The 57,671-nt window shown below is 58.8% G+C and carries 49 protein-coding genes and 1 riboswitch (1 of these 50 running past the window's edge); of the genes, 24 read left to right on the top strand and 25 right to left on the bottom strand.

From position 1 onward, the window contains the following. The 3 genes from glnS to nagE all read right to left on the bottom strand — a co-directional run. Nucleotides 1-1,419: the 5' portion of a glutamine--tRNA ligase gene (glnS, locus tag ACB042_RS01045; protein WP_005334302.1), read on the bottom strand. The gene continues 243 nt to the left of window position 1, outside the view; 1,419 of the gene's 1,662 nt are visible here — the first part of the coding sequence; it begins with the start codon at nucleotides 1,417-1,419; the stop codon falls past the left edge of the window. A gap of 355 nt (nucleotides 1,420-1,774) precedes the next feature. Further along, nucleotides 1,775-4,438 (bottom strand): beta-N-acetylhexosaminidase, encoded by a 2,664-nt coding sequence (locus tag ACB042_RS01040; RefSeq protein WP_236282644.1) that lies wholly within the window; start codon nucleotides 4,436-4,438, stop codon nucleotides 1,775-1,777. Nucleotides 4,439-4,559: 121 nt separating this feature from the next. Beyond that, entirely contained in the window at nucleotides 4,560-6,038 is a 1,479-nt protein-coding gene (gene nagE / locus ACB042_RS01035) for an N-acetylglucosamine-specific PTS transporter subunit IIBC (protein WP_005334306.1), read from the bottom strand. A gap of 273 nt (nucleotides 6,039-6,311) precedes the next feature. Here nagE and nagB point away from each other — a divergent pair, with 273 nt between their 5' ends. The 3 genes from nagB to ACB042_RS01020 are packed head-to-tail and all read left to right on the top strand — an operon-like array spanning nucleotide 6,312 to nucleotide 9,486. Beyond that, entirely contained in the window at nucleotides 6,312-7,112 is an 801-nt protein-coding gene (gene nagB / locus ACB042_RS01030; protein ID WP_371177601.1) for a glucosamine-6-phosphate deaminase, read from the top strand. A gap of 9 nt (nucleotides 7,113-7,121) precedes the next feature. Then, nucleotides 7,122-8,267 (top strand): N-acetylglucosamine-6-phosphate deacetylase, encoded by a 1,146-nt coding sequence (gene nagA, locus ACB042_RS01025; protein WP_108539905.1) that lies wholly within the window; start codon nucleotides 7,122-7,124, stop codon nucleotides 8,265-8,267. Between the two features lie 4 nt (nucleotides 8,268-8,271). Next, nucleotides 8,272-9,486 carry an ROK family protein gene (locus tag ACB042_RS01020; RefSeq protein WP_101530951.1) on the top strand — a complete coding sequence of 405 codons (1,215 nt, stop codon included), beginning with the start codon at nucleotides 8,272-8,274 and terminating at the stop codon, nucleotides 9,484-9,486. Nucleotides 9,487-9,557: 71 nt separating this feature from the next. Here ACB042_RS01020 and ACB042_RS01015 read toward each other — a convergent pair whose 3' ends face one another. Beyond that, nucleotides 9,558-11,174: a phosphoethanolamine transferase gene (locus ACB042_RS01015; protein WP_371177600.1), complete on the bottom strand. Its 1,617-nt coding sequence runs from the start codon at nucleotides 11,172-11,174 to the stop codon at nucleotides 9,558-9,560. 230 nt (nucleotides 11,175-11,404) lie between these two features. Between ACB042_RS01015 and ACB042_RS01010 the strand changes: the two genes are divergently transcribed. The 9 genes from ACB042_RS01010 to ACB042_RS00970 all read left to right on the top strand — a co-directional run bounded on the left by ACB042_RS01010 (nucleotide 11,405) and on the right by ACB042_RS00970 (nucleotide 22,346). After that, nucleotides 11,405-12,640: an HD-GYP domain-containing protein gene (locus ACB042_RS01010; RefSeq protein ID WP_005359389.1), complete on the top strand. Its 1,236-nt coding sequence runs from the start codon at nucleotides 11,405-11,407 to the stop codon at nucleotides 12,638-12,640. Nucleotides 12,641-12,992: 352 nt separating this feature from the next. Further along, nucleotides 12,993-14,663 (top strand): sensor histidine kinase, encoded by a 1,671-nt coding sequence (locus ACB042_RS01005; protein ID WP_005350526.1) that lies wholly within the window; start codon nucleotides 12,993-12,995, stop codon nucleotides 14,661-14,663. Next, nucleotides 14,660-15,364, top strand: coding sequence for a two-component system response regulator BtsR (btsR, locus tag ACB042_RS01000; protein ID WP_019445442.1), 705 nt, complete (start codon nucleotides 14,660-14,662; stop codon nucleotides 15,362-15,364). The genes ACB042_RS01005 and btsR overlap by 4 nt, the downstream gene beginning before the upstream one ends. Nucleotides 15,365-15,504: 140 nt before the next feature. Then, nucleotides 15,505-16,926 carry a carbon starvation protein A gene (locus ACB042_RS00995; protein ID WP_371177599.1) on the top strand — a complete coding sequence of 474 codons (1,422 nt, stop codon included), beginning with the start codon at nucleotides 15,505-15,507 and terminating at the stop codon, nucleotides 16,924-16,926. Nucleotides 16,927-17,148: 222 nt separating this feature from the next. Further along, the gene (locus ACB042_RS00990) at nucleotides 17,149-17,487 is read left to right on the top strand and encodes a DUF3302 domain-containing protein (RefSeq protein WP_342400861.1); all 339 of its coding nucleotides are present in this window, start codon (nucleotides 17,149-17,151) and stop codon (nucleotides 17,485-17,487) included. A gap of 3 nt (nucleotides 17,488-17,490) precedes the next feature. After that, on the top strand, nucleotides 17,491-18,528 hold the full coding sequence (locus ACB042_RS00985; protein WP_158113220.1) for an HlyD family secretion protein: 1,038 nt from the start codon (nucleotides 17,491-17,493) through the stop codon (nucleotides 18,526-18,528). A gap of 114 nt (nucleotides 18,529-18,642) precedes the next feature. Continuing rightward, nucleotides 18,643-20,403: a DEAD/DEAH box helicase gene (locus ACB042_RS00980; RefSeq protein WP_371177598.1), complete on the top strand. Its 1,761-nt coding sequence runs from the start codon at nucleotides 18,643-18,645 to the stop codon at nucleotides 20,401-20,403. A gap of 112 nt (nucleotides 20,404-20,515) precedes the next feature. After that, nucleotides 20,516-21,955 carry a D-alanyl-D-alanine carboxypeptidase/D-alanyl-D-alanine-endopeptidase gene (dacB, locus tag ACB042_RS00975; RefSeq protein ID WP_265773326.1) on the top strand — a complete coding sequence of 480 codons (1,440 nt, stop codon included), beginning with the start codon at nucleotides 20,516-20,518 and terminating at the stop codon, nucleotides 21,953-21,955. Nucleotides 21,956-22,049: 94 nt separating this feature from the next. Beyond that, a complete protein-coding gene (locus tag ACB042_RS00970; protein ID WP_224970215.1) occupies nucleotides 22,050-22,346 on the top strand; it encodes a GrxA family glutaredoxin in 297 nt (98 codons plus the stop codon). 103 nt (nucleotides 22,347-22,449) lie between these two features. On the opposite strand, the gene ACB042_RS00965 is transcribed toward ACB042_RS00970, so the two are convergent. After that, on the bottom strand, nucleotides 22,450-23,295 hold the full coding sequence (locus ACB042_RS00965) for an endonuclease/exonuclease/phosphatase family protein (protein WP_371177597.1): 846 nt from the start codon (nucleotides 23,293-23,295) through the stop codon (nucleotides 22,450-22,452). Between the two features lie 107 nt (nucleotides 23,296-23,402). Here ACB042_RS00965 and ACB042_RS00960 point away from each other — a divergent pair, with 107 nt between their 5' ends. Beyond that, the gene (locus tag ACB042_RS00960; protein WP_005344394.1) at nucleotides 23,403-23,627 is read left to right on the top strand and encodes a hypothetical protein; all 225 of its coding nucleotides are present in this window, start codon (nucleotides 23,403-23,405) and stop codon (nucleotides 23,625-23,627) included. On the opposite strand, the gene yciA is transcribed toward ACB042_RS00960, so the two are convergent. The 6 genes from yciA to ACB042_RS00930 all read right to left on the bottom strand — a co-directional run bounded on the left by yciA (nucleotide 23,628) and on the right by ACB042_RS00930 (nucleotide 32,513). Continuing rightward, nucleotides 23,628-24,032, bottom strand: coding sequence for an acyl-CoA thioester hydrolase YciA (gene yciA / locus ACB042_RS00955; protein ID WP_005337875.1), 405 nt, complete (start codon nucleotides 24,030-24,032; stop codon nucleotides 23,628-23,630). A 59-nt stretch (nucleotides 24,033-24,091) separates the two neighbouring features. Next, entirely contained in the window at nucleotides 24,092-24,940 is an 849-nt protein-coding gene (locus ACB042_RS00950) for an NAD-dependent epimerase/dehydratase family protein (protein ID WP_371177596.1), read from the bottom strand. 260 nt (nucleotides 24,941-25,200) lie between these two features. Further along, nucleotides 25,201-26,115 (bottom strand): hypothetical protein, encoded by a 915-nt coding sequence (locus ACB042_RS00945; protein ID WP_371177595.1) that lies wholly within the window; start codon nucleotides 26,113-26,115, stop codon nucleotides 25,201-25,203. A 250-nt stretch (nucleotides 26,116-26,365) separates the two neighbouring features. After that, nucleotides 26,366-29,941: a pyruvate:ferredoxin (flavodoxin) oxidoreductase gene (nifJ, locus tag ACB042_RS00940; protein ID WP_371177594.1), complete on the bottom strand. Its 3,576-nt coding sequence runs from the start codon at nucleotides 29,939-29,941 to the stop codon at nucleotides 26,366-26,368. Then, nucleotides 29,938-31,584, bottom strand: coding sequence for an NAD(P)-binding protein (locus tag ACB042_RS00935; protein ID WP_371177593.1), 1,647 nt, complete (start codon nucleotides 31,582-31,584; stop codon nucleotides 29,938-29,940). Before ACB042_RS00935 ends, nifJ begins: the two co-directional genes overlap by 4 nt. A 176-nt stretch (nucleotides 31,585-31,760) precedes the next feature. After that, nucleotides 31,761-32,513: an ABC transporter substrate-binding protein gene (locus ACB042_RS00930; protein ID WP_021231119.1), complete on the bottom strand. Its 753-nt coding sequence runs from the start codon at nucleotides 32,511-32,513 to the stop codon at nucleotides 31,761-31,763. A 77-nt stretch (nucleotides 32,514-32,590) separates the two neighbouring features. Between ACB042_RS00930 and ACB042_RS00925 the strand changes: the two genes are divergently transcribed. Next, the gene (locus tag ACB042_RS00925) at nucleotides 32,591-34,441 is read left to right on the top strand and encodes an MOSC N-terminal beta barrel domain-containing protein (RefSeq protein WP_371177592.1); all 1,851 of its coding nucleotides are present in this window, start codon (nucleotides 32,591-32,593) and stop codon (nucleotides 34,439-34,441) included. Nucleotides 34,442-34,726: 285 nt separating this feature from the next. Here ACB042_RS00925 and ACB042_RS00920 read toward each other — a convergent pair whose 3' ends face one another. From ACB042_RS00920 to ACB042_RS00905, 4 genes are all read right to left on the bottom strand, one after another. Next, nucleotides 34,727-36,142: a DASS family sodium-coupled anion symporter gene (locus tag ACB042_RS00920; protein ID WP_371177591.1), complete on the bottom strand. Its 1,416-nt coding sequence runs from the start codon at nucleotides 36,140-36,142 to the stop codon at nucleotides 34,727-34,729. 245 nt (nucleotides 36,143-36,387) lie between these two features. Beyond that, on the bottom strand, nucleotides 36,388-37,113 hold the full coding sequence (locus tag ACB042_RS00915) for a MaoC family dehydratase (RefSeq protein WP_058059927.1): 726 nt from the start codon (nucleotides 37,111-37,113) through the stop codon (nucleotides 36,388-36,390). Nucleotides 37,114-37,358: 245 nt separating this feature from the next. Beyond that, a complete protein-coding gene (gene rlmF / locus ACB042_RS00910) occupies nucleotides 37,359-38,330 on the bottom strand; it encodes a 23S rRNA (adenine(1618)-N(6))-methyltransferase RlmF (protein ID WP_335830298.1) in 972 nt (323 codons plus the stop codon). 148 nt (nucleotides 38,331-38,478) lie between these two features. Further along, nucleotides 38,479-38,967 (bottom strand): C40 family peptidase, encoded by a 489-nt coding sequence (locus ACB042_RS00905; protein WP_005334331.1) that lies wholly within the window; start codon nucleotides 38,965-38,967, stop codon nucleotides 38,479-38,481. A gap of 275 nt (nucleotides 38,968-39,242) precedes the next feature. Between ACB042_RS00905 and ACB042_RS00900 the strand changes: the two genes are divergently transcribed. Beyond that, entirely contained in the window at nucleotides 39,243-39,965 is a 723-nt protein-coding gene (locus tag ACB042_RS00900) for a 4'-phosphopantetheinyl transferase superfamily protein (RefSeq protein WP_371177590.1), read from the top strand. Next, nucleotides 39,962-40,810, top strand: coding sequence for a tetratricopeptide repeat protein (locus tag ACB042_RS00895; RefSeq protein WP_371177589.1), 849 nt, complete (start codon nucleotides 39,962-39,964; stop codon nucleotides 40,808-40,810). The genes ACB042_RS00900 and ACB042_RS00895 overlap by 4 nt, the downstream gene beginning before the upstream one ends. A 172-nt stretch (nucleotides 40,811-40,982) precedes the next feature. Here the strand turns inward: ACB042_RS00895 and ACB042_RS00890 are convergent, their stop codons facing one another. Together ACB042_RS00890 and ribB are read right to left on the bottom strand one after the other, a co-directional pair. Beyond that, complete coding sequence (locus ACB042_RS00890; protein ID WP_005334342.1) at nucleotides 40,983-41,225, bottom strand: Lpp/OprI family alanine-zipper lipoprotein; 243 nt, start codon at nucleotides 41,223-41,225, stop codon at nucleotides 40,983-40,985. 225 nt (nucleotides 41,226-41,450) lie between these two features. Continuing rightward, the gene (gene ribB / locus ACB042_RS00885) at nucleotides 41,451-42,104 is read right to left on the bottom strand and encodes a 3,4-dihydroxy-2-butanone-4-phosphate synthase (protein ID WP_371177588.1); all 654 of its coding nucleotides are present in this window, start codon (nucleotides 42,102-42,104) and stop codon (nucleotides 41,451-41,453) included. 104 nt (nucleotides 42,105-42,208) lie between these two features. Further along, a riboswitch (FMN riboswitch) is annotated at nucleotides 42,209-42,365 on the bottom strand. Between the two features lie 259 nt (nucleotides 42,366-42,624). On the opposite strand from ribB, the gene purU reads away from it, so the two are divergent. Further along, nucleotides 42,625-43,461: a formyltetrahydrofolate deformylase gene (gene purU / locus ACB042_RS00880; protein ID WP_005344188.1), complete on the top strand. Its 837-nt coding sequence runs from the start codon at nucleotides 42,625-42,627 to the stop codon at nucleotides 43,459-43,461. 79 nt (nucleotides 43,462-43,540) lie between these two features. On the opposite strand, the gene ACB042_RS00875 is transcribed toward purU, so the two are convergent. Beyond that, nucleotides 43,541-44,803: a DUF945 family protein gene (locus ACB042_RS00875; protein ID WP_236280901.1), complete on the bottom strand. Its 1,263-nt coding sequence runs from the start codon at nucleotides 44,801-44,803 to the stop codon at nucleotides 43,541-43,543. Between the two features lie 107 nt (nucleotides 44,804-44,910). Beyond that, the gene (gene cls / locus ACB042_RS00870; protein WP_005361740.1) at nucleotides 44,911-46,392 is read right to left on the bottom strand and encodes a cardiolipin synthase; all 1,482 of its coding nucleotides are present in this window, start codon (nucleotides 46,390-46,392) and stop codon (nucleotides 44,911-44,913) included. A gap of 97 nt (nucleotides 46,393-46,489) precedes the next feature. Here cls and ACB042_RS00865 point away from each other — a divergent pair, with 97 nt between their 5' ends. Beyond that, complete coding sequence (locus ACB042_RS00865; RefSeq protein ID WP_201298747.1) at nucleotides 46,490-47,032, top strand: DUF1439 domain-containing protein; 543 nt, start codon at nucleotides 46,490-46,492, stop codon at nucleotides 47,030-47,032. 5 nt (nucleotides 47,033-47,037) lie between these two features. Here the strand turns inward: ACB042_RS00865 and ACB042_RS00860 are convergent, their stop codons facing one another. Then, nucleotides 47,038-47,478: a GNAT family N-acetyltransferase gene (locus ACB042_RS00860; RefSeq protein WP_041980377.1), complete on the bottom strand. Its 441-nt coding sequence runs from the start codon at nucleotides 47,476-47,478 to the stop codon at nucleotides 47,038-47,040. Nucleotides 47,479-47,806: 328 nt separating this feature from the next. Here ACB042_RS00860 and ACB042_RS00855 point away from each other — a divergent pair, with 328 nt between their 5' ends. Beyond that, complete coding sequence (locus tag ACB042_RS00855) at nucleotides 47,807-48,556, top strand: lytic transglycosylase domain-containing protein (protein ID WP_371177587.1); 750 nt, start codon at nucleotides 47,807-47,809, stop codon at nucleotides 48,554-48,556. Nucleotides 48,557-48,648: 92 nt separating this feature from the next. Here the strand turns inward: ACB042_RS00855 and aqpZ are convergent, their stop codons facing one another. Beyond that, a complete protein-coding gene (gene aqpZ / locus ACB042_RS00850) occupies nucleotides 48,649-49,338 on the bottom strand; it encodes an aquaporin Z (protein ID WP_019445956.1) in 690 nt (229 codons plus the stop codon). 270 nt (nucleotides 49,339-49,608) lie between these two features. Continuing rightward, a complete protein-coding gene (locus tag ACB042_RS00845) occupies nucleotides 49,609-49,821 on the bottom strand; it encodes a DUF1653 domain-containing protein (RefSeq protein WP_115544111.1) in 213 nt (70 codons plus the stop codon). A 381-nt stretch (nucleotides 49,822-50,202) separates the two neighbouring features. Here ACB042_RS00845 and ACB042_RS00840 point away from each other — a divergent pair, with 381 nt between their 5' ends. From ACB042_RS00840 to ACB042_RS00830, 3 genes are all read left to right on the top strand, one after another. Then, on the top strand, nucleotides 50,203-51,417 hold the full coding sequence (locus ACB042_RS00840) for a pyridoxal phosphate-dependent aminotransferase (protein WP_371177586.1): 1,215 nt from the start codon (nucleotides 50,203-50,205) through the stop codon (nucleotides 51,415-51,417). A 384-nt stretch (nucleotides 51,418-51,801) separates the two neighbouring features. Further along, nucleotides 51,802-52,332 carry a DUF1523 family protein gene (locus tag ACB042_RS00835; protein WP_005350438.1) on the top strand — a complete coding sequence of 177 codons (531 nt, stop codon included), beginning with the start codon at nucleotides 51,802-51,804 and terminating at the stop codon, nucleotides 52,330-52,332. After that, entirely contained in the window at nucleotides 52,329-52,625 is a 297-nt protein-coding gene (locus ACB042_RS00830; RefSeq protein ID WP_005337957.1) for a helix-turn-helix domain-containing protein, read from the top strand. Before ACB042_RS00835 ends, ACB042_RS00830 begins: the two co-directional genes overlap by 4 nt. A 189-nt stretch (nucleotides 52,626-52,814) precedes the next feature. Here the strand turns inward: ACB042_RS00830 and ACB042_RS00825 are convergent, their stop codons facing one another. Together ACB042_RS00825 and rihA are read right to left on the bottom strand one after the other, a co-directional pair. Next, nucleotides 52,815-53,279, bottom strand: coding sequence for a hypothetical protein (locus ACB042_RS00825; protein WP_371177585.1), 465 nt, complete (start codon nucleotides 53,277-53,279; stop codon nucleotides 52,815-52,817). Between the two features lie 33 nt (nucleotides 53,280-53,312). Continuing rightward, complete coding sequence (gene rihA, locus ACB042_RS00820; protein ID WP_371177584.1) at nucleotides 53,313-54,248, bottom strand: pyrimidine-specific ribonucleoside hydrolase RihA; 936 nt, start codon at nucleotides 54,246-54,248, stop codon at nucleotides 53,313-53,315. A 239-nt stretch (nucleotides 54,249-54,487) separates the two neighbouring features. On the opposite strand from rihA, the gene ACB042_RS00815 reads away from it, so the two are divergent. Further along, nucleotides 54,488-55,183, top strand: coding sequence for an RluA family pseudouridine synthase (locus tag ACB042_RS00815; RefSeq protein WP_371177820.1), 696 nt, complete (start codon nucleotides 54,488-54,490; stop codon nucleotides 55,181-55,183). Nucleotides 55,184-55,323: 140 nt separating this feature from the next. On the opposite strand, the gene udp is transcribed toward ACB042_RS00815, so the two are convergent. Beyond that, nucleotides 55,324-56,079 carry a uridine phosphorylase gene (gene udp, locus ACB042_RS00810; protein ID WP_005337975.1) on the bottom strand — a complete coding sequence of 252 codons (756 nt, stop codon included), beginning with the start codon at nucleotides 56,077-56,079 and terminating at the stop codon, nucleotides 55,324-55,326. Nucleotides 56,080-56,461: 382 nt separating this feature from the next. Here udp and yiaY point away from each other — a divergent pair, with 382 nt between their 5' ends. Beyond that, nucleotides 56,462-57,613 carry an L-threonine dehydrogenase gene (yiaY, locus tag ACB042_RS00805; protein WP_371177583.1) on the top strand — a complete coding sequence of 384 codons (1,152 nt, stop codon included), beginning with the start codon at nucleotides 56,462-56,464 and terminating at the stop codon, nucleotides 57,611-57,613. Nucleotides 57,614-57,671 lie beyond the last annotated feature (58 nt).

The raw sequence follows: 57,671 nt of genomic DNA, 5'->3' as shown, positions 1-57,671 counted from the left end.
ACGGTCGTAAAGACGCACTTCCGCTGGCAGGGAGTGAGTGGCGCTGACCCAGTGGATAACCCCTTTCACCTTGCGGCCATCGGCCGGATCCTTGCCCAGAGTCTCGGGATCGTAGGAGCAGTAGATGCAGGTGACTTTGCCATCGGCATCTTTCTCGATACGCTCGGCCTTGATCACATAGGCATTGCGCAGACGCACTTCCTTGCCCAGCACCAGACGCTTGAACTGCTTGTTCGCCTCTTCTTTGAAGTCCGCTTCGTCGATGAAGATTTCGCGGGTGAAGTTCAGCTCGCGGGTACCCATCTCGGCATTGCTCGGGTGGGCCGGGGCAGTCAGCACTTCGTCGGCAGCCAGATTCTCGATGACCACTTTCACCGGATGCAGCACGGCCATGGCGCGCGGTGCATGCTCGTTGAGGTCTTCACGGATGCAGGCTTCCAGCATGCTCATCTCGACGATGTTGTCCTGCTTGGTCACACCGATGCGCTTGCAGAACTCGCGGATGGAGGCCGGGGTGTAACCACGGCGACGCAGACCGGAGACGGTCAGCATGCGCGGGTCATCCCAACCATCGACGTGCTTCTCGGTCACCAGCAGGTTCAGCTTGCGCTTGGACATGACGGTGTATTCGAGGTTCAGACGAGAGAACTCGTACTGACGGGGGTGGCAATCGATGGTGATGTTGTCCAGCACCCAGTCGTACAGACGACGGTTGTCCTGGAACTCCAGGGTACAGATGGAGTGGGTGATCCCTTCCAGCGCGTCCGAGATGCAGTGGGTGAAGTCATACATCGGGTAGATGCACCACTTGTCACCGGTCTGGTGGTGGTGGGCAAACTTGATACGGTAAATAACCGGATCACGCATCACCATGAAGGGGGATGCCATGTCGATCTTGGCGCGCAGGCAGGCGGTGCCTTCGGCGAACTCGCCGTTCTTCATCTTGGCAAACAGCGCCAGGTTCTCTTCCACACTGCGATCGCGGAACGGGCTGTTCTTGCCAGCTTCAGTCAGGGTGCCACGGTACTCGCGCATCTGCTCGGGCGTCAGCTCGTCCACATAGGCCAGACCCTTTTCAATCAGCTCGATGGCGTAGCCGTGCAGCTTGTCGAAATAGTCGGAGGAGTAGCAGATCTCGCCATTCCACTGGAAGCCGAGCCACTGTACGTCCTGCTTGATGGACTCTACGTACTCGATATCTTCCTTCACCGGGTTGGTGTCATCGAAACGCAGGTTGCACTGGCCCTGATAGTCGCGGGCGATGCCGAAGTTCAGGCAGATGGATTTGGCGTGGCCGATATGGAGATAACCGTTCGGCTCGGGCGGAAAACGGGTATGCACGCTGCTGTGCTTACCGCTGGCCAGATCTTCATCAATGATCTGACGAATAAAGTTAGTTGGGCTGTTCGCCTGACTCATGGCTCACCTCAAAAAAGCGTCACTGGCGGAAGTTGTGCCGGCTGGCACCCTCATCCCCCCGCCGTCAAGCCGGGTATGATCCCTTATTACGGGCGCTGTCTCAACCTGAATTTGGCACTTCCGAGCCATTTCCCGGCCATTGCGCCGCTAAAAACGGCGTGGCTTGGCACATTGCACACCAAATGCATAAAAAAGCCCCGCACGAGGCGGGGCTGAAAGTGATGAAAAACACAAAACAGACAATTACACACAACAAAGGCTCACACGCACAGTCAACCTTTCCCAAACCCGATGCGCCATCGCCCTTGAGAAAGGCGGGTCTCGCGACCCACCTCATGTTAACGGTTGACTGCTATCAGTTCAGTTCGGTGACACGGCTGGTGCGCTTGCCATCGAAGCTGGTGGTACGCAGGTAGACCTTGCCATTCACGCTCGGCTTGGCCGCGGCGTCATAGGCACTCCAGTTGGTACCGTCCAGGCTGTACTGGATGGGCAGACCCGGCAGATCCACGTTCGCTTCCAGCACACCGTTCACTACCTTGGCACCCGGTACGGAGAGGCGGTATTCAACACCGGCCTGATCCAGTTTCGGCAGCACGCGCTGACCCAGTACGTTGGCAAACTGGTTCCACTCTTTGTTGAGGGTGGCCTTGTTGACGAACTTGGTCTCGCCGGAGAACTCGCGACCCTTCACATAGTTCAGCTCGAAGCCACCTTTGTGCCAGGCACGCTCGGCCACGGAGAAGATACGCGGGTAGACCATGTACTCGTACTGAGCATCGGTACGCACGGTTTCACTCCACTGCTGACCGGAGATCCCCTTGAACTTGACCGGATCCTGGTCACCCTTGGCCACGAAGGCGTTGCCGTCGCGGTCAACCGAGGTCTCGGCGTTCTGTGGCAGGTTTTCCGGGGCGAAGGCAAACACCTTGCGAGTGTCGTTGAAACGGGTAGCCCAGTAGTAGCCACGCTCGGCCGGGTGTACTTCGTTCGGGAAGTCGAAGTAGAGGTAATCCGGGTTGGACAGCACCACTTGGTAACCCTTGTGCGCCCACTTCATCGCTTCGTTGAAGCCACCCCAGTAGAGGGTTTCCCAGAAGTTGACACGGGTGTTGTCGGTGGCGAAGTCCTTGGCACCGCTGGCGTACTTCAGACCATCTTCCCACGCCTGCAGGGTAGAGAAGCCGCGGTCTTTGACCATCTGGCCCACTTCCTTGGCGAAGTAAACCGGCAGTTCGCCCACTTCCTTGATCTTGCCTTCGTCGATCATCTTCTGGCACATCGGGGACTTGCCAAACGGCTTGTCCTGCTTGCTGGAGTCGACGTTACCTTTCCAGGCGACCAGCTCTTCTTTCTTGGTGACGGCCGGATCCTGATAGCCACCGCCCTGCATGATGTTCTTAGCCTCATCACCACCGTAGTGCCATGCGGTCAGCGGCTGACCGGCGGCCTGGTGCATCTGGGCAACTTCATCCATTACCTTGGCCACGAAGGTGGCAGCACCCGGCTGGCAAGGGTTGATGAAGGACATCTTGTCGTAGAACTGGACCGAGGTGACGTTGGAGGTGTCTGCCGGATCAGTCAGACGGAACTGGTTGGCTTCCGCTTCTTTGCCTTCCGCCATCAGACGCTTGTAGCGCGCTTCCATGGAGACCACGGCAGCACGGGCGTGGGCCGGCATGTTGATCTCGGGGATCACGGTCACACCGCGGGCCTTGGCATAACGCACCAGATCCACGTAGTCAGACTTGCTGTAGAAACCGGAACCCTGGTTGTCGCTGGTCGGGCCGGAACCCAGTTGCGGCATCAGGCACTTGGTTTCGGACTCGTCGTGGCAACGCTGGCTACCGACCTGGGTCAGCTCCGGCAGACCCGGGATCTCCAGACGCCAGCCTTCATCGTTGGTCAGGCCAAGGTGCAGCACGTTGAGCTTCATGGCAGACATCTGGTCAACCAGCTTCTTCATGGTATCCAGACTGCGGAAGTGGCGGGCTACGTCGGTCTGCATGCCACGGTATTCAAAGCGCGGCGCATCCTCGACGGTCATCGGACTCACCAGCTTGTCATCAACACCCAGCAGGGAGATCAGGGATTGTGCACCCCAGAATGCCCCGTCGATGTCGCGACCCTGGATCACGGTGCCCTTCTGACCGATGGTCATGTCATAGCCTTCAGCCTGCTTGAGCTTGCTGCCGAGCTTGATGGTCACCGGGTAGCCGGTGTCGGAGAGGGTAACACCCAGCTTGGTCAGTTGAGCCTTCAGGGCCTCGGCGCGATCGCTCGGCAGATCCAGGGCATTGAGTTTGATGGTAGAGAAGTCAACCTGCGGGCCAGCTTTGACTACCTGCTTCATCGGGGTCGGCAGGATCTGGTTGTCAATCTTGCCAGCCGGCAGCAGGGTGCTGGTCTGGTTGGCCGCGAAACGGGTCTCGCTGTTCATCAGGATGTTCTTGTCATCCTTGGTACGCTTCCAGCCATCAGCCGGCATCGGCTTCTCGTAGGTGCTGGCATCATTGATGTTGCTCATGCTGGCCAGTACTTTCGGCTCGGCACCTTCGCTGGCGACATACCAGTTCGGCATGATGTCAGATTCGAACAGTACCCAGTATTCCACCACCAGCGGCACTTCGACCGTGGCATCCTTGGCAAAGCCCTGGAACTTCTCGGTTGGCGTCAAACGATAGAGATCGCCGGTCAGGTGAGTGATGGTGAACTGGTCGTTATCCACACGCTGGATACGACGGATGGAGGAGACGTAGATGCTCCAGTCTTTGGAGGTGACGTCCGCACCGGTATTGGTCAGGTGCAGCTTGGCAACGCCACAGCTCGCCCACTCGGAACCCAGCGCCTGGCAATCGAGATCGGCACCGGCACCGTCGTTAGTGACCACTTCATACTTGACCACCAGGTTGTTGGCGAGGGAGTCGACCACGGCCTGCTTGGCGGCATCGGCTGCCTGGACCTGGCTGACAAAAACGGTAGACATGGCAATGGCTAACAGAGAATGTTTCAAGTTCATAACTGCTGCTCTCATTTGAAGTAAAGGTTGGATTTTCTTGGCTTTTTTATATGGGGCCCCTGAGCGGGGCCCTTAGTTATGTCAACAATGGACTTAGACTTGAGGTGAGCGAGTCGCTCGATTAACGCAGGGCTTTCATCTCACCGGCGATGATTTCGGCCAATGGGCCCAGAATCACCTGCAGGTTCTGCTCACCGAGTTTGACCACACCGGCCGCACCCAGGGCTTTCAGCTTGCGCTCATCGACGATGCTGCGGTCTTTCAGAGTCAGACGCAGACGGGTGATGCAGGCATCGATAGAGACCAGGTTCTCTTGACCACCCAGCACTTCCAGGTACTGCTTGGCCAGCTCGGTACGGTTGGTAGATTGAGCGGCAGCAGGAGCACTCTCTTCGTCATCTTCACGACCCGGGGTTTTCAGGTTCAGCTTGGCAATCACTACGCGGAACACGGTGTAGTAGAGGCCGAAGAAGACCAGACCCTGAGGGATCAGCATGTACCAATTGGTCGCCAGCGGGTTACGGCTGGAGAGCACCATATCCACCAGACCGGCACTGAAACCGAAACCGGCCATCCACTGCATGGAGGCAGCGATGAACACGGAGATACCGGTCAGTACGGCGTGGATGACATACAGTACCGGCGCCACGAACATGAAGGAGAACTCGAGCGGCTCGGTAACACCGGTGAAGAAGGAGGCAAAGGCAGCTGCGATCATGATGGAAGCAACTTTCTCTTTGTTCTCTTTCTTGGCGGAGTGATAGATGGCCAGAGCGGCACCCGGCAGACCGAACATCATGATGGGGAAGAAGCCAGCCTGGTACATACCAACCACGCCTTTCACCTGCTCCAGGCTCTTGCCAGCGGCCAGAGCGGCATCGATGGTAGCCTGACCACCCAGGAAGTTCGGGATGTCGTTGATACCGGCCACGTTGAACCAGAACACGGAGTTCAGGGCGTGGTGCAGACCGATCGGGATCAGCAGACGGTTGAAGAAGGCGTAGATACCGGCACCGGTAGAGCCCAGGCTCACGATGGACTCACCGAAGGAGACCAGACCACCGTAGATTGCCGGCCATACGGCCATCAGGATGAAGGATACGACGATCATCACCACGGAGGTTACGATCGGTACCAGACGACGACCGGAGAAGAAGGAGAGTGCCTTGTGCAGCTCGACGCTGCTGAAGCGGTTGTACAGCTCAGCGGCGATAACACCACACAGGATACCCACGAACTGGTTGCTGATCTTGGCAAACGCGGCAGGAACCTGCTCCACCGGGATGCTCTTGATCTGGGCCACAGCGCCCGGGCTCAGCAGGGTGGTAACGACCAGGAAGCCGACCAGACCTGCCAGCGCAGCAGAACCGTCTTTATCCTTGGACATACCGTAAGCGACACCGACTGCGAACAGTACGGACATGTTATCGATAATGGCTGCGCCCGCTTTAATCAGGAAGGCAGCCAGCGCACTGTCACCACCCCAACCATTCGGGTCAATCCAGTAGCCAACCCCCATCAGGATCGCTGCGGCAGGCAATACCGCTACCGGCACCATCAGGGCACGGCCGATCTTTTGCAAATAACCGAGAATGTTCACGGTTCCTCTCCTTAGTTAATGTTTTTCTAGAAATTAAGTGCTTATCACGTTTGACGCATAAGCCATCAAGGCTTGATTGGCAGTCTAGGGCTTTTATTTCGCTGCGCAAATTAATAAACCGATAATCGTGATCGTTATCACCCAAACAAGATAAAGGTGGTGGATAGATGTGGCTTAGTTCGCAATCTTTATTTACGCTATAAAACAACTTGAATCCGTCTTAGCCAATTGCCACCGCCAAACCGGTCGCAACCCGACACAGAGGTATCCCATATGCGCCTGATCCCGTTGAAATCTGCCAGCCAAGTAGGCCTGTGGTCTGCTCGTTACATCGTTGACCGCATCAACGCGTTCAAGCCGACCAGCGATCGCCCTTTCGTACTGGGCCTGCCCACCGGTGGCACCCCGCTCAATACCTACAAGCGCCTGATCGAGTTGCACAAAGCCGGTCAAGTGAGCTTCCAGAACGTGGTCACCTTCAACATGGACGAGTACGTCGGCCTGCCAGAAGATCACCCGGAGAGCTACCACAGCTTCATGCACAACAACTTCTTCAGTCACATCGACATTCGTCCCGAAAACATCAACATCCTCAACGGCAATGCCGAGGATCTGGTGGCCGAGTGCAAGCGCTACGAAGACAAAATCAAGTCCTACGGCAAGATCCACCTGTTCATGGGGGGCGTGGGTAACGACGGCCACATCGCGTTCAACGAACCGGCCTCTTCTCTCTCCTCCCGCACCCGGGTCAAGACCCTGACCGAAGATACCCGCATCGCCAACTCCCGCTTCTTCGGTGGCGACATGGAGCAGGTGCCCAAGCTGGCCCTGACCGTGGGTGTCGGCACCCTGATGGATGCGGAAGAGATCATGATCCTGGTCACCGGTCACGGCAAGGCACTGGCCCTGCAGGCCGCAGTGGAAGGCAGCGTCAACCACATGTGGACCATCTCCACCCTGCAACTGCATCCGAAGGGAATGATGGTGTGCGACGAGCCCTCCACCATGGAGCTCAAGGTCAAGACCGTTCGCTACTTCCAGCAGCTGGAAGCCGCCAACATCGGCCGTCTGTAAGGAGTCGTCATGTACGCATTGACCAACTGCACCCTCTACACCGGCAGCTGCGTGCTGACCGGCTACGGGGTGCTTATCGAGGGCGACAAGATTGTCGCCATCTCTCACCTGGCCGAACTGCCTGCGGGCATCGAGCAGATTGACCTCAAAGGCGCCAACCTGACTGCCGGTTTTATCGACGTGCAGCTCAACGGCTGTGGCGGTGTGATGTTCAACACTGACATTACGGTCGAGACCCTGGCGACCATGCAGGCGGCCAACCTCAAATCCGGAACCACCAGCTTCCTGCCGACCCTGATCACCAGTCCGGATGCCGACATGAAGCAGGCCGTTGCGGTGACCCGTGACTACATGGCTGCACACCCCAACGAGGTGCTGGGCGTCCATCTGGAAGGGCCTTACACCAACCTCAAGCGCAAGGGGATCCACCCTGCCGCGCAAATTCGCCAGCCAGCGGACGAGATGATCGACTTCTTCTGCGCCAACGCGGATGCCATCACCAAAATTACCCTGGCACCGGAGCGCAACGAGCCGGCCCATATCCGCCGTCTGGTGGAAGCGGGCATTCTGGTCTCGGCCGGTCACACTGCCGCCAGTTACGATCAGGCCATGGCCGGGTTTGATAACGGTATTCGCTTTGCGACCCACCTCTACAACGCCATGACTCCGACCCTCAACGGTCGCGAGCCGGGCGTCGTGGGCGCCATCTATGATCGCAAGGATGTCTATGCGGGCATCATCGTCGATGGCCACCATGTGCACTGGGCCAACGTGCGTCTGGCTCACAAGGCGCTGGGGGAGCGACTGGTGCTGGTCACCGATGCCACCGCAGCAGCCGGAGCGCCGGAAGGCTTTGAGAAATTTGATTTTTGTGGCACCACCGTCTTTTTACGCGATGGTCAGTGCATCGACGAGAATGGTACACTCGGCGGTTCCTCCCTCACCATGATTGAGGGGGTGGAAAATCTGGTCAAGCAGGTCGGATTACCGCTCGATGAAGCACTGAGAATGGCCAGCCTCTATCCCGCGCGCGCCATTGGATGGGACTCACGTCTCGGTAGTATCCAGGTCGGTAAAGTAGCCAACCTCACTGTCTTCGATCAGGACTTCACGGTCCGTGGGACCGTGGTTAACGGACACTACACACAACAGTGACATCATGACTGGCGGACAAATAGCAAACGTAGATCTTATCAAGCAGGTCAACAGTGCAGCCGTGTATCGGCTCATCGACCTGCAAGGCCCCATCTCCCGGGTCAAAATTGCCGAGTTGAGTCAGCTGGCCCCGGCCAGCGTGACCAAAATAACCCGGCAACTGATCGAGCATGGCCTGATCAAGGAGACCTCTCCGCAAGCCTCAACCGGCGGGCGGCGTGCCATCTCCCTGACCACCATCAAACATCGCTTTCAGTTTGTCTCTGCCAAGCTGGGCCGCGGCTACCTGCAACTGAGTCTCTATGACCTCGATGGCAAGGAGCTCGACCAGCACGTCATTCAGGTGACCGAGATCGACCAGCAACCCGTGGTCGACATGCTGCTGCGGGAGATTGGCGCCTTTATCGATGCCAACCGCGAACGCTGTCGCAACCTCATCAGCATCGCGCTGACCATGCCGGGTCTGGTCAACCCGGAATCCGGCATGGTCATCTACACCCCCAAGTATCAGATCCGCAATCTGGGACTGGCGAAGCTGCTTGAGAACCACTTCAACCTCCCCTGCTACGTGGGCAACGACACCCGCTCGCTGGCGCTGGCCGAACATTTCTTCGGCGAGTCCCGCGACTGCATGGACTCCATTCTGGTGAGTGTTCACCAGGGGACGGGCTCCGGGATCATCACCAAGGGTCAGGTGTTCCTCGGTCAGAACCGCAACGTCGGCGAGATCGGCCATATCCAGGTCGAGCCGCTCGGCAAGCGCTGCCACTGTGGCAACTTCGGCTGCCTCGAGACCATCGCCTCCAACGAAGCGATCATCGACAAGGTGAAGGAGCTCATCAGCCGCGGCCACCAGAGCGCGCTGCAGGAGAAGCACATCACCATTCAGGAGGTGTGCAAAGCGGCGCTGGCAGGCGATGAACTGGCCCGCAGCGTCATCGAGAACGTGGGTGAGCATCTGGGACGAGCGGTGGCCATCACGGTCAACCTGTTCAACCCGCAGAAGGTACTGATCGCCGGCGAAATCACCGCCGCCGAAGAGCTCCTCTTCCCGGCCATCCGTCGCTGCGTCGAGCATCAATCCCTGCCGAGCTTCCACCGTGGCCTGCCCATCGTGAAAGCCCGCTTCCAGAACCAGCCGACCTATGGCGGCTTTGCGCTGGTCAAGCGCGCCCTGCTGGAGGGGGATCTGCTGCAGATCATCATGGAGCAGAAGTAAAACACTGATCTTGCGAGATAACCAAACGGCAGCCACTGGCTGCCGTTTTCTATTGTGTGCTTGCTGGCGGTTTAGCCCGCCCGGCACGGTTTGAACAGATCCAGAGCCCCGTCGTAAACCTTGGTCTGCACATCCATGATCCCCAGCATGGAGTGGAACAGGTTATCGTGGGAGAAGCGCTGGCTGCTCGCCTCCTCCGCCAGGCAACCCATATCCAGCTGGCGATCGGCCTGTAACTGGGGCGAGAACCAGGTCAGCAGCGGCACCCGGGTCTGATCATCCGGCGCAAACTTGTATGGCGCGCCGTGCAGATAGAGCCCCATGGCCCCAAGGGATTCGCCGTGATCGGAGAGATAGACCAGCCCCACATCGTACTGGCTCTCCAGCGACTTGAGCTTGTCTATCAGCAGCCCCACCACCTTGTCGGTATAGCGGATGGTGTTGTCATAGGTGTTGACCAGCTCTTCGTTGCTGCAGTTTTCAATGTCGCTGCGCGGGCAGTCCGGCATAAAGGCGCGCTCGCTGGCAGGGTAACGACGGAAATAGGTCGGACCATGGCTGCCCATCAGGTGAAAAGCCACCAGCTTGTTGCCCTTCATGCCTGCAATCTGCTGATCCAGTCCCTCCAGCAGCACCTCGTCATAGCAAGACTCCCCCTGACAGAGCGCAGGATAGGATTTGGGGAGGATCTCGATGGTCGGCACATTGCGGCACACCCCTTTGCAACCGCCATCGTTCTCTTTCCACAACACCGAGACTCCGGCATGTTGCAGCACATCGAGCAGGCCGTCACGGGAGCTGGCGAGCTGGTCATCGTAGCCACGGCGCGTGAGGTTGGAGAACATGCAGGGCACCGAAACTGCAGTGGCAGTACCGCAGGAGCGCACATTCCTGAACGACACCACTCCCTGCTCTTGGGCCGTAAAGCTGTTGGTCGCCTTGCCATACCCGTTAAGTGAGTAGTTCTGGCTGCGCGCCGTCTCCCCCACCACCAGGAACATCAAAGTCGGCTTGCTTCCCCGCGCCACCACCTTGGCATCTGTCCCCAGATGCTGGTAGGGGATCGGCGTGGCAAACAGCACATCCCGCCCATATTTGTAGAGGCCGTGCACATAGTTGGCGGGCACAATCTCTTTGGCCAGCGACTTGTTGTTGCGCCCGACCGAGGCGTAATCCTGATAGTAAAGTGACGCGACGCCCCCGATAAACAGCAGAGAGATAGCCAATACACCTGCCCGCAACGCCAACCCCTGATACCAGCGGGCCGGATAGCGGATCCGCAGTGACCAGAGCACCAGAACAGGCAACAGCCCGGTCAGTAGAAACCAGAGCGCAACCGAGCCATTCAAATAGGCCCCCGCCTCACCACTGTTGGTCTCCACTATGTTCTGGATCATGCCTGCATCAAAGATGACGCCGTATTTGAGCATGGCGTAGCTTACGATGGAGCCAGTCAGAATGAGCACGGTAAAAAAGGGCTTGAGCACAAACCGGAACGTGAAGGGAATAAACACGGCATTGAGCGCCGCGATCAGCACCAGCGGGATCGAGATGGCAAATCCGGCTTTGACATGGGTCAGGGCGCTGAGCACCGTATAGAAATGCAAAAAGATTGGCCAATTCAGTACCAGGGCGAAAAAGAGCACCAGCAACAGATTGGTCTGCAGTACACCGAGAGTTACACGCATAAACAACTCCTACATACCGGCCTGCAGTGCAGCGGGCCGGCCAAGCCAACAAAAACGACGGGGCCAGCGTAGGAAGTAAAACTTAAGCGCGAATTAAGAGGAGAAGCACGGCGCTCGTGCGCACCATCACAGCACGGGGTGCTCCGCAGCCCCGAAATGGATTTTTAGTTGTCTATCCATCGGATTTTGCTAGCTTGTTGAGTAGGCATTCACGAAATGCAGGTTAACCGATGGCACTGATCCAAGCCTCGATAGAGCAATTGAGAGTAGGCCACTATATCCATCTCCCCACGGGATGGACTAACCACCCGTTTATGTTCAATACCTTCAAGATCAAGGATCAGCAGCAACTCGACATTCTCCGTCATCTTGATCTCACCCTGCTGATGGTCGACCCCGACAAGAGCGATCTGCCCATCGAGCCGCTGCTGCGCGGCGATATCCCGGATGCCGGGCCTGATCTTGATGAGCTGGAAGAGCTGATTGCCTCGGGCCCGCCCCCCTTTGACGAAAAGGCCTTTCGCCGCTCCATGCGCGCCGCCGACAAAGCCTTTGGCCAATCCATGAGCGAGCTGCGCGATGCACTCGGGGCGCTGAACCTCAAACCGGATGAGGGACTGGCCAACACAGCCCAGATCGTCCGCAATGCCGCCTTCACCCTCAGTCAGCATGAAGGGCCTCTCGGGCTCCACCTTATTCGCAGCCCCCACACCGATATCCTGCTGCAACACAGCCTCAATGTGGCTTTTATTGCCATGCTGATGGCGCGCGAGCTGGGGATGAATCCCATCGAACTGGAAGAGACGGGGCTTGCGGGACTTATCCACGATATCGGTGAACTGAAGATCCCGAGCCAGATCACCCAAAAACGCGGGGATCTCAACAAGGCCGAGCAGAACTTCCTCAATATGCATCCCCAGTACGGGCTGGAGATGCTGACCCAGCTCAACGCCTTTGAACCGAAAATCCGTCAGGTCGCCCATCTGCACCACGAGCGGCTCGACGGCAGCGGTTATCCGCTCGGGATCAAGGGCGGGGAGATCCCGCCGCTGGCGCGATTGATCGGGCTGGTCGACTTCTACGACGAGCTGCTCCATCCCCGCAACAGCGGCAACCCGGCCGCGCCGAGTCAGGCCATCAGCCAGCTCTACAAGTTATCCCAGAAGAAGTTCGACCAGAATCTGGTCAAGTTGCTGGTCAAGGTGCTGGGTGTCTATCCGCCGGGTTCACTGGTGAAACTTTCCGACGAGAGCATCGCGCTGGTGCTCTCTACCGAACCCACCATGCCCCTCAAGCCGAAGATCCTGCCCTATATCAAGGCCCAGCGGCCGGAAGCCGTCGCTATGATCGATCTACGGGAAGATGAACGCACCATCACTGCTTTTATCAAACAGGAAGAGCTGGATGAGGGACAACGGCAGTTCTTCAACCTGACCCGCCGCTTCTGCTACTACTTTGCATTCTGAGTTATCCCCAGAAGCTGGGGATAACTCATTGGACAAACCGGAATAATTGCTCAAACCCCCATCAGAAGGTTGCCAACTGACCATGTATAAAAAACGCCCAGCCAAGGGCCGGGCGGAGCATGCCACCTCCGTGTGGCGTATCCAGCGGATACATTCATGCTCCATCCATCAATATCAACCCGCTGCCGCTTACACAAATATCAATTTAACATGCTGATTTAATATGGTTTTATCCACTTGTTCTGGCAAACTGACGGCCCGTTGCGCCCAGTTGGGCCAACAGAACAAGATCCTGATCACACTTATTCACGGGCTGGCTATTTTTTCAGCTGGCTTATGAGGAGCGTTTTTTATGCAGTTGGTCCTCTCCTTGCTGCAACAGATGAGCGTCAGCCTGGTGATAGCCTATCTCTTCTCGAAAAGCCCGCTGCTGCGCCCGCTTGCCAACTATTCAGTGAGACTACCTCACAAGATACTGATATACATCATCTTTTCCAGCTTTTGTATCCTCGGTACCTATGTGGGCCTCGATATCGATGATGCCATCGCCAACACCCGGGCGGTCGGCGCCGTCTTGGGGGGATTATTGGGGGGGCCGCTGGTGGGCTTTCTGGTGGGGCTGACCGGCGGTCTGCACCGCTATACGCTAGGGGGATTTACCGATCTCGCCTGCGCCATCTCCACCACTTGCGAGGGGTTGCTTGGGGGCATAGTGCACTGGCGCCTGATGCGCTCGGGGCGAACGGATGCCCTGTTTGAACCGCGCATCGCCTTCTTCACCACCCTCTACGCCGAAATCATGCAGATGGTGATCATCCTGCTGGTGGCGACCCCGTTCGACAAATCCCTGCTGCTGGTGCGCACCATCGCCACCCCGATGATTCTGGCCAACTCCTGCGGCGCGGCGCTTTTTATCAGCATGATCCGCGACCAGCAGCGGATGTATGAGAAGTTCTCCCGGGTCTTCTCCGCCAAGGCGCTCAATATCGCCAACCGTACAGTGGGGATCATGAGTCAGGGCTTTACCCCGGAGGCGAGCAACAAGATTGCCCGCATCATTCAGGAGGAGACCGGCGTGGGGGCTGTCGCCATCACGGACACCGAGCAGATCCTCGCCTTTATCGGCACCGGCGAAGATCACCATCTGCCGGGTACCCCCATTGCGTCAGCCATCACCATGCAGGCCATCGCCCAGAACAAGGTGCTGTTTGCCGATGGCAACAGCCAGCCCTATCGCTGCAGCCTCTCCTCCGCATGCCAGCTGGGCTCGGTGCTGGTGATCCCGCTGCAGGGGGACAAGGGAGTGATCGGCACCATCAAGCTCTACGAGCCGAAGAAGCGGCTGTTTCTCAAGATCAACCACACCCTGGGGGAAGGGATTGCCAACCTGCTGTCACAGCAGTTGCTGGCCGGTCGGCTGGAGCAGCATCAGCGGCTGCTGGTGCAGTCCGAGTTGAAACTTATCCAGGCCCAGATCAACCCCCACTTTCTGTTCAACACCCTCAACACCATCAGTGCCATCACCCGGCGCGATCCGGACAAGGCGCGGGATCTGCTGCTGCATCTTTCGCTGTTCTTTCGCAAGAACCTCAAGCGACAGAGCGGCCTTGCGACCCTGCAGGAGGAGCAGGAGCACTGCCAATCCTATCTGGAGATCGAGCTGGCTCGCTTTGGCGATCGACTGACGGTGATAAACGAGATCCCACCCCATCTGGCCACACTGCGACTGCCCAGCTTCACCCTGCAACCGCTGATCGAGAATGCCATCAAGCACGGCATCTCGACCCTGCTGGAGCAAGGGCGCATTCGCCTTTATACCGATGAGCAACCCGCCAGCGTCACCATCCATGTGGAAGATAATGCAGGCACCTGGCAAGCACATCCCGCTGGCGACGGTTTGGGCATGACCATTGTCGATCGGCGACTGAAAAGCGCCTTTGGCGAGCGCTATGGCGTGACCATTGCCTGCGAGCCTGAGCAGTGGACCCGGGTCTCGTTCACCATCCCCAAGGAGCAACCATGATCCGCACTCTGATTGTCGATGACGAACACTATGCCCGCGAAGAGCTGAGGCAGCAGCTGGCCTGCGATCCTGCCATCGAGATCGTGGGGGAAGCGGCCAACGCCATCGAGGCGCTGCCGCTTATTCAGCGCCTCAAGCCTGATGTGGTGTTCCTCGATATCCAGATGCCCAAGCTGAGCGGCATGGAGCTGGTCGCCATGCTCGACCCCCTGCCCCGCATCGTCTTTGTCACCGCATTTGACGAATATGCCATTCAGGCATTTGAAGAGAACGCCTTCGACTACCTGCTCAAGCCGGTGGAGCCCGCCCGGCTAGCCAAGACCCTCGCTCGCCTCAAGCAGGATATCTCCCCGCAGCCCATAGATCGGCTGGCCCCCACCATCGAACATATTCCGGGCTATCTGCACAATCGGGTCAGGCTGCTGCCCATCGCGCAGGTGGAGTATGCCTTCTCCGATCTGGGCGGGGTCCATGTGGCCTGCCAGGGCGAGCTGTTCCACACCCAGCTCACCCTCAAATCGCTGGAGGAGAAGAGCCCGCTGCTGCGCTGCCACCGCCAATATCTGGTCTCCCCCAACGCCATCTTCGAGATCCGGCTGCTGGATAACCAGCTGGCGGAGATCGTCACCCCGAGCGGCGCCCGGGTGCCGGTCAGTCGTCGCTATCTCAAGGAGCTCAAAGATCAGCTGGGGCTGGACTGAGCCGCGGAGTGTGCGCCTGATCACAGCCGCCGACCGCTCGGCGCGCCAAAGCGCCGCTCGGGGAGTTTCACCTGCCAGCCAGGCGCAACCGTTTTAGACTCGCTCTGCACACTAAAAAATAACAATGCAGGAGCGTAGCAATGATCTGGTTCTTCCTCTGTGTCGGCTTACTTGTGGCCGGCTACTTCATATACGGCAAATTCATCGAACGGATATTCAGCCCGAAACCCGAGCTGAAAACCCCCGCCATCACCATGGCTGACGGGGTGGACTATGTCCCGATGTCGGACAAGAAAGTCTATCTGGTTCAACTGCTCAACATCGCAGGCGTTGGCCCCATCTTCGGCCCCATCCTGGGTGCCCTCTACGGCCCGGTCGCCATGCTGTGGATCGTCTTTGGCTGCATCTTCGCCGGTGCGGTACATGACTACTTCTCCGGCATGCTGTCGGTGCGCGCCAAGGGTGCCTCGGTGCCAACCGTGGTCGGTGAGCATCTGGGCACCGCCGCCAAGCACTTCATGAACCTGTTTGCCGTGGTGCTGCTGATGCTGGTGGGCGTGGTATTCGTGCTGAGCCCGGCAGGGCTGCTCGCCAACCTCACCTCCACCGATCTGGTCTACTGGATCGTGGCAATCTTTGCCTACTACATCCTCGCGACCATAGTGCCCATCGACAAGATCATCGGTCGCTTCTACCCCATCTTCGGCGCCCTGCTGGTCTTCATGTCGGTCGGCCTCATCGTTGGCCTGATCGCCTCCGGCAAAGGCTTCTACAACACCGGGATGGACTTCTCCAACCTGCACCCGACCGAACTGCCGCTCTGGCCGCTTCTCTTCATCACTATCGCCTGTGGCGCGGTATCCGGCTTCCACGCCACCCAGTCACCGCTGATGGCGCGCTGCATGCAGAACGAAAAATCCGGCCGCTTCATCTTCTACGGCGCAATGATCGGTGAAGGGATCATCGCCCTTATCTGGTGCACCCTGGGTCTCTCCTTCTACGACAGCACCGAAGCGCTCAACGCCACCATGGCCAACGGCGGCCCGGCAGCCGTGGTACACGAAGTCTCCACCAGCCTGCTCGGCACATTCGGCGGCATTCTGGCCATCCTCGGCGTGGTGATCCTGCCCATCACCTCCGGTGACACCGCGTTTCGCAGTGCTCGCCTGATCGTGGCGGACTTCCTGAAGATGACCCAGAAGCCGCTGGCCAAGCGTCTGCTGATCGCCATCCCCATGTTTATCCTTGGCTTCATCATCTCCAAGGCTGAATTCGGGGTGATCTGGCGCTACTTCGGCTGGGCCAACCAGACCACCGCCGTCATCATGTTGTGGGCTGCGGCTGCCTACCTCATCAAAGAGGGCAAGCTGCACTGGATCTGCACCATTCCCGCCATGTTCATGACCGCTGTCGTGATCACCTATCTGGCCAACGCCCCCATCGGGTTCGGGCTGGAGATGGGGACCTCCACCATCATCGGCCTGACTGCAACGGCGGCCATTACCGTGGCCTTCCTGATGAAGTTCCGCCAGCCGCTGGTCAGCAGTACCAGCGAAGGGTAAAAACAGCAAAAAATGCAGCGAAAGCAGCACAAAAAGGCGCCTGATGGCGCCTTTTTTAATGACAAAAAGACTAATAAGACAACTGTTGGACGGCTTCAGCTTCAATACAGCGAATAGCTTTAAGATTCCGGGCGAACTGACGATAAATGTGTGATTCTTAATTGCTTTAGTGCTTGTTGGAACCAATGATTAAGCTGTGCGTCATGCCAGTGGAGGTTATAAATGGCCCTTGATTATTTTGCCCTTGGTCTGCTCGTCTTTGTCGGGCTGGTCATTTTTTATGGAGTCATCGTTATCCACGATATTCCTTACGAGATTGCCAAACATCGGAATCACCCTCATCAGGATGCCATTCACGTGGCAGGTTGGGTCAGCCTGTTTACCCTGCATGTACTGTGGCCCTTCCTCTGGATCTGGGCAACCATCTATCGCCCGGATCGCGGCTGGGGCTTTAGCCAGCGGCTGCAAAAAGATGAAGAGGAGCTGGCGGCCCTCAAGCAGGAGTTGGCGGATCTGAAGAACCGTATCAACACTATCGAACAGAGTGAGCAACAGGGATAAACCATGGACCTGCTACTGATCCTGACCTACACGGCGCTGTGTGTCGCCATCTTCAAAATCTTCCGCATCCCGCTCAACAAGTGGACCGTCCCCACCGCAGCACTGGGTGGCGTGCTGCTCATCGGCACCCTGATCATGCTGATGAACTACAACCACCCCTACTCAGAGATGGCGCGCAACTACTACGTCTCCACCCCCATAGTGCCGCTGGTCAAGGGCCGGGTCGTTGAGGTTCCGGTGCAGGCCAACCAGCCGGTGAAAAAAGGCGACGTGCTGTTTCGCCTCGATGACGAACCGTTCCGCCTGAAAGTGGAGAGCCTCACCGCACGGGTCGAATCCAACCGCGAGCACCTCAAGTCCATCGAGGCGAGACTGCGCTCCGCCAGGCTGGATCGGGATCGCGCCAGCGACCTGATGCGCCGTGGCGTGGGCAAGCAGCGCGACCTCGACGTCACCCAGGCCAACATGGATGACATCGTGGCCCAGATTGACCAGCAGAAAGCCACCCTGAACGATCTGCAAGCCCAGCTGATGGAAGCCAAGTACCAGCAGTCCCAAACCGTGGTCTATGCCCCGAGCGATGGTCATGTGGTGCAGTTGGCCCTACGCCCCGGCATGATCGCCACCCCCTTCATGTATCGTCCGGTGATGACCTTCATCCACAAGGATGACACCGCCTACGTCGGCTGGTTCTGGCAGAACAGCATGCAGCGACTGGCGGTGGGCGATGAGGCCGAAGTGGTGATCGATGGCGTACCCGGCAAAATCTTCAAAGGCAAGGTGACCGCCGTGGTTCCGGCCATTGCCGCCGGTAACGTGCAGGCCAACGCCGGTCTGCTGGATCAGACCACGGCGGTGCGTCCGGGTCGCCTGCCGGTAGTCATCTCCATTACCGACCCCGAGTGGGCCAAGTATCAGATGATTGCCGGTGCCAGCGGGCAGGCTGCGGTCTACACCCAGTACTTCCACCATGTATCTGTGATGCGCAAAGTGCTGCTGCGCATGGCAAGCTGGATGAACTACATCTTCCCGTTCCATTGATCAGCAACCAAGCACCCTGCGGGTCGGCATCATGCCGGCCCGCTGTTTTTGTGGCGGCAAGCACCCTATAATGGCGCCACCCTGCGCCGTACCATGCCAAAACGCCACGCCCTCATGTTCGTTCTCAGACCCTATCAGACCGACGCCGTCAACGCCGTGATCAGCCACTTTCGCAAACACCCGGATCCCGCCGTGGTGGTACTGCCCACCGGGGCAGGCAAGAGTCTGGTGATCGCCGAACTGGCCCGCAAGGCGCGCGGTCGGGTGCTGGTGCTGGCCCACGTCAAGGAGCTGGTGGAGCAGAACCACGGCAAGTACGAGGCGTGGGGGCTCAAGGCCGACATCTTCGCCGCAGGGCTGGATCGCAAGGAGGCAAGCGCCCAGGTGGTGTTCGGCTCGGTGCAGTCGGTCGCCCGCAATCTGGCGGCCTTCGACGGGGCGTTTTCGCTGCTGATCATCGACGAGTGCCATCGGGTCTCGCTCGATGATGACAGCCAGTACCATCAGGTGATCGACCACCTCAAGGCCGCCAATCCGGCCCTCAAGATCCTCGGTCTCACCGCCACCCCTTATCGGCTCGGGCTGGGCTGGATCTACCGGCGCCACTACCACGGCATGGTCAAGAGCCACGGCGAGCGGCTGTTTGGCGATTGCGTGTTCGAGCTGCCCTTGCGTTTTATGGTGAAAAACGGCTACCTGACGCCGCCGCGCATGGTGGATGCCCCCATCGTCCACTACGACTTCAGCAAGCTGGTACCGCGGGAGAACGGCCTCTTTAGCGAGGCGGATCTCAACGGTGAGCTCAAGCGCCAGCAGCGGGTCACCCCCCATATCCTGAGTCAGGTGCTGGAGTATGCCGCCGACCGGCAGGGGGTGATGATCTTCGCCGCCACCGTCGAACATGCCCGCGAAATTCACGGCCTGCTTGGCGCCCGAGGCCAGCAGGCGGCCCTTATCACCGGCGAGACGCCGGGGCCGGAGCGCGATGCCCTTATCAGCGCCTTCAAGGCACGGGAGCTCAAGTTTCTGGTCAACGTGGCGGTACTCACCACCGGCTTCGACGCCCCCCATGTCGATCTTATCGTGATGCTCAGGCCCACCGAGTCGGTCTCCCTCTACCAGCAGATCGTCGGGCGGGGCCTGCGCCTCTCGCCGGGCAAGAGCGATTGTCTGGTGCTCGACTATGCGGGCAACAACTTCAATCTGTTCGCCCCCGAAGTGGGGGAGCCCCGCCCCCACGCCGGTACCGAGCCGGTACAGGTGCCCTGCCCCGCCTGCGGTTTTGCCAACACCTTCTGGGGCAAGACCGACGAGGATGGCAAGGTGATCGAGCACTACGGCCGCCGCTGTCAGGGGCTGTTCGAAGATGATGAGGGCAACCGTGAAGAGTGTGACTACCGCTTTCGCGCCAAGATCTGCCCCGGTTGCGGCGCGGAGAACGACATCGCCGCCCGCCGCTGCCAGAGCTGCGATCAGCTGCTGGTGGACCCTGACGACAAGCTAAAAGAGGCGCTCAATCTCAAGGATTGCATGGTGATCCGCTGCGCCGGGCTAACCCTCACAGCCGGGCGCGGCAAACAGGGGGAGCGGCTGGAGGTGACCTACCACGATGAGGATGGCCTGACCCTCAGCGAATACTTCGGATTTCACTCCCCGGGCGCACGGCGCTTGTTTCAACAGCACTTTGTGCGTCATCATTGGCCCGCCCCGGGGCTGGAGCCCGAATTTGCCACCCTGGCGAGCGTGCTGGCCGCGCAAAGCCAGTTCCGTCATCCGGATTTTGTCATCGCCCGCAAATCGGGTCGCTTCTGGCAGATAAAAGAGAAAATTTTTGATTATGAGGGTCGCTATCGCACCGCCAACTCGATGACATGATGGCGACCGGCATACATGGCATGAATTGCGTTATCCCGTCGATCCCGCATCGGCGGGTTGAATTATCAGGGTCGGCACCACTGCCGGGCCCTTCGTCACGTTAGAGGATGTTATGCAGCGGCTGTTGATTGGTTTTTGTGCTCTCTTTTCTTCTCTGGCGGCTCATGCCGCCCCGCTGACGCCCCCTCAGGGTGGCCAGTACGCCATCATGGTGCAGGGCAATAACGGCGTCGAGTTCGCCCGTCACGCCGATCAGATGATCGCCCCCGCCTCAACCATGAAGGTGCTCACCGCGCTGGCGGCCCGCCTCGAGCTGGGTGCCGATTTCCGCTTCGCCACCGACATTCAGGCCCAACCCGGTGCCAAACAGGGTGACACCATCAACGGCGATATCTGGATCAACTTCGTCGGCGACCCCACCCTCTCCCGCATGGATCTGCTGGCCCTGTTCAAGCAGCTCGGCGTCACCAGCATCAAGGGCAATGTCTACGTCAACACCGGCGCCTACAACGGCTACGAACGCGGCAACGGCTGGTCGTGGGGGGATCAGACCCTCTGCTTCGCCGCTCCTGTCTCCTCGGTCATCATCGACAAGAACTGCGCCTACGGCACCATCACTGCCACCCAGATTGGCAAACCGGCGGTGGGCAATGTGGCTACCGGCGTCCCCATCGGCATCGGTGCCGACAACGTGGAAGTGATGAGCTATGGCGACATGGCGCGCCAGTTCTGCGCACTGGAAGTGGACATGGCCAAGGGCAACTTCTACGAGCTCAAGGGCTGCATCACCCCGAACAAGGAGCCGCAGGGTCTGCGTTTCGCCATTCACGACGTGGAGGCTTGGGGCTGGGACAACATCCGCTGGGCGATGAACCGTGCCGGTATCAAGCATGATGGCTTGCTGCGGGTCACCCACAAGGCCCCTGAAGGGGCAGAGACCCTCGGCACCCACTACTCGGTCTCCCTGCCGGTGATGCTCGCCAAGATGCTGAAGAAATCGGACAACCTCTACGCCGATACCTTCCTCAAAACCGTGGGCCGTCACTACTACAACAAGCCGGGCAGCTATCGCAGCGGCACCATGGCGGTACGCGCCATCCTGACCAAGAACGGCATCGATCTGGGCAACGCCACTCTGGCAGACGGCTCCGGTCTCTCCGCTCACAATCTCATCAGCGCCCGTCAGATGATGTCGGTGCTGGACTTCATCCAAAAAAATGATGCCGAACTTGGCCTAATCAAGCTGCTGCCAAGCTCTCAGGTGGATGGCACCCTGGCGTGGCGGCGCAGCGTCACCGCCCCCATGATGAAGAACAAGGTCCATGCCAAGACCGGCACCATCACCGGCACCTCCAATCTGGTGGGCTTTATCGACACGGCAGGCGGCCAGCGCAAGGCGTTCGTGATGTTCCAGCGCGGCCTGTCCCAAGATCCGGCCACCCATGAGCGCTACCGTGCCAGCAAGGCGCCGTGGCCCTGGACTGTCTTCGAGAAGGGGGTGCTGGAGAGCATCTATCAGCAGCAGCCGATCCAGATCGCCGATGAGAGCTGAGCCAATAGGCACACTCGAATCACGGTATCGATAATTTCGGCTTCAAGTCGCCACGAGGCAGGGCTATGCTGTTGCCTGCCTCATATCAACGGCCATACAAAAACGGCTTAAAAAACGGAGAGAAAATATGTTTGCAGTGATTTTTGGTCGCCCGGGTTGCCCCTACTGTGTCCGTGCCGTACAGATCGCCGAGCAGCTGACCGAACAGCGCGATGACTTCAAATTCCGCTACGTGGATATCCATGCCGAAGGCATCACCAAAGAAGATCTGGCCAAGAGCGCCGGCAAGCCGGTCAATACCGTGCCGCAGATCTTCCTGGATGAGCAGCACATCGGTGGCTGCACCGATTTCGAAGCCTACGCCAAAGCGAATCTGGGTCTCTACCAGTAATGTGCCTGCGGGTCATCCCGAGCGGGTTGACCGCCAGAGCGTAAAAAATCCGGCGCCATCAGGCGCCGGATTTTTTTATGAGCGGAACTCGCACCATCTCTTGTCAGGGAGTCACAGACTGGGCGGCAAAGCGCGCAATGATGGGGTTGTGATCCGAACTGTCGGTCGCCGGTGAACTCACCTCAACCAGGTCCAGATTGCGGTAGTAGAGGTGATCCAGCGGGCGGCCGAAGGCGGTGCGGCGCAAGTCAGGCACCGGCACGGCCTCTTGCAGGCCCAGCTCGTCCACCAATTTGCTTAACCAGAACTGACGTTTGTCGCTCCAGGTGTTGAAATCACCGGCCAGAATAACCGGCCCCTGATGGCGGCGCACCAAGGCAGTCAAATCGTTGAGCTGCTCGCGGAAGGTAGCCATCCCCAGCTCGAAATTAACCGCATGGATATTGATGACCATCACGCCGTCAGGATCGCCCTGCAGCGGATAGAGGCTCACCAGCCCGGATTTGGGGATGCGCAGCAAAGGCTCGGGAGAGCGCACGCCACAGACGAACGCCTGCGGAGTCTTGGCCACCGTCATCACCCCGAACGACACGCCGCCCTGGGTGAAGGCTTGCAGCTGTTGCCACTGGAAATCACCGGCGCGCAGCCAGTCGAGCATCTCGGGACGAGTGGCCGACTCTTGCAGCAGCACCAGATCCTGCCCCTTGGCGTAACTGTCCATCCCTTCGCGCCAGTTCTTGCGCTGGCCCTTGTAGAGATTCCACACCGTCACCCCGAATTCACGGGGCAGCGCCGTGGTCGCCAACGCTACCAGCGGCGGACTCTGGCAGTCGAGTCCCGGCACAATCCCTTGAGCTGTGACCAGATGGTTCTGATCCGGCACCTCAAAACAACCTACCAACCCCAAGGTCAGCAGGGAGGTGCCAAGAATGCGATAACTATTTTTCATTGGCTAACAACCGCCCGCCTTTGCTTTTTGTTGCGACCATCACAAACGTCATCCACGCCGACTAAGCTGATAGTCCCTGTTCCACCCAACCAGAAGGACGCTGTCTCATGGCGAAAGAACTTCGGTACAACGTGACGTTTTATGATCAACAAGGAAATTGTCATCAAGTGGAGCTGTCCACCGTCTACCAGATAAGACGGGACCCTCAATGCGATCTCTGCCTGTTCGACACCCTGCAATATGTGGGCTCGGAAGAGATGCTGGAACGCATGATACGGCAAAAAACCGGGCTTGAGCAGGAAATATCCATCATCAATGCCCGGCTGATTTAATCAGGCACTCACCGGAACCGGGCGGGATTTGCCCTGCTCGTCGATGGCGACATAGGTGAAGATCCCCTCGGTCACACAGTAACGCTGGGCATCGTTTTCCCGCAGTACCGGCTTGACCCACACCTCCAGCTTGAGCTTCATGGAGCTGCGGCCGATCTTCATGCAGCGGCCGTAGCAGCAGACCACATCACCCACCTTGACCGGACTGTGGAAGGTCATGCCTTCGACGGATACGGTACAAATACGTCCTTTTGCCAGCTCCTTGGCCATAATGCCCCCACCTATATCCATCTGGGACATGATCCAGCCACCAAAGATGTCGCCATTGGGGTTGGTATCGGCTGGCATTGCCAGGGTTCTCAGCAACAACTCCCCATCGGGGTGACGTTTTGTATCTACCATCATTACCGCCTCTCTCTCATGGATGGCGGCATGATAGGGGGCGATCACCCCCTTGGCAAACCTCAATTGCCCGAGGCGGCAAGCTCGGCAAACCAGTGGGCCGGATCGGGCCAGCGATAGTTGAATCCCATCTGCTGGCAAATCAGCTGACCATCGATGGGCTGAAATTCACCGGCAGGCTCGATAAAGACCGGCGCGGGCAGCCCCTGCTGGCGCGCAGCAAAGGGGTAAAACTGCTCGCGGCGCGGATGCACAGGTGCGCTCAGGTTGAAAACATCCCCGTCCTTGCCCCGCTCCAGCAGCAACATACAAGCCGCCACCACATCGTCCAGATGGACCAGATTGACCGACTGAGCGCCGCCATCGAGAGTCTTGCCCGCAAGGAAACGGCCGGGATGGCGATCCGGGCCATAAAGGCCGGAGGGGCGCACTATCATCACCGCCTCGAAACCGGCCGCCAGCACCGCCTGCTCCGCTGCCAGCATCCGCTCGCCACGGGCATGGCGGGGTTGGGGTTCTTCCCCCTCCTGCTGCCCTGCGCCCCATACCGAGGTGGCGCTGACAAACAGCACCCGCCGGGTGCCGTGCGCTTTGGCCAACGCGCAGGCCTTTGCTACCGCTTGCGGGTAGTCATCGGTCTTGCTGGGTGGTACGCAGATCACCAGACTCTCGCAGGGGATGGGCCACTGCTTTTTTTGAGCAGAGACGGACATCTCGGCAGAGCCCATGTTGGCAGAGATGGTCAGCGGATGGGCGTTGATCCCCTCCCCCTGCAGACGGGCCGCCTTCTCGGTGCTGCTGACCGTGACAGCTACCTGCTTGCCTGCCGCCAGCAGGGCTCGCGCCAGCGGCAGCCCGAGCCACCCCGCCCCCAGAATACCGATCGTCCTGGCGATATCTTGTTCTGTCATCGTCCCTTCTCCTGCTTGACGCTATGTGCCCCGCAGCTTACCTGCCTTGGCAAGAAAAGGAAGCCTTAACCTGCGGATAAATAAATGCTGCCAAGACAACAACATATCATTACGTTAGGGACGTTATATTTTCTCAATGTTTTTTCTTGGCCAACCCCACAGAACGCTAGCCTTTCTTCATAACTAGCTATGGACACAGCACAATTTTCAACTTACCCAGCACTAATAAAAAATCTGACTATTTCATATTCACAACATTTTTATCTAGCTGAGACAGCATGTTCACACTCTGGACATGGGATGCTTTTTATTGTGTATGGCGCATCCTTTAACGCCACTTTGAATACATGGCGACACGCCTCACATAAAAACCACCTAGGATCAGACTCTTTTATATTTTTAGTTTTATTATCATAGCCAGAAGTCACATTCTTTTTCTGAGGTACTAAGACATCAATATGACTGGAAATTTTATTTTTCAACTTAGCCTCATCAATGCCTTTATTAATCCCCCTCACTCTTTCATCTAATTTTATTTTTAGTTCAGACTTCTTTGCATAGGCTTCTGGATTAGACAGCCATTTTTTATTGGCTACGTTTTCAACAATCAATTGCTTTAGAGCCTCTTTCGTCGTTGTATAAGTCACCTTAGATAAGTCAATTTCAATTGCATACATTTCATTCGCCCTAATCCATTTCAGTTTCTCATTATCCACAAAGTGTGTTACTGCAATTTCAATTAGATAAGGAGTTGAACCGTTATAGGCAATTATATCAGGTCTGATAACACTCAATTGTTGTTCTAACTTTACATGACTAAAGTTCATTAATGATTCTTCAGTTACCATACACGTTTCTTCATGAGAATTCCCAAGTTTATCCTTTTGGGTGACTGTTACTGATAGCTTGGGAAATTTTGAAACACCTTCTTCACTTAGAATTTGTTTGGCCATTAAATGAATTGATGTTTCAAAAGCTGACTCACACACCTTCGTTGTTTTAGTTGCATTGGATGGATCATGAGAAAAGTAATGTGAAACTTTTTGTCCTTTATTCGCCTGTAATTTCCCATGGCAAGATGGACATATACAACCACAAGCAAGCCCAGATTTCACTTCTGAAACCTCTACTAAAACACCGTTTCTCAAACCAAAAGGTATCTTATTATTAGACATTCTAAAATTAACCTCCATGTTGATAAGTTGCCATTTAAAACAAACAATTTTGCAGAATATTATCCTTTCATATGTTTTTCTCTGTGCCACCTCACATATTTGTGATATCTAAGATATATTGCAATCTAATAGTTACAAGATAATAGAGCAAACCTTGCTATAGAGTTGTTCTATCTAAAGACACCTCACGATTCTCGATACAAAAAAGCGGGCCATTGGCCCGCTTGGTTATATTTCACTCACTTCACCATCACACCGGCGGATGGAAATGGCTGGCCTCACGGGTGGCCATCTCCTCGTAGGTGGCCCACTTCTGCCACGCCACTTTTTGCGCCACCTGCATCAGCCGTTCGGCCTCCTCCGGATGGCTTTGGGCCAGCACCCGATAACGGGTCTCCTCTTGGCGATATGTGGCAAGGGGAATGGAGGGGCGCAAGCTGTCGAGGCTGAAGGGGTTCTGCCCCGATCTGCGCAATACCGGGTTGTAGCGCATCAGCGGCCAGTGACCAGAGGCCACGGCCCGTTTTTGCTGGGTCAGGCCAAACTCCATATCGATACCGTGGGCGATACAGTGGCTGTAGGCGATGATCAGCGACGGCCCCGGATAGGCCTCAGCCTCACGCAAGGCTTGTAGCGCCTGCTGCGGGTTGGCACCAAAGGCGATGCGGGCAACATAGACGTTGCCGTAGGAGATGGCCTGCAACGCCACATCCTTCTTGGCCAGCGTCTTGCCTCCCGCCGCGAACTTGGCGACGGCACCGAGCGGGGTCGATTTCGACATCTGGCCGCCAGTGTTGGAGTAGACCTCGGTATCCATCACCAGCACGTTCACATCGCGGCCGGAGGCGAGCACATGATCGAGCCCCGCCGAGCCGATGTCATAGGCCCAACCATCGCCGCCGATGATCCAGACCGAGCGGCGCACCAGCTGATCGATGAGTGACAGCAGCTCGCGGGCCTTGCCGGATTTCACCTCTTCCAGCCGCTCGCGCACTTGGGCCACTCGGCCCCGCTGGGCGCGGATCTCCGACTCCAGCCGCTGCGGGGCGTTGATAAGCGACTCGACCAATGCCTCACCCAACTCCCCCTTCATCGCTTCGAGGGCCGCCACCGCCTGACCGTGATGCTGGTCGGCGGTGAGACGAAAACCAAAGCCGAACTCGGCGTTGTCCTCGAACAGGGAGTTGGACCAGGCCGGCCCCTTCCCTTCCCCGTTCTTGGCCCACGGCGTGGTCGGCAGGTTGCCGCCGTAGATGGAGGAGCAACCGGTGGCGTTGGCCACCAGCATGCGATCGCCAAACAGCTGGGTCAGCAGCTTGAGATAGGGGGTCTCGCCACAGCCGGCGCAGGCACCGGAGAACTCGAACAGGGGTTCGAGGAACTGGGTGCCGCGCACCGTGGAGAAGTCCACCCGCTCGCGGGCAGGCCACGGCAGGCTCTCGAACCAGCGCAGCGCCTGTTTCTGGCCAGCCAAATGCGGCGCCTTGTCCATCATGGCGATGGCGCGCTCGCCTTCATGGCTCTCATCCGCTCCAGCCCGCACCGGACAGGCCTGCACGCACTGGCCGCAGCCGGTGCAATCTTCCGGATAGAGCTGCAAGGTGTAGCGACTGTCGGGGAAGCCCTTGGCGGTGACGGGCACCGACTGCGCCGCCTCGGGGGCGGTCGCCAGCCAGTCCTGATGGTAGAACTTGGCCCGCAGCGCCGCGTGGGGGCAAACAAAGACGCAGTTGCCGCACTGGATGCAGATATCCGAATGCCAAATCGGGATCTCGCGGGCGATATCCCGCTTCTCGAAGCGGCTGGTGGCAGTGGGGTAAGTGCCATCCACCGGCAGCATGGAGACGGGGATCAGATCGCCGCGCCCTGCCAGCATCTCGCCGGTGACCCGCTGGACAAACTCGCTGCCACCCGGCGCCAATGGCAGCGGATAGTCGCTGATCTGCTCCTCACCGGCCGGGATGGCCACCTGATGGAGGTGGGCCAGGGTGTCGTCCACCGCCGCGAAGTTACGCTCGACCACTTCGGGCCCCTTGCGGGCATAGCTCTTCTCAATGCTCTCCTTGATCAGCGCAATCGCCTCATCCCGCGGCAAGATGCCAGCCAACGCGAAGAAGCAGGTCTGCATGATGGTGTTGATGCGATTGCCCATACCGTTGCGCTCGGCCACCCGATCCCCATCGATGCAGTAGAGGCGGATATCGAGGGCGCGAATACGGGCACGCAGCCGCTCGGGCAGCTCGGCCCAGACCTGCTCAGGCTCATAGGGAGCATTGAGCAGCAGGGTCGCCCCTTCGGCGGCATGCTCCAGCAGATCGACCGACTCGACAAAGCCCCACTGGTGGCAACCGATAAAGCTCGCCTGCTCGATAAGCCAGGGGGCATCGATGGGCTCGGGGCCAAAGCGCAGGTGGGAGACGGTGCGCGAGCCCGACTTCTTGGAGTCGTAGACGAAGTAGCCCTGAGCGTGGAACCCCTCCAGCTCGCCGATGATCTTGATGCTGTTCTTGTTGGCGCCGACTGTGCCGTCGGCACCGAGGCCGAAGAAGAGCGCCCGCACCCGACTGGCGGGCTCCAGATCGCCTATGGGGTGCCATGCCAGACTGAGGCCCGACACATCATCGACAATCCCCACGGTAAAGCGGGGGCGCGGCGCATCGGATGCCAGCTCCTCGAACACCGCCGCGCACATGGCGGGGGTGAACTCTTTGGAAGAGAGGCCATAGCGACCGCCACTGAGCCAGGGCAGCCGCTTGATAAGGCCGCGCTGCAAGCCATCGATAAGGGCGCTCTGCACATCCAGCAGCAACGGCTCGCCACCGGCCCCCGGCTCCTTGGTGCGATCCAGCACCGCCATGCGCCGCACGCTCTGCGGTAGCGCATCAAGCAGCGCCTGTACCGGGAAGGGACGATAGAGGCGAATGACCATTACCCCGGTCTTGCGATCCTGCCGATTGAGCCAATCCACAGTGGTGCGGGCGGTGGCCGCTCCCGAGCCCATCAGCACGATGACATCGGTGGCATCGGGCGCGCCGTGATACTCCACCAGCCGGTAGTGGCGGCCGGTCAGCTCGCCGAGGTTGTCCATGCACTGCTGCACCCGCGCCGGTACCGCCTCGTAGAAGGGGTTGACGCTCTCGCGGGACTGGAAATAGGTATCCGGGTTCTGGGCCGTGCCACGCATCACCGGATGATCCGGGTTGAGGGCCCGGGCACGGTGGGCCCGCACCCAGTCGTTGTCGATAAGGGCCCGGATCTCATCTTTGTGCAACGCGACTATCTTGTTCACCTCGTGGGAGGTACGGAACCCGTCGAAGAAGTGGATAAAGGGCACCCGGCACTGCAGGGTGACGCTGTGGGCGACCAAGGCCAAGTCCTGCGCCTCCTGCACCGAGCCGGAGGCGAGCATGGCAAAGCCGGTGCTGCGCGCCGCCATCACATCCTGATGGTCGCCAAAGATCGACAGCCCCTGCGCCGCGAGCGAACGGGCCGCCACATGGAACACCGCCGAAGTCAGTTCACCGGCGATCTTGTACATGTTGGGCAGCATCAGCATCAGCCCCTGACTGGCGGTGAAGGTGGTGGCGAGCGCCCCCGCCTGCAGGGCGCCGTGTACCGTGCCGGCCGCCCCCCCTTCACTCTGCATCTCCACCACAGTGGGAATGTTGCCCCACAGGTTGGTGTGCCCTTCTGCCGCCCAGGCATCGGCCAGTTCGGCCATGGTCGAGCTCGGGGTAATGGGGTAGATGGCACACACTTCACTCAGCTGGTACGCCACCCGGGCCGCGGCTTCGTTGCCGTCAACCATGATCAGTTCATGTTTCATTGGGACTCCTCCGGTTGGCGCAGCTCGATGGCGTGGCAGGGACACTGGTCGTGGCAGGCACCGCAGCCGGTGCAGCACTCGGCATCCACCTGATACCCCAGACCCGGCCCCAACTTGGCGATGGCCTGCTCGGGGCAGCTGCCATAGCAGCCGTCACACTCAAAGCAGTTGCCGCAGGAGTAGCAGCGCGCCGCCTCATAGCGGGCCGCGGTCTCGTCCAGCCCGCCGATGATCTCGCCAAAGTCGTCCCGCGCCGAGGGCGGTTTGACCGGCTGGCTGCTGGCGGGCGCATGGGTCTGGAACCAGAGCTGCAACTGCTCCGGCCCCACCAGCGGGTAGGAGAGCGGCTTGTGGTAGTGGCGACCGCGCAGCCAGGCATCCATATGGCGCGCCGCCTTCTTGCCGTGGCCGGTGGCAATGGTGACGGTGCGCTCGGAGGGCACCATGTCGCCACCGGCAAACAGACCCGGCACATCCGTCATCAGGTTCTCGCCAACCTGTACCACCCCCTCCTTGTTGACCCGCACGCCGGGAATGCTCTCCAGCACGCTCAAATCAACTTCCTGACCGAGCGCCAGAATAAGGGAATCCGCTTCGAGGGTTTCAAACTTGCCGGTGGGCACCGGTTTTCCCTCGGCATCCAGCGCCATCACCTCCACTTCGATGCTGGTGCTATCGAGCTGGCGGATAGTGCGCAGCCAGTTGATCTTGATCCCCTCCTCCTCGGCCTCATCGGCTTCGAAGGCGTGGGCCGGCATATGGTCGCGGTCGCGGCGGTAGATGATCATCGCCTCCTCGACCCCGAGGCGGCGGGCGGTACGGGCCGCGTCCATGGCGGTATTGCCGCCGCCGTAGATGGCCACCCGCCGTCCCAGTTTGGGCGGCGGCAAGCCTTTCTCTTCGGCCAGACTCGCCTGTTCGAGGAAACTCACCGCATCGAGGATCTTGCCCGCTTCCCGGGCCGGAATATCGACCCGCTTGGCCAGATGGGCGCCGATGGCCATAAAGACGGCGTCAAAGCTCCCCTCATCGCGCTCGCGCAGCACATCCTCCACCTTGTGGTTGAGGGTCAGGGTCACCCCGGCCGCCACGATGCGGGCTACCTCCCGATCCAGCACATCGCGGGGCAGACGGTAAGCGGGAATACCGAAGCGCAGCATGCCGCCCGCCAGCGGCCCCGCCTCGCGGATCTCCACCTGATGACCGAGTCGGTTGAGGTGCCAGGCGCAGGAGAGGCCGGAGGGACCGGCACCGATCACCAGCACCTTCTTGCCGCTGGCAGGGGCAGGTGGCGCAGGCAGCCAGCCACGGGCCAGCGCCTCGTCGCCGAGGAAGCGTTCGATGGCGTGGATGGAGACAGATTCATCCACCTGCCCGCGGTTGCAGGCGCTCTCGCAGGGGTGATAGCAGACCCGACCATGAATGGCGGGCAAGGGGTTCTCTTCGATCAGGGTCTGCCAAGCCGCCTCAAAACGGCCGGCCTGCGCCAAAGAGAGCCAGGCCTGGATATTTTCTCCGGCCGGGCAGGCGTGATTGCAGGGTGGCAGGGCCGGCCGCCAGACGGGTAGCCGGGTACGCACCGGGCCTGTTCCCGTTTTCAGGGAGAGATCCGGCAATGGGGTCATGTCCAGTTGTTTGCTCATACATTGCTTTCTTCTTTTTGTGTGACAGGCCCCACCCGATGGCGCTTGATACCGTGTAGCCGAAGCGGACGGTGGCCGGATGGGGAAGAAGCGAAAGCGTTAGAAACTGGGAACTGAGTCGATAATGGCCGTTTTTTTGTACTGATTAGCGAATCAGGATCAAAAAATGTTGCACTTTATGGTTCATAGAGACCAGAACGTGACTCAAGTAACATCTTCTCCAGCTGACCGCTGGCTTTCAGTTTGGCGAGCCCCCGATTGAAGGTTTTGATCAGCTCGTCAGCGTTGGCACGCTTGCGGCTGATCAGCAGGTGGCCTTCAACTTTCATCACGGGTTTTGAATGGGTTGCAAAGAGATCGACCGTGCTGGCCGGGTAGAACTGACGCAGGGAGTAGTAGCCGACATCGATGTTCTCCAGGGTCAGGTCGGCGCGGCCGGAGAGCAGCAGATCGAAGCTCTGGCGCAGCCGGGTGACGAACTGCACCTGCAGCGGCACCTGCGCGATGGCTGCAAAAAAATCTGCATTGTAGGTATAGCCACTGACCGCAGCCAGCTTGCGATCCGCCAGATCCTGATAGCCACGCCATTCCAGCGGATCGGACTTGAGATAGAACCAGACGTAGGTTTCGCTCAGGATGGGATCGCTATAGAGATGGGTTTTGCGCCGCTCGCTCGACTCATACCAGTGGACTGTGCCATCCACCACCCCCTCCTCCGACAAGCGAAAGGCCCGCTTCCAGGGAAGAAACTGGAACTTGACGCTCACCCCTTCACTCCTGAATGCCTCGCTCACCACATGAGGGATAAGCCCCTGATATTTCAGCGTCTCGGAGCAGTAAGGGGGATACTCTCCCGTGGTCAGGGTCAGCTCCTGCGCCCAGAGCCCGTGGCAAAAAAGGCTCCCCGCCAGCAACCAGCTTATTTTCATCCCGATGCCCTCTTGTTCTGTTTTCCCAACTATAGACCGCCCCCTTGAAAGGATTGCCGGATCGCCGGGGAACCGTTATGTTCCATTTTTTCCAGGCGATCACGCCGCGTCACAAGGATATGAAGATGCCCAGGCTAGACAGCATTCACCTCTACCCCATCAAATCGACTGCAGGTATGCCGCTGGCTCGCGCCCGGGTGACCGAAGAGGGACTGGCAGGGGATCGCCGCTACATGGTGGTGAAACCGGACGGCACCTTTATCACCGCCCGTACCCATCCCCAGCTGCAACAGGTCGTGGCCACCCCCATCGAAGGAGGCTTGCAACTGCGCTATCCGGGCTTTGAACCGCTCACCCTGCAAGAGGTCGACTTCAGCCGTGCCCCGCAAGCTACCGGAGTCTGGAGCGACCGCTTCACCGCCCTGCACACCGACCCCAAAGCCGATGGATGGCTAAGCCGGGTGGCAGGGGAGACGGTGCAACTGCTCTGGCTGGGTGAAACCTCGGATCGTTTTCGCGAAAAGACCGGCACCCGGGTCAGCTTTGCCGACGGTTATCCGCTGCTGCTGATAAGCCAGGCCTCTCTGGAGGATCTCAATCTGCGCTCCGATGCGCTGCACCAGATGAGCCAGTTCCGCACCAATCTGGTGGCAAGCAATACCCAGCCCTTCGAGGAGGACAGCTGGGTGCGTATCCGCATCGGCGAAGTGGAATTTAAAGTGGTCAAGCCCTGCAGCCGCTGCATCATGACCACGGTGGAAGCAGGCACCGATCGCTTCAACGCCCTGAAAGAGCCGCTGGCCACCCTCACCCGCTACCGCCGTGGCGAGGATGGTGAGGTCTACTTCGGCCAGAACCTGATCGCCCTGAACGAGGGGTGGATTGAGGCTGGCAGCGAGATCGAGGTACTAGAGCGCACCCGTCCGGTGGTCTATCCCGCCGCCGCACCGAAGAAGCGGGAGCTGGTCTGCGTGGCCCGTGAACCGCTGGCGCGGGATCTGGAGACCTTCTGGTTCGAAGCAGCCGATGGCGAACCTCTGCCCGACTACCTGCCGGGCCAGCATCTGCCCATCAGTCTCGATATCAAAAATGAACGGATCCTGCGGCGCTATACCCTGAGCTCCACACCAGATCACCCGGAGCGTTACGGCATCAGCGTCAAAAAGGTGGAGGGTGGCCGCATCTCCCACTGGCTGCACCAGCAGTTGCAGGTGGGTGATCGGCTGCTGGCCGCCAACCCCGCCGGCGAGTTTCATATGGGCCACGAGCGCAACCTCCTGTTGCTCTCCGCAGGCTCCGGCGTCACCCCCATGCTGGCGATAGCCCGCACCCTGGCGCTACGCGGGGAGCTGGAAGAGGTTCACTTTATGCACCTGTGCCGCAGCGAAGCGAACATTCCCGCCGCCAGCGAACTGCATGCCATGGCGCAACAGGGGATGACCCTCACCCTGATCCTGAGCCAGCCGGACAATCACTGGCAGGGGCTGCAAGGGCGGCTCAATGATGAGCATCTGCAACTGGTCAAAGGGCTGGCCGAAAAAGAGGTCTTTATCTGCGGCCCCCACGGCTTTATGGCCGATACTGCCGCCAAAGTTGCGGCCCTCGGCGTTCCGGCCGCGCGGATCAGACAGGAGAGTTTTGGCGGCGCCATTCTCTCGGTGGCCCGCCCCCATCAGGCGGTACAACTGCATATCGGCGCCCAAGCCTTTACCGGCAACAATCAGGGCACAGTGCTGGATCAGGCCAACAAGCAAGGTGTAGAGCTGCCATGGAGCTGCCGCGCCGGCATCTGCGGCAGTTGCAAACAGACGCTGATCTCGGGCGAGGTGGATCACCCCGATGCCCCCGCCATCACCGCCGCCGAGCGGGCGGAGGGCAAGATCCTTGCCTGCTGCGCCGTGCCGCTCACTGACCTTGAAATCCTATGATCGGGTGATCGAGCCGCATTAACTCACGCCCCCCCAGATGACCGGGGAATGGTCTTACATGCCATCAATCAGGATTACGCCTGATTGCACTTCGACTTAGAACAGCATTTCTGTCAGCCGAGATGCACAAATAAAAATCCGAAGCCATTTCAACCGACTTCGGATTTTTTCACATTGGGGAATTAGAGCATGACCAATGCACGGTTAGGCGCTCGACGAGTTCTTCCCTCTATTGGCTCGGCAAACGGACACCTCTCCACGGATAGTGATGGCTCCCCGTCACGCTCAGATCAATCCCCAGGCGGCAATCTGGTAGATCCATACCATCGCCAACAGGGTACCGACCAACCCCATGATGATGCCGATGCGCACCATCTGGTGACTCTCCACCAGACCGGTGGCGTGGGCCAGCGCATTGGGGGGAGTACTGATGGGCAACGACATCCCGAGCGAAACCGAAATGGTGACCGCCAGGATCAGGGTGTGACTGCCACCCCACTCGGCCAGCTCCGGCATGCTGACCGCCAGTGCTGCCACCAGTGGCAGCAGCAGGTTGGCGGTCGCGGTGTTGGACATGAAGTTGGCCATCACCACCGCCAGCAGGCAGGCGCCGACCAGCACCGCCAGCGTAGAGTACTCGTGGAACGGAATATGGGTGATGAGCCGCTCGGCCAGACCTGAGTCCTCCAGCGCCAACCCCAACGCGATACCGCCCGAGACCAGCCAGAGCACGTCGAGGGAGATCTTGTGCAGATCGTCCTTGGTGATGATGCCGGTGGTCAGGAACACCGCCACCGGGATCATGGCGACCACGTAGGAGCTCATGCCGTGCAGATCCCCCAGTAGCCAGAGCACTATGGTGGTGATAAAAGTGAGGTAGACCACCCAGGCGCGAGGGGTCTGCATAAAGCGCCCCTCAATCTTGAGATCCATCCGCTTGAGGGTGCTCGGGAAGAAGCGCCCCAGCAGAAACCAACCTAGCAGCAACAGCAATACCACAAAGGGCACCGCAAATCCCATCCACTGACCGAACGAGATGGCATGCTCGCCGGTCAGGTATTTGAGGGCCACCGCGTTGGGCGGAGTGCCGATGGGAGTGCCGATCCCGCCGAGGTTGGCCGCCAGCGGAATGGCCAGCACAAAGCCGATTTTGGCCGGGTCCTTGTCGGGGAACGCCGCCAGCACTGGGGTAAGGATGGCCAGCATCATGGCGGTGGTGGCGGTATTGCTCATGAACATGGAGAAGGTGGCGGTGATCAACATCAGCCCCAGCATGACGATCCGGGGATCCTGACCAAACGGGCGCAGCAACACCCGCGCCAGATTGACGTCCAGATGGTATTTGGTCGCCGCAATAGCGAGGAAAAAACCGCCGAGAAACAGCATGATGACCGGCGAGGCAAACGTCGCCATCACCTCGGTGGACTTGAGCAGCTCACCAAAGCCCGGTTCAGCCTTGTCGGCAGTCATGAACCAGAGCCCCTTGTCGGAGAGCAACAGCAGCTCCAGCACGATGATCAGCACCGAGGTGGCGAAGATGGGGATGGGCTCCAGGATCCAGCAGAGGGCGGCCAGCACGAAAATGGCCACGACCCGCTGCTCGATGACGGTGATCCCCTCGAGCGGGATCCATTGGGTCGGGATCAGCAGGATGGTGAGGCTCAGCAGCAGTGGCAGAATAATCTTGTTATTGATGGGCACTATTGTCTCCAGGATCGGGAGTAAGAAGCCAATAGTGGCATAACATGCTATCGCCTCACGCGGCCAACTCACCAAAATGAGAGCTGGCTAACTGCACGGCGCACCGTTTTGTGAGTCATATCAAGCTGGGGTCGGCTCGCTATGGCTGACGCCTCAACCCTTGCAACAAACAGGCAAAAAAACGGGCCCGCTGTTCGTTGCACACGACAGCGGGCCCGTTTCACCATTCATGCCGATGAGGGGGCTCAGAAGTAGATGCGGGTCACCGACTCGATGACGCAACCCGGGCGGCGGATCCCTTCGATCTCAACCTTGATCTCTTTGAGCAGCTCCAGCCCACCCTTGATGGGGGTGACCCGGGCCAGCTTGGTGCGGGCGCGGATGTTGCTGTCCACCTTGATGGGGTACGGGAAACGTACCTGATCCAGCCCGAAGTTCACCACCATGCGGGCGGTCGGGAACTCGGGGGTGGCCTCATCGACCGAGCCGGTCAACTGCGGCAGCAGCGCCAGGGTCAGGAATCCGTGGGCGATGGTGGTCTTGAAAGGCGACTCGGCGGCCGCGCGCTCCGGATCGGTGTGGATCCACTGATGATCCCCGGTCACGGCAGCAAACTGATCGATCATCTGTTGACTGACGTGCAGCCACTCGCCGACATGGGTCTCTTCACCGATGCGGGCCTGCAGGGCGGCATAGAGCTCGGCCGCCTCGGCCCCCAGCTCAACAGCGGGTTCCTGAGCCACGGCAGGCTGACCGTTGGCTACTTGTGCCACGGTTGCTGCATCCTGTTGCTGCTCGCTCTGGGGCTCGGCTTGCAAGTCCAGTACACGCCCCAGCAAAGGGTGAAGATGTGCCTTTTGCTGAAACTCACGCCAGTAGTCGCGGATCGCCGGAGAGAGCCAATCCTTGAGCTCAAAGGGGTGCTGCGCCAGAATTTCGCGCTTGCGCTTCAGAAAATCGACAACTTTCATCTACCGATCCCTATTTGATTCAATGCCTGTAAAGAGGTCTAACCAGTCCTATTTTATTAAAGTTTCAGCTGTAAGTGCAAAAAAATCTCGGCGTACACCTGTACCAAGGCGGAAGTAACTACTTACACCATGTAAACCAGCACGATCTGCCAATGAGGAAATCGATTGCCAAAGATGCCGCCAGCAGGGGAAACTCGCGGGACTCATCATGAAAAAAGGCCCTCATCGGGCCTTGTGGTGGGGAGTCAGCGCGCGCTCGACCAGCCGCTACGCAATCCCTCTTCATCCAGGAAGGACCAGGCGAGGATCCGGCTCACCTTGTTGCCCTGCGCCATGTCGATCACCCGTACCTGACGCGCACCCACTCGGCTCAACGCCTTTTTCGCCCCCGGCAGGTTCTCTTTTTTCGACACCAGCGAGCTGAACCAGAGGCACTGAGTGGCAAACTCCTTGCTCTGGGCAATCATGTTGGCCAGAAACGCCGCCTCGCCCCCTTGGCACCAGAGCTCGGCCTTCTGGCCGCCAAAATTAAGCACAGGGGCGCCTGTCACCTCCTTGCCCAGATTGCGCAGCTTGCGCTCCGTCCCCTTGCTCGCCTCTTCCAGCGATGCATGGAACGGCGGATTGCACAGCGTCAGGGCGAAGCGCTCCTTCGGCCCTATGATGCCGCGAAACACATGGTTGGGGTTACCCTGCAAACGACACTCAATCTGGTTGCCGAGTCCGTTGCTCTTGGCCAGCAGGGTGGCCGCCTTGACCGAGACCGGATCGATATCCGATCCCACAAAACGCCAGCCATATTCGCGGGCACCCAGCAGCGGATAGATGCAGTTTGCCCCCACCCCGATATCCAGCACCCTCACCCCCTTGCCGGTAGGGAGCTGGCCTGCGCTCTCAGCCAACAGGTCGGCCGCCCAGTGCAGGTAGTCCACCCGTCCCGGGATAGGCGGGCAGAGGTAACCGGCAGGCAAGTCCCAGTGGGCAATCCCGTAGTGATGGGCCAGCAGGGCGCGATTGAGGGTCTTCACTGCATCGGGATTGGCAAAATCGATGGTGCGGGTGCCGTAGTCATTGATAAAGACGTGGGCAGCCAACTCGGGAGTTCGCAGGCAGAGCGCCTCAAAGTCGTAACCCGCCTGATGGCGATTACGGGAGTGAAGTCCGGATTTGCGGTCGCCCGACTTGGGGCCACCGGCTGATGGGATGCGGGATTTCATGCTGAGCCTGCCGAAGAAAACGGGCCCACACTATAGTGATTTGACTCGGGAAAGTCTAAACGAGGGCAATAAAAAACCGGGCTATCGAGCCCGGTTCAAGTGAGGTTGGAAAAACAGTCCGTACTGCGAGCCGTTTGTCCAGCCTGACTCAGATATCGATCCGGCGAGCTTGCCAGAACTTGTTGCGCCAATATTGGCTATCCAACTTGGAGCGCGTAACACCGGCTCGGGTCGAGGCATGGATAAATTCACCATTGCCGACATAGATACCAACGTGGTTGAGACGACGATTGATTTTGAAGAAGACCAGGTCACCCTCGACCAGATCCTGCTTGGAAACGCGCGTCCCTTCATGGACTTGGGAGCGGGTATCGCGGGGTAATTCGATACCGACGGCATTGCGGAACACTTCACGGGCAAAGGCGGAACAGTCGATACCGCGCTGGCTGCTGCCACCCATCCGGTACGGAACACCACGCCACTCTTTATATACAGTCAGGATTTCATTCACATCGGGTGTCTGGGAAGCTTCCGGTTCGATGACAGGTTCAACCATGGAAACTTCGATCTTGCTCGCGACCTCGGGTTGGGGTGCCGAGGCACAACCCACCATTCCGAGCGCGACCAGCAGTAGCATCAGGTGGCGCAATCCTTTATCCCCGCTAAATAGTAAATCTTGTTAAAATACGGCCCCAAAGGGCAATTTATAAGGCAACAGCACCCGACTATATCCAAGAATTCTATCGAGGCAAGTGAAAATCCCTATCAAGCTCACATTTTTGCAAGGAAATGCACGATTTTTCATAATTAATGTGATCATGCCCAAACAATATACAATCGCAAAAAGAGCCTTGGTTCTCATAGATAACTGGCTTTTATCCCTGCTTCAGCACCTTTTTAAAGTGAAAAATAATGATCGAAACCGATCTTTTTTTGTTAAAGCCGGCCAGAGTATGCCAGGAACTGCTTGCTCAATTGCCTGAATGGTTGTCAACCGATGAGCAGCATATCTGGCAAGCCATGACCCATCCTGAACGGCGTCAGGAATATCTGGTAAGCCGCGCCCTGCTGCGCCAGCTATTGGCCGAGCGGCTGCAACAACCTGTCGCCAGTCTGCAATTTTGCAACGGCCCCCACGGCAAGCCGCGACTGCATGATGATACTTGGCAGTTCAATCTGAGCCACAGTGGCAGCTGGCTGGTGTTGGCGCTCTGCCCGCAGGGGCCGCTTGGGGTGGATATCGAACTGGGCAAACGGCGGCATCATCCCCTCCCCCTGGCCCGCCGGTTTTATGCACAGAGTGAATATGAGTGGCTCTGCGCACAGCCTGCTCAAGAGCAGGAGAGCGCCTTCTACCGGCTCTGGTCGCGCAAGGAGGCGGTACTGAAAGCCCACGGTGGCGGCATAGCGGCGGGACTGGAGAAGGTGCGGTTTCTCCCGGAGGAAGGATGGCGACTCGACAACCGGCTCGATGACACCCCTTATCAGGTACAGGATTGGCCCTTTGCCAGCGGCTGGCTCAGTCTCGCGGCGACGGCAGCCCCCGTGACCTTTTACCGGCTGGATGAGCGCTTGAATTGCCACTCGCTTAACCCCATGTTACTCAACACCCTTTCTGAAGAGTCCAACTCATGATCGTCGACATTACTCCCCAGAATTTTCACGCTGAACTTATCGATGCGTCCATGAAGAAGCCGGTCGTCATCTATTTCCATGCTCCGCAGATGCCGGAGTGTCAGGGGATGACACCGCTGGTCGAATCACTGGTTGGGCCCGCCAATGAGCAGGTCACCCTGGCCAAGGTGGATATGAACGATCCCCAGTTGCAGCCGCTGGCCAGCCAGCTCGGCCTGCGCGCCCTGCCCGCATTGGTGCTGTTCCATCAGGGTCGCCCTGACGAACAGGGGATCATCGAAGGACCGCAGGATGAAGCCACCCTGCGCCAGTATTTCTCCGCCTTCGCCCCCAAAGAAGAGGAAGAGTTGCTGGCCAAGGGACAACAGGCGCTGGCTGACGAGCAGCCCAGCATCGCCTATGCCCATCTGACCAAGGCACACCAGCTGGCTCCTGAACGTCACGACATCAGCCTGTGGCTCATTCAGGCTGCGCTCGACCTCAACCTGCTGGATGAAGCGCAGGAGCGCCTCGGCACCATCCCGATGGCGGCGCAGGATGGCCACTTCCATACCCTGAGCTCACGACTGGCGCTGGCCCTGCAAGCGGCAGACAGCCCGGAGCTGCGCGCGCTGGAAGCCCGCCATGCAGAACAGCCTGATGATTTTGCCCTGGCTCAGGAGCTGGCGGTGCAATACAACCAGGCAGGCCGTCAGGAAGAGGCGTTGGGACTGCTGCTGGAGATCCTCAAGCGGGATTTGGCATTCGGCGATGCCAGAAAGACCTATCTCGATATTCTGGCGACCATGGGCAGCACACCTGCGGCGCAGAGCTACCGTCGCAAACTCTATAGTCTGCTCTACTGATCGGAATCGAACTGGCTGGTAATGATGGGGGAGTGCCGGGAGACCGGCATGACCTCATGGGTCAAGTACGAAGAAGGTACTGTGGGAATAAGATGCTGTGGGAATAGTGGGTATACGGTGAATTTCAGGCAAAAAAAAATGGCGCAAAACTGCGCCATTTTTTTCGCATGGATTACTTCTTGTAGGAAGTAGCCATGTTGTCGATGCGCTGGTTAGCACGCATAGCTTCTTGCTTGGCTTCGGCAACATCAGCAGCGATTTTGGACTGATCAGCACGAACTGCGCTAACATCTTGAGCCAGTTGGTCAACTTTGTTAGACAGATTCTGAACGGAAGTTTCCAGTTCGCTGGTGTTTGCGCAACCACCCAGCAGAGCGGACAGACCAACAACACCTACCAACAACAATTTTTTCATTTTTAAAGCTCCCTTGAACTCGCCAGACGTTTAGCAAGCGGCGTGATTATGGCACAAAAAAATCCTACTTTGCATAGTCCCCACCACAGATAAATGCATTAAAACCCTCATTTTTTTTTGAATGAACAGTTTTTGTCCAGATTCGTCTAAAAAATGAGTGCCGTGTGGTGGGGGCACGGACAAAGGTTAACCAAATTTTTGCCTTATTACAATTTCGTATGAGGCTCAGGCTGTACGTTCTGACAACAATTGACGATATTGCACCAGATCCTCGATGGTCAGCACCGGCATCTGGTGCTTGCGACCGAACGCAACCAGGTCTGGCAGACGCGCCATCGAGCCATCTTCTTTGGTCAATTCACACAACACACCAAACGGTTTGAGGCCAGCCAGCTGCATCAGATCGACCGTCGCTTCGGTATGACCCCGGCGGGTAAGCACCCCACCGGTTCGCGCACGCAACGGGAAAACATGACCCGGACGGTGCAGATCACCCGGTTTGGCGCCGTCTGCGATGGCTGCACGGATGGTGGTGATGCGATCAGCCGCCGAGACACCGGTCGTGACCCCCTGCGCCGCTTCGATGGTCACGGTAAAGGCGGTCTGGTAGTGGCTGGAGTTGGCCTCCACCATCATCGGCAGTTCGAGCTGGCGAACCCGCTCGTCGGGCAGGCAGAGGCAGACGATGCCGGAGCACTCGCGGATCATCAGCGCCATCTGTTCATTGGTCATGGATTGGGCGGCGAAAATGAGGTCGCCCTCGTTCTCCCGATCTTCATCGTCGGCCACCAGCACGCCGCCTCCGGCACGCAAGGCAGACAGCGCCGCTTCGACACGGGCAACGGGATCACCGAATTCTCTGAGTAGAGACTGATTCATGGTAAAACTCCTAAACAAGACAAGGACCAGAATCAGGGCATGGAAAGGCAGACAGAGACGGGCATGCAGCGGCCAGCCCACAAGGGCCAACACGGCAAGGTCTGTCTTATCCTCTTTCATCCGGACTATGACCGTCGGCTCCGGCATCTCACCGGATCTGCTGACCCCGACCTGGCAATCAGCCAAGTCGGGCGCTCGCGGGCTCCCCGAGTCAATCGGGATACCGCCGGTGGGGAATTGCACCCCGCCCTGAGAATAAGCGCAGACAGCCTAAAGAAAAACGGTTGCAGATACCAGCCAAAATCCCCCGCAGGCTGAAAAGCGTTTCAACATTGCGCCCGGGATCCCGCTCTGCGGCCTGCTCGCCAGCGCGAAAGACCATGACTGGCGAATTTCTTTATGGCTCGGATCGGTTTATGGCATAGTTCCCGAAACCAAAAAATAGGGCCCGAAAAGAGAGCCTGAACAACGCTGCCGGCGCAGACAGCAGCGCCAACACCACAAACGGAAAATGACAGAGATGGAAAAGAAAATACTGCTCACGGATTGCCCGGATGCCAAAGGGCTCATCGCCAAGATCACCAACATCTGCTATAAGCACCAGCTCAACATCATCAAGAACGATGAGTTTGTGGATCACGAGAATGGCCGCTTCTTCATGCGTACCGAGCTGGAGGGGCGCTTCAACGACGAGACCCTGCTGGCCGACCTCGATGATGCCCTGCCCACCGGAGCCCAACGCCGTCTGGTCAAGGCGGGCAAGAAGCGCATCGTCATCCTGGTGACCAAAGAGACCCACTGCCTCGGCGATATTCTGATGAAGAACTACGCGGGCGCGCTGGATATGGATATCGTCGCGGTGATCGGCAACTACGACACCCTGGCCGAGCTCACCGGCAAGTTCGATATCCCGTTCCACACCGTCAGTCACGAGGGTCTGAGCCGGACAGAGCATGAGGAGCAGGTTCGCGCCATCATCGACAGCTATGAGCCTGACTATGTGATCCTGGCCAAGTACATGCGGGTGCTGACCCCGAGCTTCGTCGAGGCCTACCCGCGCAAGATCCTCAACATCCACCACTCCTTCCTGCCCGCCTTCATCGGTGCCCGCCCCTACCGGCAGGCGTTTGATCGCGGCGTCAAGCTGATCGGCGCCACCGCCCACTTCGTGACCGACGATCTGGATGAAGGCCCCATCGTCGAGCAGGACGTGATCCACGTCGGTCACGCCTTCAGTGCGGACGACATGGCCAAGGCGGGTCGGGATGTGGAGAAATCGGTGCTGAGCCGCGCGCTGGAGCTGGTACTGAACGAGCGGGTGTTCGTCTACGGCAACAAGACGGTGGTCTTCAAGTAATTCGCCCACACGGCCCGTATGCAAACGCCAGAAACAACAACGGCTCCCGCGGGAGCCGTTGTTGTTTTTGCGCCGAGTGTCAGAGCGGCAGATCGTTTACCGTCACCGCGCCCTTCTCCAGCTTCAGCTCGGAGGTCAGCGCTTGCTTGTCGGCCTTCAGATAACCCATCAGGGTCAGCTGATCGAGCATGGGGGCCAGTTGCGGCACCGCCTTGCCCAACTTGTCGCTGAGGCTGGCATGCAGCACGCCGGAGAGGGCCTGCATCCCCGCGTCGCTGTTGAACAGCTGCTCCAGCGAGGTAGAGGCCAGCTTCACGTCCCCCTTCATGGCCACCGCCTCACCGTTGAGCTTGGCGCTGAGATCGGCCAGCTCAAGGGTCGCACCACGTTTGAGCATCTTGTCCAGCGCCTGCTGGATGGCGGCATCTTCAACTCCCTTGCCACCGGCTGCCTGCAGCCCCTGATACCCTTCCAGATCCAGACCGTTGAGGTTGAGCGCCAACTTGCTGTCGGTCACCGCCAGGGTGTCGGTCTCGTTCTCCAGATCCAGCTTGGCAATTTTCATCTGATAGCTGCTGGAGAGGGTCTGGGCATCATCACCGGTCAGCTGAGTCTCGGTGGTCATCCCCTGCAGGGCGACCTTGACGCTGTCAGGCAGTTGCACCGTGAGGGCCGAGAGGGTCATCTCGCTCTGGGGCGAGAGGAGCACACCGCTGATCTCGGCAATGTCGGCACTCCCTTTCAGGTCGGCCAGCACCAAGTCCATCTTGCTCTGCTCTTCATGGACCGTCATCCCCTGCCAGGTCATGGTGAGGTGACCATTCCCCTCCAGATTGCCGTGGAACTCGCCGCTCAGGGGCAGGAAGCTGAACTCGTCCAGCCCCTGTTTGATCTTGAATTCATTGGCCCAGAAACGGCTGCTGTTACCCTGGGTCCAGAGACTGGTGACCGACTCCAGACCGAGTTCCCACTGCTCCATGCCCAGTGCGGTAAAGACCGGCGCTAGCGTGCCATTATGGGTATCGAGCAGGAAGTGGCTCTTGATGTAGAGCGGCAGGATCTGGCTCTTGACCACCAGTTGCAGCTCGATGGGCTGACTGCCCTCCAGCTCGCTGTCGATGGCAGCCAGCTCCTCCGGCGTCACCACGACCTTCAGGATCCCGTCACGGGTGAAGAGGTTGCTGCTACCCGGCAGCCACTGCATGTCGAGCCCGCTCTCTTTCTCCACCTTGGCGATCTGTTCCGCCATGATGTTGTCGAAGCTGTTGCCCGTGTACCAGCACGCGGCCAGACCACCACCTACCAGTGCCGCACCCACGGCGAGGGCCACTATCTTTTTCATATATCCATGTGTCTCCAGGGAGTTGTCTCTGCACTCTACGGGGCGGACTCGGGGCTAGGCAAGTCCAATCAGATGGCGAGTCCACTTTCTTGCGGCTCGCAACAGCATCACAGCAAGGGGCTGAAGAGATAGAAGATGTTCTCCATCGCCTTCTTGTACCAGGGGCGGGCCTGCCATTGGGCCAGGGTCATCGGGGTGGCTTCCGCCATATAGCCCTGTACCAACCGGGTCATCTGGGCCACGAACGAGGGGTTATCCACCAACAGGGTCACCTCGAAGTTGAGCCAGAGGCTGCGCCGATCCAGATTGACCGTCCCCACCAGCGCGAAGTCATCATCCACCAGCACGCTCTTGGTATGGAGCAGACCGGCATCGTAGCGGTAGATCTCCACCCCGGCCGCCAGCAGCTCCTCCATAAAGGCGTTGCAGGCGTAATTGGCCATGATGGAGTCATTGCGTGCCGGCAACACCAGCTGCACCTGCACTCCGCGCGCCGCTGCCGAACTGAGTGCGGCTGCCAACGGATCGTCGGGTACAAAGTAAGGGGTCGTCAGCACCAGATGGCTGCGCGCCTGATAGATGGCCAGCAGCAGGCTCTGCTGGATGCAGTCGCCGCCGACGAAGGGGCCGGACGGGATCAGCTGGGCGCGGTAGTTGGTCTGGGGCCAGGCCTCCGGCTCATGCTGCAGACTGTCGAGCAGCCGCTCGCCGGTCTCCATCTCCCAGTCCCAGACAAAGATCGACCACATCAGCGGCACCATGGGGCCCTGCACCCGGATCATGATGTCGACCCACTGGCCGACCCCTGCATCCTGCTTGAAGAAACGGGGATCCACCATGTTCATGGAGCCGGTGTAACCCACCCTGTCATCGATCACCACCAGCTTGCGGTGCATCCGCAGATCCTGACGCTGGAACAGAATGCGCCAGGCGCCGACCGGCAGCACCTCCACCAACTTGACCCCCGCCTTGCGCAGCTTTTTGGGCCAGTGGGAGCGGAAGAACTGTTTACTGCCCACCGAATCTAGCAGCAAGCGACAATCCACGCCGCGTTGCGCCACTTCAATCAGCGCCTCGCACACCTCGTCGGCATCGCCGCCCGGATGCCAGATATAGAACTCCAGATAGCAGGAGAGCGTCGAGCGACGGATATCCTGGGCAATCTCGCGCAAGATCCAGTCCGGCTTGTTGAGCAAGGTCATGCGGTTGCCGGAGAGCATCGGCATGGCGAGCCGTCCCTGGATGAGATCGTGCAGCGGCTGTGCTTTGGCGCCCACTTCGCAGCAGTGCTGCGGGAACAGACGGGCCAGCTGGCGGATCCAGATCGCATAAGGGCGATACATGGCCTGTGCCCGCTCGGCACGGCGGCGCCCCAGCTTTATTTCACCAAACAGCACATAGAAGCCCACCCCGGCAAACGGAATGGCATAGATCAGCGCCAGCCAGGCCAGCGACACCCCGATGGGACGGCGTTTCATCACCACCCGAAACGACACACCGGTGACAATCACGGTATGAAAAAGCAGTAGCAGCCAACCCAGAAAACGGGAAAACAGCAGTTGGAGATCGTGTTCCAGACCGTTAAACAACGGGGACTCCTTCTAATCGACAAACAGCGCGGTGGGCAGACCCCAACCGGCCGGGATGGTATGCTGTAAGGCAAATCCATTCTATCAGGTCGCACGCATGATCCTGCAATCTATGCTGCTCAGCCTGGCCATGCTAGGCCAAGGCTCATATGACATCAATGAGCAACAGATAAACCAGTACCTGCAATCTCAGGTGCAAGTCGACAAACAGCTGGAGCTGCCGGGCATCATCAAGGCCCATGTGACGCTTGAGCAGAGCGACGTCCAAATCGGTCGCCAACGCCCCGATACCGCCCGGGTCTATGGCAAGGGCAAGCTCAAAATCGCCCTGCCAGACAATACCGAATATGACGCCCGCCTGCAGATGACCTATGAGGCGAGACCCCGCTATGACAAGAACCAGAGCGCCCTGTTTCTCGATAACATGAAGCTGGTGGAGTACAAGCTGGAGCCGGAGGCGGCCGAGAAAAAATTCGGGCTGATGCTCAACATGCTGCTGCAGAGCATGGAGAAGCGGCTCGAGACCAAACCGGTCTACAAACTCAATGACAAGGATCCGGATCAGGCCTGGCTGAAGGAGAATCTGCTGGGGCTGGAGCTGTCACCGGGCAAGATCCACCTGCTGACCAAACCCCGCTAAACCGCTCAATTCAGGAGGGGCTGGGTGGTATCCCGTACCAGCAGCTCCACCTGATAACCCTGCTGCTGCTGCCGCTCGTAGAGGGAGAAGAGCGACCCGCTCAATTGATTGAGGGGCATATCGGCAAACCCGGCCTTGAGATAGAAAGGCTTCTCGAAGGGTAGCGCCTGACAGACCACAGGTTTGTCCAACAGACCGTGACAGGCGTGCTGCAACAGCCGAGATCCCAATCCCAGCGACTGGTAGTGGGGCAACAGGCGAAAGCCGCACAGATGGTAAAACTCCTCCTCGTCCCGCAACCGTACCGCCCCCACCAGCCAGTGAGCATCACGCACGACAAAGATCCGCTCGGCCAGATCCGGCACATAGTGGGAAAACGTCGTCTCGTAATAGTCCCTGATAAGGGAGAGGTCGGCGTCGCAGTACTCTTCGAAAGTGAGTTCCATCGCCAGCTTGCTTGTCACAGACAAATCCTTTGATAATCAGTTATTAGTGCCAGATACGGTGCGCTAATCCGACCACATGACGCCAGCACGATAGCATGCCTTTCGTCAACAAAAAAGCGGACGTCATGGGCAGCTTGCTTACCCGGTGGAAGAGGCCATGACCCACCGACTGACGGCTAAAACCGTGCTTTATGATGACAATCCTTTATTGCGGCGGATACTTTGATCCCGGTCACCGAATCGGATCATTTGCCCTCTGTTGGCCGCTTGTTCTGCCCTCGTCATGATGCTTTACTCAACATGGTCATCACAAGAAGGAGTATTAGGGTTGAAAGCATGGATGCTGGCAGGCCATATGTTGTTGATCCCCCTGAGCGGATTGAGCCAGACTCCCCCCCCCGCGGAGGTGATCTTCCTGACCGCCGCTCCCTCCCCCTTGCGTCCAGTCAAAGATGCCACTCCCGTCCCAAAACCCGACACAGCTCAAACGACGGCAGTCGCCACCAACGGCAAGAAGCAGATCCAGGTCTATAAATCGGTGCAACAAAACGGGGTGGTTCGCTACTCCGACATGGCGCCCGAAGAGGGCCATTACGAGCTGCTGCTGTTCAACGACTGCTTCGCCTGCGACCCCAAATCCAGCGTCAACTGGCAGACCACAGGGCTGTTTCTCTATGACTATGCCAGCACCATCAAGGCGGCCGCCAAAACCTATCAGGTTGAGCCGGCGCTGATCCGGGCGCTGATCCATGCGGAATCCGCTTTCAATCCGCTTGCGGTCTCCCGCAAGGGGGCGATGGGTCTGACCCAGCTGATGCCCGCCACAGCGCGGGAGTTGGGGGTCGGCAATGCCTTGCTGGCGGAGCAGAATATCTTCGGCGGAGTGAAATACCTGGCGGGACTGCTCAAGCAGTATGACGGCAACGTGGCGCTGGCGACCGCGGCCTACAACGCCGGCGCAGGCGCCGTACAAAAACATGGCGGTATCCCGCCCTATGCGGAAACCCGTGCCTATGTGGAGCGCGTCCAGCTCCTCCACCTGCGCTACAAAGAGATGCTGCAGGCCAAAGGGCTCTGAGGTTAGCCTCGGTTAATGCTCTTTTCTCGCCCCTCCAGAAACAAAAAACACGCCCGCAGGCGTGTCGATACCACACTTTGTTTCGCAAATGATTACTTCTGCTCAGTCGCCACCAGGCGATAAGCCAGCGCACCCAGAATGGCACCGACAATCGGGGCAACCCAGAACAGCCACAGCTGGCTGATAGCCCAGTCACCGACAAACAGCGCAACACCGGTACTGCGGGCCGGGTTGACCGAGGTATTGGTCACCGGAATGCTGATGAGGTGGATCAGGGTCAGGCACAGACCGATGGCGATCGGCGCGAAACCGGCAGGCGCACGGCTATCGGTGGCGCCCATGATGACGAACAGGAAGAAACCAGTCATCACCATTTCGCACACCAGTGCGGCAGTCAGACTGTAACCACCCGGAGAGTGCTCACCGTAGCCGTTGGAAGCAAAACCGGCAGAGAGATCAAACCCGGCCTGACCGCTGGCAATCACGTAAAGCACGGCAGCGGCGGCAATGCCACCCAGCACTTGCGCCACGATATAAGGCAGTACACCGGATGCCGGAAAACGACCACCCGCCCACAAGCCGACAGTCACGGCCGGATTGAGGTGGCAACCGGAGATATGGCCGATGGCAAACGCCATGGTCAGCACGGTCAGACCGAAAGCCAGCGAGACCCCCAACAGACCAATCCCGACGTGAGGGAAAGCTGCAGCCAGCACGGCACTGCCGCACCCGCCCAATACCAGCCAGAAAGTGCCCATAAACTCAGCAGCAACAGGTTTCACATTATTTCTCCCATTTGAGATAACACCGAACAAGACCCGAGAAGGGCCCATGCTTGAACAAGCGCAGCATTATGGGAGTGTGAGTCCAGATTGCGAACCCGGCAGACAGGGCTCACTGAATGTGACATTCGTCACAATTGGTTGATTAGATAAGGGATTTATCATTAAGACAGCTGGCTGCACGTCTCATGCCCAAGGGCGTCATGCGACAACTTGTGACACCATTTAGCTCGAGTGCTCATCCCTTGAGCGATAAAAACGGAGGCGTGGTCAGTCTCCTGTCGGGGCAAAACGGCTGACAACCTGCCCCTGATGCTCAATCCACTCCATGAACATGGCGACGGGACGGGCATAGACCTGACCATCCTGCTCGGATTGATAAATTACCAGCTGCTCCTGGGTTTCGGTATGCAGAGCCAGGGCAAGCACTTGATAGTACCCCCCCTTGAAGTGGCGATAGCGGCCTGGAACGGGTGCTTGCATGGGAAAACCTCGCAGAAGTGAAGACCGATGAGCGAACCACATAAAGATGACACCATGAGTGCCATTCAACTCATCGAAAAGGGGGACGAAGACGATTTTTTACACAAGCCAATCGTGCCACAGGATCCGGATATTGCAACACAGTCAGGCAGCATTGTTAATTCGTTCCCCATGTTTCACTAGTTAACCTTGGTTAGCACCAAAGATCGTGCTGAATTTAACGTTCTAGCAACCCTGTTTTAGGGCTAAAAATCAGGGAATTCTTCTAAAAAGAGGATTGTTCTAGCATTCAATTCTGTGAAGAATAGGGGAAAAGAAATTTGATACTAAAAATCGCCTTTTTCGCCAACGCGTCCCTGTGGGGAAGGAATCACTGTCACCATGTTCACAATCGACAAGTCGCACAAGCTCGACGATGTCTGCTATGACATCCGCGGCCCGGTGCATAAAGAGGCTCGCCGTCTCGAAGACGAAGGCCACCGCATTCTCAAGCTCAACATCGGCAACCCGGCCCCGTTCGGCTTTGATGCGCCGGAAGAGATCATCAAGGATGTGATCCTCAACATGCCGCTGAGCCAGGGCTACTGCGACTCCAAGGGGCTGTTCTCTGCCCGTAAAGCGGTGATGCAGTACTACCAGCAAAAAGGGATGCGCAAGGTCGATATCGATGACATCTATATCGGCAATGGCGCCAGCGAGCTGATCGTGATGGCGATGCAGGCGCTGCTCAACAATGGCGACGAGATGCTGGTCCCCTCCCCCGACTACCCGCTCTGGACCGCCGCCGTCACTCTCTCCGGTGGCCATTCGGTGCACTATCGCTGCGACGAAGGGGCTGACTGGTACCCGGATCTCGACGATATCCGCGCCCGCATTACCCCGCGCACCCGCGGCCTGGTACTGATCAACCCCAACAATCCGACCGGTGCAGTCTACGGCAGCGAGTTCCTGCTGGAAGTGATCGAGATAGCCCGCCAGCACAACCTCATCATTTTCGCCGACGAGATCTACGACAAGATCCTCTACGACGATATCTCCCACACCAGCGTCTGCACCCTGTGTGACGATGTGATGGTGGTGACCTTCAACGGCCTCTCCAAGGCCTACCGTGCCTGCGGCTTCCGTCAGGGCTGGATGGTCATCACCGGCCCCAAAGGCCGTGCCCGCGGTTACATTGAAGGGCTGGAGATGCTGGCCTCCATGCGGCTGTGTGCCAACGTGCCGATGCAGCACGCCATCCAGACTGCGCTTGGCGGCTACCAGAGCATCAACGAACTGATCCTGCCGGGCGGCCGCCTGCGCAAGCAGCGGGACAAGGCGTGGGAGCTCTTGAACGAGATCCCCGGGGTCTCCTGCGTCAAACCCAAGGGGGCGCTCTACATGTTCCCGCGCCTCGACCCCAAGGTGTATGACATCCGCGACGATCAGAAGATGGTGTTCGACCTGCTGCAACAGGAAAAGCTGCTGCTGGTACAGGGCACCGGCTTCAACTGGCCGGCACCGGATCACTTCCGGCTGGTGTTCCTGCCCCGCGAAGAGGAGCTGGAAGATGCCATCGGCCGCCTCGCCCGCTTCCTCAAGGGCTACAAGCAGTAAACAAGGCTCAATTTCTGGCCCTGAAACAGGGCCAGAAATTCTCCGCGTTCTTCTTGCAATCCCCACGAGACAGCACATCGGAGAGATTCTCTCTTAATGACTACAAGTGTGTCTGTTTTCCAAACCCTACTCCTACTCGTGATGCTCTGTCATCAACCCTTTCCGCATTAGACGAAAGTGCCATTTCTCAATAGTCACTGAACTTGCAGGCAATCTAGATTTGACCCAGCACTGACGTACACAGAATCGTTCTCGTTTGTGTGGCAATGGCTTTGTCTCTGTTTTAAACGCCATTTTTTGGCTTGTGGCGCCATAAGGGGCTGGGCTGCCCTGTCAAATATCGGTATGGTAGAGGCACGTTACTCCCCCTCACGTGAGCACACCATGAGCCTGAGATTCAAGAAACCCGCTTTTATCGCCCTGGGGCTCATCGCCCTCATTTCCGCCGCCTGGCTCGACTACTACCTGCCGGAGCACACCATCGCCACCATCACCGGGGTCGAGGTGAAGCGCACCGACAAGGATGGCCCCATCAGCCAGAAGAACCCGGCTGACGGCCCCACCACCGACGTCTATTACATCTACACCGAGCGCCCCGGCGAGAAGATCCGGGTGTTTCGCAATGAAGATACCGAGTGGGGCTGGCCCTTCTACTTCAAGTTCAACGCCGCCGACGTGCAGGCCAAGGCCAAGTCGATGGAGTTCGAGAAACGCCTGGCCATCATTACCTCCTACGGCTGGCGCGTGAACATGTTCTCCATGTTCCCCAACGTCACCAAGATTGAGAGTACCGAGCCTGACGCCTCCACCTGGAGCTTCTTCCGCTGGTTCTGGTTCGGCCTCTGGGCGCTGGTGATGGGCAAAGCAGCCATTGCGACCTGGCGCTACTTCGATCGTCTTGAGGACGAGCTATGAGCGAGCCGAGCAAGACCCGCACCAGCTTCTACCGGCGGCTCTACGTGGCCTGGCTGATCAGTCAGGGCACAGATACGGTGCCTGCCATCATGGAGGCAACCGGCATGCCGCGCCGCACCGCGCAAGATACCCTGACGGCGCTGGCCGAGCTCGACATCAGCTGCGCCTTCGAGCAGACCGAGGGGGCTCGCCACCTGCAGGGACACTACCGCATCAGCGACTGGGGCCCCATCAACCCAGCGTGGATCAAGGCTCAACTGCCGCTTATCAAAGAGACGTTGAGCTATCCCTGAAATGATGTCGAGTCAGGCCTGCGACTGGGGAACCTATTGCAATCCGGCATGGATCAAGGCTCAACTGCCGCTTATCAAGGAGGCGCTGAGCTATCCCTGATCAGGGCGCTAAGCAACAATAAAAAAGAGGGGCCAGCCGGCAAGGCTGGCCCCTCTTTTTTCAGGCCGATGGCGTGACAGGTGGCCCTACTAGGGCATGGCCGAATCCTCAAGCTCCCCGTCAGACTCGCCGCGGGTGCAGTCGATGATGGAGCGCTTGGGGTTGTTGGGATCGCGCAAAAGCAGAGGGGCTAAGCCCTCGTCATGCTTCTGCTCGTCGCCAAACTCGCTGCCGTAGGCGTTGTGGGTCAACCGGCGGGCATTGGCGATGGGAGTATCGACAAAGAGGGCATGCACTTCGAAGCTGGAAGCGGGCACGATAAAGCCGACTACCGGCAAGCCGTGCAGCTCCTCGTGCACCTTGTACCAGGCAAAGCCGTCACTCACCTTGTAGGGGGTGTAGTTGGCCAGTTGTAGATTGGCGGGCCTGCCCGTCTCATCCACATAGAGATCGGTAAATTCACAGGTCGCCAGCCCCTGCCACATCCGCTCGAATGGCGTCGCACAGCCTGTCAGTTGCAACCCGGCCAGCAGCACCAAGCCTCTCTTCCACATTCCCCGCCCCTTCTTGCAAAAATGAACCGGCGCTCAGTCAAACGCCCGCAGCCGCGTCACCAGCAGATCGATAAAGCCCGGACGATCCAGCCCCAACAATACCAGCGCATTGGCTGGCTTGCCGGAGAGACCGTAGCGGTCCACCACCGTCATCCCCACGGTATGCTCACCCCGGGTCTCGATATCGACCCGGCACTCGACCCCGTGGAACAGCTCGGGAGCCAGCAACCAGGCAATGGTACAGGGGTCGTGGAGCGGTGCACCAGCAAATCCCCACTTGGGATCCCGATGGTAGATCATGAAAAAGTCGAGCAGCCCGGCCACGCACTGGGCCACCGGATTGGTGATGGCGCGCACCCGCTCGATATCCTCATCCATCACCTGCGCCTCATGGGTCACATCGAGGCCGCACATGGTGATGGGAATGCCCGACTTGAAGACCATATCGGCCGCTTCCGGGTCCACATAAATATTGAATTCCGCGGCCGGCGTCCAGTTGCCGGCCCCTGCGGCTCCCCCCATCAGCACGATGCGAGCAATCTTGGATTTGAGCTCGGGATGAGCCGCCAGCAGCAGGGCGATATTGGTCAGCGGCCCGGTCGGCACCAGAGTCACGGGCTCCGGGCTCTCGCGCAGAGATCTGGCCATTAGCTCGATCCCCGTCATGGCCTGCGGTGCAAAGGCGGGATCCGGCAGTTTGGGGCCATCGAGACCCGATTCGCCGTGAACGTTGTCGGCGATGATCAGCTCCCGGGCCAGCGGTTTCGGCGCCCCCGCCGCCACCGGAATATCGTCACGTCCCAGCAGGGTGAGAATGCGCAGGGCATTCTTGAGGGTCTTGTCCGGCGTCTGGTTGCCCGCACTGGTGGTGACCGCCAGCACGTTCAGTTCAGGGCTGGCCAGCGCCAGAATAAGGGCGATGGCGTCGTCGTGGCCGGGATCACAATCAAGAATAACGGGCAGTGCCATGGAGAGACTCCTTACAACATCAAAGGGAGCCCTACCTTAGCAAGCTCGCAGCGGCTGAACTCGGGAGGGGGTCACAAAACGGTTCCTGATTTTTTTCAATCAGTTACCTTCGCACTGTCACAGCCGGCCAGCAGCAGGCCGCAATGAGGGGATGGTGTGGCGAGCGTATCCGCTACGCCGATTAGCGCCTTACCCGCCACTTGGGTATGATGGCCCCCCGTTTTCTGCCCATGCCCCCTATGTCCGTTATCGTCGACACCTTTATTGCCCCGCCCTGCAATGCCACCATCGAGGTTCTGTTCGAGGATGAGCATCTGCTGCTCATTAACAAGCCGAGCGGCCTGCTGAGCCTCTCGGGCAAAAATCCACAGAACCTCGACTCGGTGCACTATCGACTGGTGCAGGATTACCCCGGCTGCACCCTGGTGCATCGCCTCGATTTTGGCACCTCAGGCATCATGGTGGTGGCCAGAAACAAGGCCATCAATGCCCTGCTCTGCCAGCAGTTCAGTCAGCGGGCGGTGAGCAAGGCCTACAGCGCCCTGCTGTGCGGTCATCTGATTGACGACGAAGGAGTTATCGACGCCCCCATCGCCAAGGATCCGGCCCTCTTTCCGCTGATGAAGATTTGCGCTGCCAGCGGCAAACCCGCCCGCTCCCGCTATCAGGTGATTGAGCGGCTGGAGTTGCAGATGCAGGGGCAGACCGTGCCTTTGACCCGGGTACGACTGGTGCCGGAGACCGGCCGCACCCATCAGCTGCGCATCCACAGTCAGCTGCTGGGCCACCCCATTCTCGGCTGCGATCTCTATGGTGGCTTGCTGCCGCCCGGCTGCGAACAGGCGCCGCGGCTGATGCTGCACGCCAGCGAGCTGGATTTTACTCATCCGGTGAGCGGCGAGCCGATGCAAGTGCGCTGTCCAGCGCCGTTTTAGAGGCAATCAGTAGAGACAAACAGCGCGAGTGCGACGGGATCAGTGAAAGGGGTGACGGGAGAGGAAAGGCGGTAAACGGCGGATAAAGATAGGGGCCGCGCTTTCGCAACGGCCCCCACCCCCCACTCTTTGTGGTGCTATCAGATCAGCTTGCGGGCAGCGCCCAGTACGATCTTGATGGCATCAGATTCGGTCTTCGCCATGGTCTCGGCGTTCGGGATCTCTTGCTGGGTACGGTTGACGATAACGCCAGCCACCATACCGGCACGCAGACCCTGGCTGGAGCACATGGTAAGCAGGGTTGCGGACTCCATCTCATAGTTCAGCACGCCCATGGCTTGCCACTCTTTCATGGAACCCTGGAAACGGCTCACGACGCGGCCGGATACGGTGTCGTAACGCTCCTGACCCGGGTAGAAGGTGTCAGAGGAGGCAGTCACACCGATGTGCAGCTTGGAGCCCATCTCTTTGGCGGTGTTCACCAGCGCGGTGGTGCAGTCGAAGTCGGCAACAGCCGGGAACTCCATCGGTGCAAAGTGCAGGCTGGCACCGTCGAGGCGCACGGAGCCGGTGGTCACGATCACATCACCCACGTTCAGGTGCGGCTGGATGGCGCCGGTGGTGCCGATACGCAGGAAGGTGCGGATGCCCAGCTGGGCCAGCTCTTCTACCGCGATGGAGGTGGACGGGCCACCGATACCGGTAGAGCAGATGATCACGGCCTTGCCGTCCATCTCGCCGCGCCAGGTAGTGAATTCACGATGGCTGGCCAGGTGCACCGGGTTATCCAACAGCTCTGCGATACGCTTCACGCGCTCGGGGTCACCGGGGACGATCGCCAGGGTGGCGCCTTGCAGATCCGCTTTCTTCAAACCCAAGTGAAATACATCAGACATATTGGACTCCTGGTTGCCCCCTGCCAGCATGGTCAGGGCACAAGTTAAGATGATTCTTTATGATACTTTCAAGCCTTTACCCCCCTCTTCGGGGAGGCGCCAACTATGGTCGAAAGCGCTTTCCAATTCCTTGAAGCGCCTCACACTTCCACGCATTGACAGTGACAAACATTGCGCAAAACGTTTGCTAACTCAATGAAATAATTGACAAACGTTTTTCTTCAAATCGAGTCAGATGCGGGAAAGTCAAGCCTGGTTCAGCGCTTAATTAACGACTCGTGATCGACCCCGTAAAGTTGTAAACAAGATGCTTTTGTATCCCTTTCTAGATGGTAGCCTAGCTCTCAAATACCACTTAATGGCTAACTATAGGAAGTCCATCATGGCTACATTCAAGTTCTATATTCCCGCTATCAACCTGATGGGTGCCGGCTGTCTGCAAGAGGCTGCCGCCGATATCAAGGGTTACGGCTATCGCAAGGCACTGATCGTCACCGACAAAATCCTCAACCAGATCGGCGTGGTCGCCAAGCTCATCACCCTGTTGGCTGAACATGGCATTGAAAGCGCAGTTTTCGATGAGACCAAACCCAACCCCACCACCAACAACGTTGAAGCGGGTCTGACCATGATCAAGGCCAACGGCTGCGACTGCGTCATCTCGCTGGGTGGCGGCTCGCCCCACGACTGCGCCAAGGGTATCGCGCTGGTCGCCGCCAACGGTGGCAGCATCAAGGATTACGAAGGGGTGGATCGCTCCGCCAAACCGCAACTGCCGCTTATCGCCATCAACACCACCGCCGGTACCGCCTCCGAGATGACCCGCTTCTGCATCATCACCGACGAAGCGCGCCACGTGAAAATGGCCATCATCGACAAGCACGTTACCCCGCTGATGTCGGTCAACGACCCCGAGCTGATGCTGGCCAAGCCAGCGGGTCTCACCGCCGCCACCGGTATGGATGCCCTGACCCACGCCATCGAAGCCTATGTCTCCACCATCGCCACCCCGGTGACCGATGCCAGCGCCGTGATGGCCATCGAGCTGATTGCCAAGCACCTGCGCACCGCCGTTCACCATGGCGATGACCTGCATGCCCGCGAGCAGATGGCCTACGCCCAGTTCCTGGCCGGCATGGCTTTCAACAACGCAAGCCTGGGCTATGTGCACGCCATGGCCCACCAGCTGGGCGGTTTCTACGACCTGCCCCACGGTGTATGCAACGCCGTGCTGCTGCCCCACGTTCAGGCGTTCAACGCCCAGGTGAGCGCGGCTCGTCTGAAGGATGTCGCCCGCTACATGGGGGTGGATGTGAGCGCCATGAACGATGAGCAGGGCGCCGCCGCTGCCATTGCCGCCATCAAGCAACTGGCGCTGGATGTGAAGATCCCGGCCGGTCTGGAGCAGCTCGGCGTCAAGGCCGATGACTTCGATACCCTGGCCAGCAACGCCCTGAAAGATGCTTGCGGCTTCACCAATCCGAAACAGGCGAGCCACGAAGAGATCGTTGCCATCTTCCGCGCGGCGATGTGACAGCAGCCGGATTGCCAGAAAGGGTCGCAGTGCGGCCCTTTTTATTGGCTGATGGATC

This window comes from Aeromonas sp. S13(2024) (genome assembly GCF_041402405.1).
Lineage (GTDB): Bacteria > Pseudomonadota > Gammaproteobacteria > Enterobacterales > Aeromonadaceae > Aeromonas > Aeromonas veronii.
The sequence above is the reverse complement of the archived record's forward strand: the minus strand, read 5'-3'. Positions and strand labels throughout refer to the sequence as shown.

What these genes read in the sequence shown, in the direction of transcription:
- ACB042_RS01015 (WP_371177600.1), bottom strand. Translation starts at nt 11,174, where the DNA reads ATGCGTGTAACTCTCGGTGTACTGCAGACCAATCTGTTGCTGGTGCTC.
- ACB042_RS00980 (WP_371177598.1), top strand. Translation starts at nt 18,643, where the DNA reads ATGTTCGTTCTCAGACCCTATCAGACCGACGCCGTCAACGCCGTGATC.
- yciA (WP_005337875.1), bottom strand. Translation starts at nt 24,032, where the DNA reads ATGATGGTAGATACAAAACGTCACCCCGATGGGGAGTTGTTGCTGAGA.
- rlmF (WP_335830298.1), bottom strand. Translation starts at nt 38,330, where the DNA reads ATGAAATCCCGCATCCCATCAGCCGGTGGCCCCAAGTCGGGCGACCGC.
- ACB042_RS00815 (WP_371177820.1), top strand. Translation starts at nt 54,488, where the DNA reads ATGTCCGTTATCGTCGACACCTTTATTGCCCCGCCCTGCAATGCCACC.
- ACB042_RS00905 (WP_005334331.1), bottom strand. Translation starts at nt 38,967, where the DNA reads ATGCTACTGCTGGTCGCGCTCGGAATGGTGGGTTGTGCCTCGGCACCC.
- ACB042_RS00960 (WP_005344394.1), top strand. Translation starts at nt 23,403, where the DNA reads ATGGCGAAAGAACTTCGGTACAACGTGACGTTTTATGATCAACAAGGA.
- rihA (WP_371177584.1), bottom strand. Translation starts at nt 54,248, where the DNA reads ATGGCACTGCCCGTTATTCTTGATTGTGATCCCGGCCACGACGACGCC.
- ACB042_RS00990 (WP_342400861.1), top strand. Translation starts at nt 17,149, where the DNA reads ATGGCCCTTGATTATTTTGCCCTTGGTCTGCTCGTCTTTGTCGGGCTG.
- ACB042_RS00860 (WP_041980377.1), bottom strand. Translation starts at nt 47,478, where the DNA reads ATGGAACTCACTTTCGAAGAGTACTGCGACGCCGACCTCTCCCTTATC.
- ACB042_RS00830 (WP_005337957.1), top strand. Translation starts at nt 52,329, where the DNA reads ATGAGCGAGCCGAGCAAGACCCGCACCAGCTTCTACCGGCGGCTCTAC.
- ACB042_RS00835 (WP_005350438.1), top strand. Translation starts at nt 51,802, where the DNA reads ATGAGCCTGAGATTCAAGAAACCCGCTTTTATCGCCCTGGGGCTCATC.
- nifJ (WP_371177594.1), bottom strand. Translation starts at nt 29,941, where the DNA reads ATGAAACATGAACTGATCATGGTTGACGGCAACGAAGCCGCGGCCCGG.
- ACB042_RS00925 (WP_371177592.1), top strand. Translation starts at nt 32,591, where the DNA reads ATGTTCCATTTTTTCCAGGCGATCACGCCGCGTCACAAGGATATGAAG.
- ACB042_RS00915 (WP_058059927.1), bottom strand. Translation starts at nt 37,113, where the DNA reads ATGAAAGTTGTCGATTTTCTGAAGCGCAAGCGCGAAATTCTGGCGCAG.
- ACB042_RS00890 (WP_005334342.1), bottom strand. Translation starts at nt 41,225, where the DNA reads ATGAAAAAATTGTTGTTGGTAGGTGTTGTTGGTCTGTCCGCTCTGCTG.
- dacB (WP_265773326.1), top strand. Translation starts at nt 20,516, where the DNA reads ATGCAGCGGCTGTTGATTGGTTTTTGTGCTCTCTTTTCTTCTCTGGCG.
- purU (WP_005344188.1), top strand. Translation starts at nt 42,625, where the DNA reads ATGGAAAAGAAAATACTGCTCACGGATTGCCCGGATGCCAAAGGGCTC.
- udp (WP_005337975.1), bottom strand. Translation starts at nt 56,079, where the DNA reads ATGTCTGATGTATTTCACTTGGGTTTGAAGAAAGCGGATCTGCAAGGC.
- ACB042_RS00985 (WP_158113220.1), top strand. Translation starts at nt 17,491, where the DNA reads ATGGACCTGCTACTGATCCTGACCTACACGGCGCTGTGTGTCGCCATC.
- yiaY (WP_371177583.1), top strand. Translation starts at nt 56,462, where the DNA reads ATGGCTACATTCAAGTTCTATATTCCCGCTATCAACCTGATGGGTGCC.
- ACB042_RS00995 (WP_371177599.1), top strand. Translation starts at nt 15,505, where the DNA reads ATGATCTGGTTCTTCCTCTGTGTCGGCTTACTTGTGGCCGGCTACTTC.
- ribB (WP_371177588.1), bottom strand. Translation starts at nt 42,104, where the DNA reads ATGAATCAGTCTCTACTCAGAGAATTCGGTGATCCCGTTGCCCGTGTC.
- ACB042_RS00825 (WP_371177585.1), bottom strand. Translation starts at nt 53,279, where the DNA reads ATGTGGAAGAGAGGCTTGGTGCTGCTGGCCGGGTTGCAACTGACAGGC.
- btsR (WP_019445442.1), top strand. Translation starts at nt 14,660, where the DNA reads ATGATCCGCACTCTGATTGTCGATGACGAACACTATGCCCGCGAAGAG.
- ACB042_RS00965 (WP_371177597.1), bottom strand. Translation starts at nt 23,295, where the DNA reads ATGAAAAATAGTTATCGCATTCTTGGCACCTCCCTGCTGACCTTGGGG.
- ACB042_RS00865 (WP_201298747.1), top strand. Translation starts at nt 46,490, where the DNA reads ATGATCCTGCAATCTATGCTGCTCAGCCTGGCCATGCTAGGCCAAGGC.
- ACB042_RS00950 (WP_371177596.1), bottom strand. Translation starts at nt 24,940, where the DNA reads ATGACAGAACAAGATATCGCCAGGACGATCGGTATTCTGGGGGCGGGG.
- ACB042_RS01040 (WP_236282644.1), bottom strand. Translation starts at nt 4,438, where the DNA reads ATGAACTTGAAACATTCTCTGTTAGCCATTGCCATGTCTACCGTTTTT.
- ACB042_RS00935 (WP_371177593.1), bottom strand. Translation starts at nt 31,584, where the DNA reads ATGAGCAAACAACTGGACATGACCCCATTGCCGGATCTCTCCCTGAAA.
- ACB042_RS01020 (WP_101530951.1), top strand. Translation starts at nt 8,272, where the DNA reads ATGACTGGCGGACAAATAGCAAACGTAGATCTTATCAAGCAGGTCAAC.
- ACB042_RS00895 (WP_371177589.1), top strand. Translation starts at nt 39,962, where the DNA reads ATGATCGTCGACATTACTCCCCAGAATTTTCACGCTGAACTTATCGAT.
- ACB042_RS01010 (WP_005359389.1), top strand. Translation starts at nt 11,405, where the DNA reads ATGGCACTGATCCAAGCCTCGATAGAGCAATTGAGAGTAGGCCACTAT.
- ACB042_RS00875 (WP_236280901.1), bottom strand. Translation starts at nt 44,803, where the DNA reads ATGAAAAAGATAGTGGCCCTCGCCGTGGGTGCGGCACTGGTAGGTGGT.
- ACB042_RS00845 (WP_115544111.1), bottom strand. Translation starts at nt 49,821, where the DNA reads ATGCAAGCACCCGTTCCAGGCCGCTATCGCCACTTCAAGGGGGGGTAC.
- nagB (WP_371177601.1), top strand. Translation starts at nt 6,312, where the DNA reads ATGCGCCTGATCCCGTTGAAATCTGCCAGCCAAGTAGGCCTGTGGTCT.
- ACB042_RS00900 (WP_371177590.1), top strand. Translation starts at nt 39,243, where the DNA reads ATGATCGAAACCGATCTTTTTTTGTTAAAGCCGGCCAGAGTATGCCAG.
- ACB042_RS00840 (WP_371177586.1), top strand. Translation starts at nt 50,203, where the DNA reads ATGTTCACAATCGACAAGTCGCACAAGCTCGACGATGTCTGCTATGAC.
- ACB042_RS01005 (WP_005350526.1), top strand. Translation starts at nt 12,993, where the DNA reads ATGCAGTTGGTCCTCTCCTTGCTGCAACAGATGAGCGTCAGCCTGGTG.
- nagA (WP_108539905.1), top strand. Translation starts at nt 7,122, where the DNA reads ATGTACGCATTGACCAACTGCACCCTCTACACCGGCAGCTGCGTGCTG.
- ACB042_RS00945 (WP_371177595.1), bottom strand. Translation starts at nt 26,115, where the DNA reads ATGTCTAATAATAAGATACCTTTTGGTTTGAGAAACGGTGTTTTAGTA.
- ACB042_RS00930 (WP_021231119.1), bottom strand. Translation starts at nt 32,513, where the DNA reads ATGAAAATAAGCTGGTTGCTGGCGGGGAGCCTTTTTTGCCACGGGCTC.